This window comes from Chryseobacterium sp. CCNWLW53 (genome assembly GCF_037083525.1).
In the GTDB taxonomy this organism is placed as follows: Bacteria; Bacteroidota; Bacteroidia; order Flavobacteriales; family Weeksellaceae; genus Chryseobacterium; species Chryseobacterium lathyri.
Map to the genome: position 1 here is coordinate 922746 of NZ_JBAOJR010000001.1, position 57671 is coordinate 980416.

The window sequence follows — 57671 nt, forward strand, 5'->3', positions numbered from 1 at the left end:
TTACGGCAACGCTTTTAGGTCCGCATGATACCATAAACGCAGCACCTGCGGTCATACTTAAGATTACTTTTTTCATATCCATATTCTGATTTGGTGATTATTTTTTCACAGAAACAATATAGTCGTATACCCACTGATGCTGCTCGTCATTCAGTTTCGCTTTTGGAGCCATTGAATTCATAATTCCTACCCACTGTACAGAGGTGTGTGCTGTAGGATCCGGAAGCTTATGGCATCTGCCACAGGAATTTTCAAAGATTGTTTTTCCCTGAGCTATTTGTTCTGCAGTAGAAACGGCGGGTCCTATAGGTCCGGCTGTAGAAGCTTTTGGTGTACAGGAAGCCAGTAATAGGCAGGTAAATAATGCAGCAGCGGATATTTTTTTCATGTTTCTTGAATTTTGATTAGTAACAAATGTAGGAATTTCCCCTTCCAGATGATAAGGCAGTATCTAGTTTTAATTTAGAAGAAATAAAATTAATACCCGTTTGTATGGGAGTTTGAAGGTTATTTTTATATTTTTGAATCAATGAAATTTTCTACAGAAGAACTAATGGAAGGAATACAGTCAGGAAATAAACGCCTGATCGCAAAAGCTATTACATTAGTCGAAAGCAAGAAAGCCGAGCACAGGACCCAGGCAGAAGAGCTTCTGAAGAAAATAATGCCTTTCACAGGAAATTCCATACGGGTAGGAATCACCGGAGTTCCCGGTGCAGGAAAGTCTACATTCATTGAAAATTTCGGAAGACTTGCTATTGCTAACGGAAAAAAAGTTGCTGTTCTTGCCATCGATCCCAGTTCTTCCATTAACAAAGGAAGCATTTTGGGAGATAAAACCAGAATGGAAGAATTGGCAAAAGAAGAAAATGCCTTTATCCGTCCTTCCCCAAGTTCCGGATTTCTTGGCGGTGTTGCAAATACCACCTTTGAGACCATGATGATCTGCGAAGCGGCAGGATATGATTATATTTTGATCGAAACAGTTGGAGTAGGGCAGTCTGAAGTACTTGTAGCTGATATTACGGATGTATTTCTTTTCCTGAAAATTATTGGCGGTGGAGATGAGCTTCAGGGTATCAAAAGGGGTATTATGGAAATGGTAGATCTTATCTTTATCAATAAAGTAGAAAAGGAAAACCTTCAGAAAGCCAAAAATACCAGGCTGGAATTGAAACGGGCACTGGATTTTATCCCTCCCAAAGAAAAAGGCTGGAAAATCCCGGTATTATTAGGCTCTGCCCTTTACAATGAAGGCTTGGAAGAAATATACACCAAAATTGATGAATTCATAGATCTGAAAAAGAAAACCTCACGTTTTAACGAAGTCCGCACCCAGCAGGCAGAAAAACGCTTTGAATATTGGGTTCAGGAATATATTCTGGCTATGATGAAAAGGAGCGATTCTGTAGAAGCTGCTTACATACAGCACAAAAAAAATGCTTCAGAAATGGTTTCTAATCCCAGCACTGAAGCAAAACTGTTTGTTGAAAAATTTCTATCTAAAGACTAAAGCTTCTCTTTTTCTTTTGGCATTTCCTCATTTTTAGAAACATAACCGTCATAAGTAATAGGCTGTCTGTCATTACTTCTCATAGAAACAAATGCTTTACCGCTTTTAAAAATTTCTATAATAATCTCATCAACATTTCTTGTATCATTGGGCTTAATCTTTAAGATCCAGTTTCCTTTTTTATTCTGAGCCTTATTGACAGTGAAGTCCTTGGATGTAAAACGGTAGCTGTTTTTATCTCTATCTCCGAAAGTAGAATTAAATACTCTTCCGAAATAAGGAAGTACAACCTCCAGATTGTTTTTATTGATGGTAATGCTATACTCATCTCCGTTAAGTTCTAGAATCCTCATTGAAGTAGAATTTGGCATTGAGTTCATAACATTGATAACATCATAATTCATAGGATTTGCTCTTTGTGCATGAAAAGTAAATTCCTGGGAACTTACAAGTGCATCAACTGTTTTGGAATCTAATGAAGCCTGTGAGGAGCAGCTTTGAAAGAAAAAAAGAAATCCAAAAATAAATATAAGTGAAATATACTTTTTCATAACCGTAATAATTGTAAATTTAAATAGCAAAATGTATGCAAATATATTCCTTCTGAATCATTTTGGAATAAAAATTGTAAATGTTGAATTATTAACACTCAAACAACTATGAAATTTACACATCTATTAGGAATAGGAGCAGTTGCCTTGTCAACTGTAGCATGTACTACTAATCCAATTACGGGCAGGTCTTCATTACAGATTGCAAATAATTCGGAAATATTAACAATGTCTGCTCAGGAATATAAAACGACATTGTCTAAATCTAAAATTATCACAGGAACTGCAGATGCAAAAAGAATAACGAGTGTAGGAAGCAGAATAAAAAGTGCAGCAGAAAGATATTACCAGAGTATAGGAAGATCTGCAGATCTTGCTAATTATAACTGGGAATTCAATCTTATACAAAGCAATGAGCTGAACGCCTGGTGTATGCCTGGCGGTAAAGTTGCCGTTTATACAGGAATTCTTCCTGTTACAAAAAATGACAATGGTCTTGCCGTTGTGATGGGACACGAAGTTTCACACGCTTTGGCAGGGCATGGCAATGAAAGAATTTCCCAGGCTATGGTTGCGCAGTATGGAGGTTCTATTCTGGGCGGAACAATTTCCAACTCACAATGGGCCGGTATTTTTGAAAAAGTATATCCTATCGGATCGCAGGTAGCTCTGTTGAAATATGGTAGAAATCAGGAATCAGAAGCAGACCAGATGGGATTATACCTGATGTCTATGGCAGGATATGATCCGAGAGAAGCGATTCCTTTCTGGAACAGAATGGAAGGGGCAGCATCAGGCTCAAGACAGCCGGAATTTTTATCTACCCACCCGAATCCTGAAACAAGGATCTCAGATATCAATAAAAACCTTCCAAAAGCTTTGGAATACTATAAAGCAGCCGGAGGGAAAATATAATTATTCCAGAATTTAATCTTGTATAGAGCCTTATTGAATTTTTCACTAAATTGGGTAAGGCTTTTTTCAATGTAAACCACTAAACACAATATTTATGAAAAGTTTATCAATTACCGGACTTATACTGCTTGCCGTGTCGGCACTGCTTTTTTATCTGACCACTGATTTTACGGTGGGAGGAATTACCATCTCACACATGATGGGTGTAATGGCCGGAGTAGGAATTGGCCTTATTATTGGCGGAATGGTAGGATATGTAAGCAAAGGAAGCGCAATAAAGGCTGAAGAGAAGAAAAGAGAATTCAAAAGATTACAGCAAGAAAAAGAAGATCTTGAAAAACAGGCGGCAGATATTGCCAGACGGGAAGCGGAACTTCAGCAAAATAAAAACCCTCAAATTTAATATTTGAGGGTTTTTTATAGTGTTATTTTCAAATTATTTAAACTTATAACCTACGCCTACCAAAAACAGATTCGGTCTGTTGTCATATCTGATTTCTGATCCGGAGACCTTATTGATGAAGTTTCTTTCATCTTTGCTGAAAGCCCCTTCGTATCGTGCATTAATGATCAGCTTTTTAATTTCAAGCTGCGCACCGAACTGGTATCCTACTGTGAAATTGTTTTTAACGTTTTCTTTAAAATCATTGTAGGTATCTTCCTTGCTTAAATTATAGCTTGCTACCGGTCCTACAAAAACTCCGAGCATATCCCCTAAAAGATTATACCCTAAAAGAACAGGCATATCGATACGGTTGCTCTTTACATCAAAAGTAGTATTCTCCGTAGTGAATTCATTTTTGAAATGAGTGTAGTATAATTCCGGCATTACATAAAGTGCAGTCGGAAGTCCTATTTTTAAAGAAAGCCCCACGTTAAAACCTGCATTGTTTTTTCCTGTTCCCTCAATGGCTTCATTTACCGTTCCTTTAATGTTTTTCCATGAAGGAGAGCCTGTCGGGAATATTAAGTTGGCTTTTCCTGCCAGAGAGATCTGCGCAGAAGCGAACATTGAAAACCCGATTAATGCTATACTAAGTACCTTTTTCATTATCATCTATTTTAGAGATTGTATTTTCAATCGTTTTATTATTTTCAAGTAAATATTCTCTCAGTTCTTTAAACAGTTCTGAAGAATAAACGAAGTCAATAAGATTTTTATTGCCCGCAGTAATGAGAATATCCTTGTTTCCTTCCCATTCTTTGATCCCCAGTCTCAGGTATACAATTTTCTCCCCAATTGTCATCACGGAATTCATATCGTGCGTATTGATGATAGTTGTTGTATTATATTCTTTGGTGATTTCAAGAAGAAGATCATCAATGACATTGGAAGTATAGGGATCAAGACCGGAGTTAGGCTCATCGCAGAACAGATATTTAGGATTGTTCACGATTGCTCTCGCAATGGCAACACGCTTTTGCATTCCCCCGGAAATCTCAGACGGAAATTTTCTCCCGGCCTTATCAAGATGTACCCTGCCAATTACTTCAAATACTCTTTTCTTTTTTTCTCTGAAAGTAAGGTTGGTAAACATATCCAGCGGAAACATGATATTCTCTTCCACCGTAAGAGAATCAAAAAGTGCGCTACCCTGGAATACCGTTCCGATCTCTGAACGCAGATGCTGTTTTTCCTCACGCGTCATGACGTTGATATCCCTGCCGTCAAACAGGATCTCTCCTGATGATGGCTGATAAACATTCAATAAGCTTTTCAGGAAAACAGTTTTTCCGGAGCCACTCTGCCCAATGATCAGGTTTACCTTTCCTTTGTCAAAAGAAGTTGAAATTCCCTTCAGTACTTCAACCTCGTCAAAACTCTTCTTAAGATCTTTTACCTCAATCATCAGCTTAATATTAATTGGGTTAAAATTAATTCCGAAATGATAATAAATACCATGGTCCATACTACGGCCTGAGTACTGGCTCTACCTACTTCCAGCGATCCTCCTTTTACATTATATCCGAAGTAAGAAGGTACCGTAGCAATAATAAAAGCAAACACTGTGGTTTTTACAAATGCATAGTATACAAATAAATTTGGCATATACATCTGGATACCTACTATATAATCATTTTCTGTCCAGTTTCCAGTCAGAATACCTGCCAGGTAGCCACCTCCGATACCGAATACAATACTGATGGCAATAAGCAAAGGATTAAAAATCACACAGGCAAAAATTTTGGGCAATATCAGGAAATTCGGAGAGTTTACCCCCATAATGTCCAATGCGTCGATCTGTTCTGAAACCCTCATGGTGCCTATACTTGAGGCAATATATGATCCTACTTTACCTGCCAGGATCAAGCTGATGATTGTCGGTGAAAATTCCAATACCAAAACAGCTTTTGTGGCATATCCCACGAATGAAGGTGGAATAGGAAAAGAAGACGAATCAAAATTATTGAACATCTGGATAGCCACAACGGCTCCCACAAATATAGAAGTGAAGATCACAAGCCCAAAAGAATTGACGCCGAGATCATTGATTTCTCTCATGAACAGCTTCCAAAAAACCCTCATTTTCTGGGGCTTCTGCAAGGATTTACCTAGAAGGATAATGTATTCTCCTATTGCTGTAAAAAACTTTTTTAACATGCTGCTAAATTAGACTTTTTTTATTTAATTCAGGTTAGACCTCAGGTGCTCAACGGAGGATTATTTAACCTAGAAGCAAATATGGTTCCTCAATTTCAGTCTTAGCCTTTTGTTTTATTTATTTTGCGTTTTTATCACCGCCGATCACCAATAAAACGGTCTTTAAAATAATAATAAGATCCAAAACAAAACTCCAGTTTCTTACATAGAATGTGTCTGCAAGAATCCTTTTTTTCATTTCAACCTCCACATCTCCATAATCTCCTCGCAGCCCGCTTACCTGGGCAAGGCCAGTGATACCAGGCGACACCATACTTCTTAAGCTGTATCTTCCTATCTTAGGTTTATAAAAGTTATCTACAGAAAGCATATGCGGACGTGGTCCCACAATAGACATTTCTCCTTTCAAAACATTGATAAACTGGGGAAGCTCGTCAAGGCTGGTTTTCCTGAGAAAACGTCCGATTTTTGTGATCCTGACATCATTTTCTTCCGTAGTTTTCGTAGCTGATTCATCATTAACGATCATGGTTCTGAATTTGAGACATGAAAATACTTCTTCATGGAAACCATATCTCTTCTGAACAAAGAAAACAGGCCCTTTAGATGTTATTTTTATGAGAATTGCAATCATCGGAAATAACCAGGAACCTAGTAAAACTAATATAAGGATAGAAAAAGCGATATCAAAAATCCTTTTAACCAGGAAATTGGAGTAATAATCCAAAGGGTATTTTGCCTGGCTGAGAATAGGTTGTGTCTGAATGTATCCAAGATCGTACAGGAAAAAATCGCTCTGTGTAATGCTCGGAATTAATGAGACATGGACCTTATGGTCTTCAGCCAGTTTGAAGATCTCAGTTTCAAGATTTTCGGTGAAATGGTTTTCTGTAGATAAAAACAGCGTGTGGATTCCGTTTTTTTTCCAAAATTCAACAAGTTCGGTTGGTTTTATATCAGAAGTTCCGTACTCAAATATTTTATATCCGTAATCTTTTCTGTCCTGAAATATATTCTTCAGAATTTCTGTAGAACCTGTTTCCCCCAAAAACATCACATTTCTATAATTGATCCCCAATGAACGGAAATATTTTATAATAAAATAAATGATCGATTTCGCCAGGAAAATAAAGAAAAAAAGATAGAAGGAAAGCCAGTAAATATCTGAATTGAAAAATACATTTTTGCTTACTTTTCCAATAAGCAGAACGCCGAGTATAAAGAACAGAAAATGGATAAGAAGGCGTTCCAGAAACAAAGTATAGGTGAGATTCCTCTGAATATTATAAATTTTTGTCCTGCCGCTTAGAAGCATCCAGAACAAAAAAAGCAATACCAGGGAAAAAATATTCTGGTACCATGTTTCCTTATGATATCTTAAGCTTTCGTTTCTGCTTATGAAAAAGAATATGAAGATAGATGCAATAACCACAAGGTCAAGCAAAATAATAATCGATTTCAGGTATCTAGAGTATCGAATTCTCTGCATCTATCAGTATTTATAACGGATACGAAGATCTAATGTACATAATTTTTGCGGTATATTCCGGGATTCTATGAATATTATAAACTTTCTCTCCTATTATTTAAGTATGTCAGGCAAAAAAACAATCATATGAATAAAAAATATTCTGATCCAGCATTTCGGTGAATTTAAAAGTAATCTTATGGAATATTCAGGTATTTATGAGTCTGAACCGAAGCCTGCCATTCCGGATGGGCTAAAATAAAATCAGTGATCTTTGGGTACATTTCATCACGCTTGCTCCATTCGCTCTGCATATACAGTTTGCAATTTTCAGAAACCTTTGCCGCCTGTTCCTGAGCAAAAGTAAAGTCATGCTGATTGAAGATGATCACTTTAAGTTCACTTGCTTTTTCGTAGATCTCTTCTTTCGGAAGTCCTGTTTTCTTAGGCGAAAGGGTAATCCAGTCGATCTGCCCACTTAGAGGATAAGCTCCTGAGGTTTCAATATGGATAGTGCATCCCAGTTCTTTTAGCTTTGACGTTAAGATATCTAAATTCCACATCAACGGTTCACCGCCGGTTAAAACAATTGTTTTACTGTGCTTTGCAGCAGTTTCTGCAATTTCCTCTGCATTCATCAATGGATGAAGGTTCGGATCCCAGCTCTCTTTTACATCACACCAATGACATCCGACGTCGCAGCCTCCCAATCTGATGAAATAAGATGCCTTTCCGGTGTGTGCCCCTTCTCCCTGTAAAGTGTAAAAATGCTCCATTACAGGGAGCATTTTACCTTCTTTTAATAAAATATCTTCTTCTTTGTTCATTTTAAAATTAGTCGTTATAGACTGAAGTTTTGTAAGCGATGATGGTATTTTTCATCAGCATGGCTCTGGTCATAGGGCCTACTCCTCCAGGTACGGGCGTGATCCAGCTTGCTTTAGCTGCACAGCTGTCAAAATCTACATCACCTGCAAGGTAGTATCCCTTTGGAGAGTCATCGTCTACTCTTGTAATACCCACATCCACGATTACTGCACCGTCTTTGATCATATCTCCTTTTAAGAAATGAGGATCACCTAATGCGGTAATAACGATGTCTGCTTTTTTTGTGTATTCTTCGATGTCTTTTGTATAAGAGTGTGTTAAAGTCACGGTAGAGTTACCCGGGAAATCTTTTCTTCCCATCAGGATGCTCATAGGTCTTCCTACGATCTTGCTTCTTCCGATAATTACACAGTCTTTTCCTTTGGTTTCAATATTATATCTTTCCAGTAATGTCAGGATCCCAAAAGGAGTAGCGGGCAGGAAAGTGTCCATTTCCAATGCCATTTTCCCAAAATTTTCAGGATGGAAACCGTCTACGTCTTTTCTTGGATCAATCGCCAAAATGATTTTTTCCTGATCGATCTGGTCCGGTAAAGGAAGCTGTACGATGAAACCGTCTACCTCCTTAGATTTATTTAATTCATCAATTTTCTCCAGCAATTCAGACTCGGAAACGGTGCTCGGGAACTTTAAAAGTGAAGAACGGAATCCTACTTCCTCACAGTCTTTTACTTTGCTGTTTACATACGCCTTGCTTGCCCCGTTGTTTCCTACAAGAATAGCTACCAGATGGGGTGCTCTTTTCTTGCCTTCAAGGATTTTTTCTACTTCCACCTTGATTTCTGCCTTTATTTCTTTGGATACTTTAAGTCCGTCAAGAATTTCTGCCATTTTTACTTTTTTTACTTTTTATTTAGATTTTATTGAATACAACAATATCCTGGAATTCATCAGCTCCTTCCTTTTCTACATCGGTTCTCCAGAATCCTCCTTTTATGGTGGTCACTTTTAATCCTGCTTCTGCCGCCATCTTGTTCAGCAATGGGATGCTTACTGCAATATTGGCTGCGGTCACTTTATCATCCATGAGCCTGTAGCCTTCATACTGATGTGGAAATGGCATTGTACCATATTCTTTTTGGGTTTCATCATACAGAAAGAATGTAGCTAGACATTGTCCGTCGTTTTTCAACACTCTGCTGATTTCACTAAGATATCTTTTGATCTCTGGTATCTGCATATGCGTGAAAACCGAGAATAGAAATACCTTATCAAACTGTGATTCATCATAAGGAAATGTAAAACTCTCTGCTTTTTGGCTGAAAGTATTGTACAGGTCATTATAAATCGGGGTAAACTGAAATTTAAAATTCGGATGTTTTTTTCCGATGTGTTTATTACACCAGTTGATTCCCTTTTCTACGGCATCAAAACCGTCGTATGTTCCTTTATCAATGATGCCGGTAAGGGCTACTGCTGTTCTTCCGATCCCACATCCTACATCCAGAACATGGTCTGTATTTTGTAAGCCTATATATTTTTTAAGCGCATTTACCTGACGGATCCCATGAGGAATAAAGTCACTGCCCCCTACATAAATGTCTCCTTTTTTAGGTTCATTTTTTGATCTTTTCCCTGTAATTCCTTCATAAAAATCTATCGGAAAATAATAAATTTTCCGCCCCAGAAGCCTGAGGCCGGGAGGAAGCTTATAATAATATGACCGTAATGCAGACATCTGCTACTTGTTTCCTTTATAATAGTTAATCAATCCATTCGTAGAACTGTCGTGAGAGCTGATTGCTTCGTTGCTTTCAAGCTCAGGAAGGATCTTATTGGCTAAAACTTTTCCTAATTCCACCCCGAACTGATCGAAGCTGAAAATATTCCAGATCACCCCCTGAACAAAGATCTTATGCTCATACATGGCAATTAACTGTCCTAATGAAAAAGGAGTTAATTCCTTGAATAATATAGAGTTAGTAGGTGTGTTTCCATGGAAGACTTTATAGTTTAATAACTTATCAATTTCTTCATCGGATTTTCCTGCGTTTCTTAATTCTTCCTCTACTTCCTCTTCAGATTTTCCGAAGGCAAGTGCTTCAGTCTGTGCAAAAAAGTTAGCCAAAAGCTTAGGCTGGTGATCAGAAACTAAATTGCTGCTTTTTACATAAGCGATAAAATCTGCAGGAATAAGTTCAGTTCCCTGGTGAATTAGCTGGTAAAAAGCATGCTGGCCGTTTGTTCCGGGCTCACCCCAGATAATAGGTCCCGTTTCATATTCTACGAATTCTCCATTTCTGTCTACACATTTTCCGTTACTTTCCATATCTCCCTGCTGAAGATAAGCTGCAAATCTGTCCAGATATTGAGAATAAGGAAGTATTGCGTAGCTTGTCGCTGCGTAGAAATTACGGTACCAGATACCCAAAAGTCCCATTAATACCGGAACGTTTTCAGAGAAATCTGCAGTCTGAAAATGCTGATCGGTATCATTTGCACCTTTTAAAAGCTGCTCGAAATTGTCATAGCCAACTGCCAGAACAATACTCAGGCCGATAGCGCTCCAAAGAGAATATCTTCCGCCTACCCAGTCCCAGAATTCGAAGATGTTTTCTTCTGCAATTCCGAAATTTTTAACTGCTTCAACATTAGTGGATAAGGCAACGAAATGCTTAGCAACATCTTCTTCTTTTCCTGCTTTCAGGAACCAGTCTTTTGCAGAATTGGCATTCGTCATTGTTTCCTGAGTGGTAAAAGTCTTGGAAGCAATGATGAACAATGTAGTTTCAGGATTGAGGTTTTTAACAGTTTCAGCAATATGGTTACCGTCAACATTTGAAACGAAATGAACGTTTAATCTTGTTTTAAAATGCTTTAGAGCTGAACAAACCATTACGGGTCCAAGATCTGAACCTCCGATTCCGATATTGACCACATCAGTAATTTCTTTTCCGCTGAAGCCTTTGTGTTCTCCTGAAATGATTTTTTCAGAGAAAGCTTTCATGTGGTCAAGAACTCTTCTTATCTGAGGTTTAATATTTTCTCCGTCTACAATAATTTCTTTATCTGAGAAATCCCTTAAGGCTGTATGTAATACAGCTCTTCCTTCTGTTTCATTGATCTTGTCACCGGAAAACATTTTAGAAATAGCATCTTTCAGCTGGCATTCATCTGCCAATTGAAGTAAAAGCTCTTTCGTTCTTGCATCGATAAGGTTTTTAGAATAATCAAAAAGGAAATTGTCTTTCTGTAGAGAGAATTCTTTAAAACGGTCAGGATTATACTGGAAAAGGCTTCTCAGATCAAAGTCGTTGCCTGCAAAATGTTCGTCAAGAGCTTTCCAGCTGGTGGTTTGTATAGGATTTATTTTTGATAGCATATTTTTAGAAATTATATAGGTTCAGAAAGTAAGAGGCAGGATTAAATGTTTAAAATCCTTATCATTTTATTTCTGATGTGCAAATTTAAGGAAAAATAAAACCTCAGATAAATTTGAACGCGATAAATAACAATTTTTTAAAAAGAAAACCTCAGAACAAGTCTGAGGTTTCATGGTTATTGTTTTGTAAAAGATGGATCAGAAAAACTATTCGTCCGTTTCGTTAAGTATATTTTCCAAACGTTTGGCGTGGCGTCCGTAAAAGTATTGAGTCCATAAAACAATGCTGGCTACAATCGCTACGGTTCCGAGAAGTACAATCAGGATAAAAGCCCGCTGATAAGAATCTGCAAAACTTTCTAAAGGCATTCCTTTTTTCTGAAATATATTGTAAAACTCCAATCCTAAAGTGATCATAAAGTGGGGAAGAAGTAGAAATCCGAAAGACTGGTATCTTTCCATGTTCAGCTTCAGTTCGTGGTATATTTTCCAGAGGCTGTTTTTGGTGTTTCCGGTATACAGTTCGGTTTGCTTATAAAATTTATAGAATCCGAACAGATAGTAAGAAGATATGACCACAAGCATCGCATAGGATGTATAATAAATAACATACTGCGATGAAGGGAAATCCAGCTGTTGCGGAAAGAATGCAATAAGAATAACGGCAATGATCTGCATTGGGAATTCCGATTTCATGCTTTTCTGGATCTTTTCGATAGGATGCTTGCTTTTCTTTAACTGTTCTATGGTATTGGGAATGTTGACGTTTTCACCGTCTTCATTATTCCACTGTTCTTTTAATTGATCAAAATTCATAGCCTGATTTTTTTATGATTTGCTGTATTTTTTCTTTGGTTCTGTTGAGTTTTACACGGGCATTACCTTCGCTTAGGCCAAGGTTATCACCAATTTCTTTATGAGACATGCCTTCCATGAAATAGAATATAATAGCTTTTTCAAGCGCTTTAAGTTCCTGGACCGCAGTGTAGAAAACTTCCAGCTGCCGGTCCTTTGAAGGGTTATAGTCTTCATTCTGGACTTCAAAATGATGGGGTACATCCGTTTGGTTATCCGTCCGTTTTTTTTCTTTTTTTAAATAAGTAATAGCGGTATTAATCGCGACCCGGTACATCCACGTAGAGAACTCACTGTTGCCTTTGAAGTTCTGGTAAGATTTCCAGAGCTGGATAAGGATTTCCTGCTGGAGGTCTTCCCGGTCTTCCAAAGAATCCGCATAGATCCGGGAGGCCTTATATAAAATACCTTTATGCTGATTGACGAGCTTTAAAAAATCGGTTTCAGTCTGGCTGCTCACAATAATTTCATGGTTTGGTTAGATGTTATAGGCTTGACACAGGTTTTACAGTATATCCTTTGGATCTTAAAAGCTGGATAATTCCGTTTTCTCCCATCAGATGAGCACCTCCTACTGCAAAGAAAGCACTTTCTTTTTTCATCATCTCAGGCATTTTTTCTGCCCAGTTTTTATTTCTGTCTGTAAGCATGGCTTTTTCCTGTTCGGCATTCATCATTTTATCATCTTTAAAAAGGGTATAAAGGGACTGTACATCTTCTTTTTTAAAGGCAGTGATCATTTTCTTAAGCAGGATTTCATATTCCTTTCCCATTTTTAACTGTTGAATGACTGCTTTCAGATCGTAGGCTTTATTGATTGAAGTCATCTGGTCCTCTACTTTTTCCAGCCCGAAGACTTTCTTTTTACTTTTCAGCGCATTTTTGAGGAGTTCTATTTCATACAGCTTTACTTCAGTTTGTGGACACGGTATAGCTTTCATCGAAATTAGTGCATACAATGCCTGTGAGCTGGAATTGTCCATCTTCTTAAAATCTGTTCCGTAGTCCGCGAGGATTTTATCCAGCTCTTTTGCTTCTTCAGGAGTAAGCTGATCCGATAGTTTTTTATCCGTCTGATACATTTTCTGCATGGCTGTCATTTCAGCGGGATCTGTATAATTGATTTCCATCACAAGATTATCAGATTTTTCAAGGGCTTTCATCACTTTCGGTTTGATCTCAAAATCCTGGCTGCACATAATATGACAGGTTCCTGCAATATAAGAAGGTTGGATAAGACCGTTTCCGGAAACTTCCCAAAGTGTACTGTTTTCCGCGTTGGTATTTTGAGCTTTTACCGTCATAATGGTTGCCGATAATAATGCTGCGAACCCAAGTTTTACTAAATTTTTCATATGATTAAAGTTTTTTTATTATTCATTCTTTAAACAGTAGGTAAGGGCAAGATAATGATCGTTACAGTTTTTTTTGAAAAAAATAAAAACCTCCCGTGAAGGAGGTCTGTAAAATCTAAAATTATGATGATAACCAGCTGGTTAGGATTGCTTTTGTTATTCCTGAATTTTTGTGCGTTCCGGTTTTGTCAGTTTTCTTTTTCTTAAAAAGTATACAACGGTGACTAAGATTAATAAAAGTGGCCATATGGTGATAAGTCCCACTGCGATCTTTTGAATCAGGTAAAATCCTTCTACAAAAGCATTTTTAGCGTCATATATGAAGTTAAACTTATATTTATTATCAATATTTCTGGTATTGGTTACTGCGATTTCTGCAATACGGAGTTTAGGCTCTTTAATGTAAATATCTATCGTGCTGTATTTAATGTTGTCGGTGGTATCCATATTGGCAAGCTGCTGCAGATTTCCTTCCGCCATATTGTCGTTGTCCAGCTGTACTTTGTCTTTATTTGTTTTCAGCTGATCGATATTTTCGCCTGTCTTTTTAATTCTTTTGCCTTCCATTTCTGCATATTTGATGTTGGAGGTTACATCTTCGGCATTGATCGTTCTGGAGTTTAGGAAAAGTTTTTTATCATTAATTTTCACAAGCAATTCACCAAGTTTTTCCGTCGGAACGCGTACCTGCATCGTATTTTCTGTCTGGTACTTTTTGATCAGCATCGCGTCATTATCGGAAGTATTATAGGCCTCCTGTGAGATCACATTGCTCTGAAGATTGCTGTGGGCTACAAATCCTCCGAGATCCTGAACTGTTTTTTCAATGGAAACGGTTGCTTCATAGACATCCTTGACTTCCATATTTACGTCAGCTGTTTTAATGAACTGTTTGTCCTTTACCGTCATAGTGGCTACAGAGGAAACGCTGTCTGTAACTACGGCAACAGCAGAATCTGTAGCATAGCTTTCAGTGGAGACGGCTTCTCCTTTTTTACATGAATAGATTCCTGATAAAAGAATTGCTGACAGGGATAATTTAATGTAGGTCGTTTTCATAGCGTTGATTTTTGTGGGTTTTCTTAGGTCAAAGTTCAGGCAGGATCTATTGTAATATTTGAAAATCAATCGCAAAAAGTTTGTAAAGAAATATTCAGTTTTAATTTGCTGTGAATGAGTGTTTTGTAAAATGAGACCTCATAGAATGACTTGTTTTCGGAGCAGTTTTTGCTTAACTTTTACAAATCAATCCCACAAAACATTACTATGTCAAATACTTTTTCCAAAATCAGAAACGCGATAGAATTATTCAGATCTATAGATTTTGACCAGCTGAGTGCTATTTCTCAAAAAGTTGATCTGCCTAAGCTAATGCAGAATTTCTCCAAGCTGGATGATAAACAGCTGAACGGAATGATGAAAATGCTTGATCCCAATAAGAAAAAACGGGAGCTTCCTCCCGTTGATGGTGATTTTTACGACATCTACCATACGCTTACTCCGGAACAACGGGAGATTCAACTTAAAGTAAGAGCGTTTATGGAAAAAGAAGTGAAACCTTTGGTCAATCATTATTGGCTGAGGGATGAATTTCCTTTTGAACTCATTCCGAAATTTCAGAAACTGAATATCTGTGGTGTAACCTATGAAGGGTATGGCTGTCCGGGAATGCCTTTTCTGATGGAAGGTGTCATTGCCATGGAAATGGCGAGAATTGATGCCTCTATTGCTACATTTTTTGGTGTGCAGTCAGGGCTGGCGATGGGATCTATTTACATCTGCGGATCAGAGGAACAGAAACAGAAATGGCTCCCCCAGATGCAGAAATTCGAAAAAATAGGTGCTTTTGGCCTCACCGAGCCTGAAGTAGGGTCCGGAGCAGCAGGCGGTCTTACTGTTATCTGTAAAAAAACAGAGCAGGGTTGGATTCTCAATGGACAAAAGAAATGGATCGGGAATGCAACATTTGCTGATCTTGTCATTATCTGGGCAAGAGATCTGGACAGCGGTGAAGTGAAGGGCTTCATTGTGGAAAAAGATAATCCGGGCTATTCCGTAGAAAAGATAAAAGGGAAAATGGCATTAAGGATCGTTCAAAACGGATTAATCACTTTAACTGATTGCCTGGTTACCGAAGAAAACCGCCTCCAGAATGCAAATTCATTTAAAGATACCGGAAAAGTTCTGCGTATGACCAGGGCAGGAGTGGCATGGATGGCTACTGGCTGTGCAAGAGGGGCCTATGAAAGTGCACTACAGTATACCAGAACCAGAGAACAGTTCGGAAAACCTATTGCTTCATTCCAGATGATCCAGGGACATCTTGTGGAAATGCTTTCCAACCTTACTGCCATGCAGACTATGGTCTTCCGGCTTTCGGAAATGCAGGATGAAGGAATTTTAAAGGATGAACATGCGTCCCTGGCCAAAGTTTTCTGTACTTTGAGAACCAGAGATATTGTTTCCAGGGCGAGAGAAGTGATGGGTGGAAACGGTATTCTTCTTGAGTATGACGTGGCAAGATTTGTGGCAGATGCCGAAGCCATTTATTCTTACGAAGGAACAAAAGAAATCAATTCACTGATTGTAGGAAGATCAATTACAGGATTCAGTGCATTTGTATAGATTCTTAATGTGAATGGTGAATTGTCATTACTGAGTATCGCAGGATGTAAAATTGACAGCGAAGCTAATTGACAATTCACCATTCATCAATAATTTCTAGCTAATCAAAGCCTTATATTTCTCCCTGTTATCAATAATCATCCAAAGATTAATCAGGAACAGAGCTCCTGCGATGGACATTCCCATGGTAGATTTGTCTATTGTAAATACGTGAACCACAATTCCCACCATTACGGGTAAAATGACAATGGCTCCTAATGCTCTTGTTTTTGGGAAAATAAATAATAGCCCGCCAACAACTTCTACAATTCCCACCAAAGGCATCAGCCAGTGAATTTCTCCAAATGCGGCAAAAAGTTTCATTTGCTCAGGCGTTGGCTTTTCCATTGGCATATAATTAAAGAATTTGTTTAATCCGGCATTGATAAACATAAGCCCAAAAAGAAGGGCAAAGATAAATTTTACGATTTTCATAATTGTTGATTTTATATCAAATGTAAAACAAAAATGCTATTCGTAAGTCTGTTTTTATTAAAATTTGTTAATATTTCAGATTTATCCCTATGTTTGGAATAATTTCTAATTTCATTTAATATATTTGTTATACAAATCAAAACTAAACAATCGTATTATGCTGAAAAATCTTCAAAAATTAAATCGTGAGAGTTTAAAGAAAGTTCATGGCGGAGGAAAACCTCCTATCTGTGATATAGGACCGGAAGGCTGCCCATGTATTATTCCGCCGGGAGACCCGTGTTTAGGTGGTCCAGGTGGTGGTGGCGACGATTTGGGATATTGTCCTGATAGCCATGCATATATTCCGTGTAACCAGACCTGTCCAAGCGGAATGAGCCCATTGTGCGCACTATAAGATCAACTCTAGGAGCTGTCTCAATGGAGGCAGCTTTTTTTATTTGTAATAACTCATTGTCAATGGTCAATCCATTTCCTTCAATGTGATATTCTTAGAAATCTTGTAGCTCTTTTTCTTTTTATTCGGCTTTTCTTCTTCCCCGAGCAGCTTGCCCCATGGCTTTAAGCCGTCTACTCTTTCAAAAATAATTTTAATGATTGCAATAGCCGGAATGCAGAGGAACATTCCTGCGATCCCCCAAAGATGTTCGCCTAAAATAATTCCGATGAAGGAAAACAGAGCATTGATCTTTACTTTTGAACCTACAACAAACGGAAGGACAATATTTCCGTCAATGATATGTATGGCAATATATCCGATTGCTACGTATACACAGGTAGAAGGGGCGCCTGTTGCAAAGGCAATAAAACATGATATTAAGAGGGAGATACATATTCCCAGATAAGGAATTACATTTAATAAGCCTGTCAAAATAGCCAGAAGTATGGCATATTTTATTCCTAAAACAGTAAGAAGGATGGTGCAGAGCATTGAAACAATCAAAACCTGCAGACAAAGCCCGAAAATATATTTTTTCGTCATGACTCTGATCTCGTTAACCACTTCCTGCACACTTGCTTTATGTTTTTCGTTAAAAACGGTTACAATGAAATTATTAAGAACCCTTCTGTAATTTAAAATAAAAATAAAGAACAAGGTGAAAAATACGATAAAGCCAAAACCGCTTGAAAATATCCCGAAAGTAAAGCCAAGGATTACTCCCGAGGAAGAAAGCAGCTTATTCAAGCCCTGGTTAATATAATCCAGCTGCTCATCTATCTTTACATTGAAGGTTTTTGAAATCCAGTGCTGCAGATTACTGAAAACAGTCGTCACCTGATCCCTTAGGTGGGGAATGTCTTTGCTGAAATCAGAAAGTTGTGATCCGAAAAAATAAATAAGCCCGGATAAGATAGCCAGCATCACAAAAACCGAAGTCATCGTTGATATGGATCTTGGAAATCTTAATTTTCTTTCCATGAAAGTGGCGGCGGGAAGAAAGAGCATGGCCATTAAAAAAGCTAAGAAGAAAGGGGCTAATATGCTCTGCCCGAGTGCCAGCAGGTAACCCAAGCCAATGATGGAAATAACTACAAGCGTAAGGTTAACAAGAAAAGGAAGTCGAAGAAAATTCATAATTTTTCAAATCTGTTGCATAAAAATAAGAAAACCCGTCTAATTAAAGACGTGTTTTGGTTTAATTAACATAATTCTTTTTGAAAGAGAAGCCATAGGACAGTGTCGTGTGGTACGTGTTTTTTTAAAATTAATCTCAATTATTTTTTTGTGCTTTTGTAGCTGAACTTAATGACAAAAAACGCACCTCAAATATAATCTGAGATGCGTTTCCTTATTGAGAGTTGATATGTTCTGAATTATTTTTCGATCGCAAAGTCGACTACTTCCTCCATTCTGTTCACATAATGTACAGTCAGGTTTTTCAAATAATCTTTTTTGATCTCTTCCACATCTTTTCTGTTCGCTTCACAAAGAATTACCTCTTTTATTCCTGCTCTCGTGGCTGCAAGAAGCTTTTCTTTGATTCCGCCTACAGGAAGTACTTTTCCTCTTAACGTAATTTCACCCGTCATCGCAAGATGAGGTTTTACTTTCTTATTTTTGAATGAAGAAACCATTGACGTTAGCATAGCAATACCTGCAGACGGCCCGTCTTTCGGTGTTGCCCCTTCCGGGACGTGAACGTGGATGTTTTTCTTATCCAGCTCTTCCTGCGCTATTCCAAGCTCGTCATGTTTAGCTTTGATATATTCCAAGGCGATGGTTGCAGATTCTTTCATAACGGTACCCAGGTTTCCGGTCATGGTAAGACCTCCTTTTCCATTACTTAAAATACTTTCAATGTATAAAATATCTCCGCCCACACTGGTCCATGCAAGACCTGTAACTACACCAGGTACCCCGGTGATTTCAGACAGGCTTTTCGGTCTTGGAACACCAAGAATCTCATCTATTTTTTCAATAGTGATCCTTGGGTCATATTCTTTCATTAAAGCAGTCTGAAGGGCAACCCATCTTGCAATGGATGCAATCCTTTTTTCCAGGGTTCTTACACCGCTTTCTGAAGTGTGTGCTTCAATGATATGTTTAAGTTCAGAATTTCCGAGTTTGAATGATTTTGCATCCAAACCGTTTTCTTCCTGCTGCTTTTTGATCAAATGTCTCTTTGCAATCTCTGTTTTTTCCTCCATCGTATATCCGGCGATCTGAATGATCTCCGTCCTGTCTAACAATGGCGTCTGGATCGTAGACAGTGAATTTGCCGTAGCGATAAACATCACTTTGGACAAATCGTAGCCCATTTCCAGGAAATTGTCATAGAAAGATTTATTCTGCTCAGGATCAAGAACTTCCAAAAGGGCAGAGCTTGGGTCACCGTGAAGCCCCTGAGCGATTTTGTCAATTTCATCAAGAACGATTACCGGATTGGAAGTGCCTGCTTTTTTGATAGATTGCAGGATTCTTCCTGCCATGGCTCCAATATATGTTTTTCTGTGTCCACGGATTTCACTTTCGTCATGAAGTCCACCCAGAGATAATCTTACATATTTTCTTCCCAGGGCATCAGCAACCGATTTTCCTAAAGATGTTTTTCCTACTCCCGGAGGCCCTACAAGTAAAAGAATAGGGGATTTCATGTTGTTTTTTAGCTTTAAAACAGCCATGTGCTCCAGAATTCTTTTCTTAATATCTTCCAGTCCGAAATGAGCTTTGTCTAAAGTTTTTTCAGCCTTGGCAATATCAAAAACATCTTTTGTATAGGTTTCCCACGGAAGATCTGTGAAGAAATCAAGATAATTTCTCTGAACGTTATAGTCCGGCGAATTCGGGTTTTGGCGCTGCAGTCTGCTGATCTCTTTCTGGAAATGATCTTCCACTTCCTGATTCCACTTTTTTCTTCTTGCCTTATTGATAAGATCCTCGACATCGCTTTCCGGGCCGCCTCCCAGTTCATCCTGAATGGTTCTGATCTGCTGATTCAGAAAATATTCTCTCTGCTGTTTGTCAAGATCCTTTGATGTTTTCTGATGAATCTGGTTTCTCAGTTCCAGTTTTCTGAAATCCTCATGCATCATCTCATAGCACTTGTTGGCCCTTTCCATAAGGCTTTTCTCCTCAAGCAGCTTTTGTTTTTCCGTAGAAGGAAAGCTTGCATTAGTGCAGATGAAATTCAGAAGATCATCATTATTATTGATGTTTTTGATGGCGAAATTGGCCGCATTTGGAATATTAGGGTCCAGCTCGATTATTTTCAAGGCTAAATCTTTGATATTCTCAAGTAAAGCCTCATATTCTTCCTTATTTTTTGGCCTGGAATCTTTCAGTTTTGTGATTTCAGCTTTGAAATAAGGCCGGCTTTCTACGATTCTTTTTATTTTAAATCTGTGGAAACCTTTAGTAATAGCTGTAATATTGCCTTCAGGAAGTTTGATGATTTTGATGATCTTTGCCAATGTACCGGTCTGGTACATATCTTTCTCGGCTGGTTGCTCCAAATCTGAGTTTTTCTGGCTCACGATTCCAATGAACTCGCCATTTTTCTGTGCCTCTTCAAGAAGCTGTATCGATGTTTTTCTTCCTGCAGTAATAGGAATTACCACATTCGGAAACATGACCATATTTCTTACGGGAAGTATAGGGAATATTCTCTGTTCGGAATTTTTATCAGTCTCCGAAAAGTCTGAAAGATTGATCTCCTCGGCTACAATGTCAAACCCATCGCTGATCATTTCCTCTAAACTAATATCTTCAAATTCTGTCATAGTTAATCAAATGACAAATTGTCATCTTCGTTTTAAATCGTTAAAATGATATTTTACAATATGCGCTGAAAACGTGCAGCGTATTATAGTTCTCTAAATTGCACAATACCTATGCCATTTGTTTTTTGCTAAAAAATATGGTCAAAATTTCCTTTTTTTAGTAATCTTTCATTTTAAAAATTAAAATAAAGGAGTTCTGCTTCTCTAATTTCTTAAAAATGTGTATTTTCGCAAACTGATAAAAAACTATAATATATAAAATGGCAATTTTAGGACAGATTAGGAGTAAGCCTTGGCTTTTGATGGGAGTGATCGCATTGGCGCTTTTAGCGTTTCTGGTAAATCCCGACAGCATCGACAAGGTTTTTGGAAAAAATCCTGATGTTTTAGGAAAAGTAAACGGTGAGAAAGTCACCCGCGAAGAGTTCAATGATCAGCTTTTCGTACTGCAGCAGCAGGCTGAGCAACAGGGCCGTCCAAAAACGGGACTTGAAGAGCAGGCTTGGCAGTTACTTGTACAATCTAAACTTATCAAACAACAATTTGAGAAATTGGGCTTTGAAATGACTGATGATTATTTCTGGAATCAGATCCAGTATGATCAGATGTTCGCTCAAAACCAACAGTTCTTTGATGAGAAAGGTAATTTTAAAACTCAAGAGCTTAAAAAAGAAATTGAAACATTAAAGAACACCAACCCGGAAGGCTACAACCAATGGCTGAAGACCAGAAAAACTGTGGAATACAGACTGATGGCAAGACAGGTGTTTACTAATATTTCAGCGGGAATCACTACTGGCAAGAAAGAAGCTGAAGAGCTTATGAAGCAGAGAGACCAGCTGGCTGATATCGACTTTGTAAAGATCGACTATGCAGCATACCTTCAAAAAACGAAAATTAACGTTACTACGGCAGACCTTGAAAACTATATCAAGCAACACCCTGTCATGTTTAAAGCGGAGCCAAGCAGAAACATCGGGATTGTATATTTCCCTTCTAAGCCTAGCCCGGCAGATGATGCAGCGGCTCAGAAAGAGATCAATAAGCTTTTCTCAGGTGGTACTGATGCAAGCGGAGGAACAGAGAACTTCCAGAATACAAAGAACGACTCTATGTTCGTGATGGCTAATTCTGATATGCCTTTCAACAATCAATATTCAGCGCCTGCCCAATTGCCTCAGACAATTCAGGGACAAATTGCAACTGCAGCTATCGGACAGACTTTCGGGCCCTACAAAGAACAAAATTTCTATGTAGTGTCGAAACTTTTGGATAAAAAGACTTCAGATTCTACATTGTCAAGACATATTCTTATCGCTTTCAAAGGAAGCCCTGCAGGACAAGGTGTAACAAGATCTAAGGAGCAGGCTAAGAAATTGGCAGACTCTATCGGAGCTATTGTGAAGGCTACTCCTGCTAAATTTACGGAATTCCTGAAACTTTCTAACGATCCTAACTCTGCAGCACAAGGTGGAAGTTTAGGCTGGACAACTCCGGAAACACCTTTCGTTCCTGAGTTCCTTACCTATCTGGCAAATAACCCTAAAGGCGCTACAGGAGTGGTAGAAACACAATTCGGATACCATATCATCAATATTGAAGATAAAAAAGCCGGAGCAATGAGCTATAAGGTAGCTAACCTTGTAAAAGAAGTTAAACCTTCAGATGCTACAGAAGCCGAATCTGATAAAAAAGCAAGAAGATTCATTCAGCAGGTTCAGGGGAAATCTTTCAACGATTTCGTGAATATTGCTAAAAAAGGAAACTATCAGTTCTCTAATCCTAAAGCCGCTAAAAGATTCGACGGGCAGCTTCAGGGACTTGGGACAGATAAAGACGGAGAAATCCTGGCATGGGCATTCGATAAGAAAAGAACGAAGGGAGATACAGAATTCTTTACTGTAGAAGGTACAGGAGATAAAATCGTAGCATATCTTAACGGAAAACAGGAAGCAGGTCTTGCAGATCCTGAATCTGTAAGAGATCAGATCGAGGTGGTTGTTAAAAATAAATTGGCGGCTAAACAGATCTCTGATAAAATTGCCGGAGCTAAAGCTTCAAGCTTAGACCAGATCGCAAAACTGTTTGCTTCAACAAAACAATCTGCTCAGGTTAATATGCTTAACCCTTCAGTAGCCGGTGCTATGGAGCCTAAAGTTGCAGGTGCAGCTTTTGGAGTTGCAAAAGGTAAGCTTTCTAACCCTATTGAAGGCGGAACAGGAGTTTATGTATTGATCAAAAAATCAGAAACAGTGAACAAGCAGCCGGGTGACCTTAAGCAGTTTACAGAATCTATTACCCAGAGAAGTGCAAGTATGTTCGGACAGGCTTGGATGAAGAGTCTTCAGGATAATGCAGATATCAAAGATTACAGAATTGAAATCTGGAACAAGCTGGGAAATCAGCAACAGTAAGATTTTAAATTTACAGATATAAAAGCGGCAGAATTTTCTGCCGCTTTTTTGTATTTAACGCAGAACAATAAAGAAAAAGATTAATTTAAAATGTGTTATATTTGCTCATTAGAAAAAATTTAGCAAGTGAAGTTCAGTAAAGAATTAAAAGCTGGTGTGATTGCACTTATAGCTATTGTAGGCTTTGTGGTGTTGTTTCAATTCATGAAAGGCAGAAGTCTTTTTACTACCGATAATATATTTTACGCAAAATACGATAATGTGGAAGGACTTGCGCAGTCATCTGCGGTTTCCATTAATGGTTTGAAAGTAGGTCAGGTTGATAAGATCATTCCTAGAACAGCAAAAGACGGAAAGATCAGTTTTGTGGTGAAAATTACGGTAGATGACAAATTCGAATTTTCCAAAAATTCAACCCTTGAAATCTTTGAACCAGGCCTGATGTCAGGAAAAGAAATGAGAGTAAACCTGATGTATGGAGGTCCAACTGCAAAAGACGGTGATACGCTTCAGGGATCTTTCAAACTGGGAACATTAGGAAGCCTTTCTTCTCAGGTAGGTCCTGTTAAAGATCAGTTGCAGACTGTTCTGTACAGAGTAGACTCTTTGATGGCGAATGCAAACCAAGTGGTCAATGCACAAAACAGAGAAGAAATCAGGGCGCTGCTTGCCAATCTTAATAAGACGGTAGGTGCTTTGCAGACTACAGCAGGAAGTGTAAATACTCTTGTGGGACATAACGATCCTAAACTTCAAAAAGTACTTGACGATGCAAGCCTTACCATGCAAAGTGGGAAGGTGACATTAGATAAATACGGGAACCTTGCAGAAAGCATTGATACTAAAAGGCTGAATGCGACAATTGCTAATTTGGATGCTACCGTAGGAAAACTTAACCAGGTAATAGCAGGTGTCGATAACGGACAGGGAAGCTTAGGGAAATTAATGAAGGACGAGCAGCTTTACAATAACCTGAACTCTGCTTCCACTAACCTGAATTCATTGATTGAAGACATGAAGGCAAACCCTAAGAGATACATCAATTTCTCAGTTTTCGGTAAGAATAATAAAGACTAATCACCTTATGCAGTACATTGATAACATTATTTTTCTGATCTTATTAATTGCGGGATTCGGGCTGTTTGCAAAAAGCCTGCAAAAGATTTATAGAAATATCAGGTTAGGAAGGGAAATCAATAGAAGTGACAGAAAAGCTGAGCGCTGGGAAACCATGGCCAGAGTGGCGATGGGCCAGAGCAAAATGGTAAAACGTCCTGTAGCAGGTATCCTCCATCTTTTTGTATATGTGGGTTTTGTTATTATCAACATTGAATTGATAGAAATTATTGTTGACGGAATCTTTGGAACCCACAGGTTTTTGGCTTCCATTTTTGGGAATAGTTTCTACAGCTTCTTCACAGCGACATTAGAAGTACTGGCTCTTTTAGTAATCATCGGAGTTGTTATTTTCTTTATCAGAAGAAATTTCTATGGCGTAAAAAGACTTAATATGAAAGAGCTTTTTGGCTGGCCTAAAAACGATGCCAACTGGATTCTGATCATAGAGTTTGCTCTAATGGTAGCTTTCTTCAGTATGAATGCCTCAGAATCTGTTTTGCAGGCTAGAAATGCAGAAGGTTTTCATCATATAGGTTCTTTCCCGATTAGCCAGATGCTTTTTGTTCCATTCTTAGAAGTATTTAGTTTTGACAATGGCTTCTTGGTTTTTGTTGAAAGATTTGCATGGTGGTTCCACTTTGTGGGGATTCTTTTCTTCATGAACTATCTTTATTACTCAAAACACCTTCATATTATTTTAGCTTTTCCAAGCACATGGTTTGCGAACCTTGAGAAAAAAGGAAAATTCAATAACCTGGATTCTGTCACCAAGGAGATCAAACTGATGATGGATCCTAACGCAGATCCTTATGCTGCACCGGCTGAAGGCGAAACAGCAGATGTTCCGTCTAAATTTGGAGCAGAAGATATATTTGATCTTAACCAGGTGCAGTTGCTTAATGCATACTCCTGTACAGAATGCGGAAGATGTACTGCCGTATGTCCGGCTAATATTACAGGTAAAAAACTTTCTCCGAGACTGATTCTGATGAAAACAAGAGACAGGATCGAAGAAGTAGGAAGAAATATAGACAAGAACGGAAAATTCGAAGACGACGGTAAGAAGCTTCTGAATGATTATATTACCAAAGAAGAGCTTTGGGCCTGTACCACATGTAATGCATGTACAGAAGCATGTCCGGTATTGCTGGATCCGCTTTCTATCATTTTCGAAATGAGAAGATTCCTTGTGATGGAGCAGTCCGCTGCCCCTCAGGAACTGAATCTGATGATGACGAATGTAGAAAACAATGCTGCTCCTTGGCAGTATAACCAGGCAGACCGTCTGAATTGGGCAAATGAGAATTAATGTAAAATAATGTAACAATGTAGCAATTCATTGGTAAACTGGTACATTGGCATATTCGTAAATTTGAGAAAATGGATTTCAATATAAAAACAATGGCAGAATATGCTGCCGAAGGAAAGACCCCGGAAGTTTTATTTTGGGTTGGATGTGCTGGAAGTTTTGACGACCGCGCCAAAAAAATTACAAAAGCATTTTGCAAGATATTAAACAAAATAGGAGTTGAATTTGCTGTACTTGGACAGGAAGAAAGCTGTACCGGGGATCCCGCAAAAAGAGCAGGAAACGAATTTGTTTTTCAGATGATGGCCCTTACTAATATTGAGGTCCTGAATGCTTATGAAGTGAAAAAGATCGTCACTGCCTGTCCTCACTGTTTCAATACCCTGAAAAATGAATATCCAAGCCTTGGAGGTCACTTTGAAGTCGTTCACCATACTCAGTTCCTTAAAACTTTGATGGAGGAAGGAAGGCTGAAGATAGAAGGAGGTGCCTTTAAAGGGAAAAAAATCACTTTCCATGATCCTTGCTACCTTGGAAGAGCCAACGACGAATATGAAGCTCCAAGAATGCTCCTTGAAAAACTGGATGCAGAACTTGTTGAAATGAAACGCTGCAAAACCAATGGTTTATGTTGTGGAGCAGGAGGTGCACAGATGTTTAAAGAACCAGAAAAAGGGAATAAAGACATCAATATCGAAAGAACGGAAGAAGCTTTGTCTTTCGAGCCAAAAGTCATTGCTACAGGATGCCCTTTCTGTAACACAATGATGACGGACGGTGTAAAACATTTTAATAAAAATACAGAAGTAGCTGTAAAAGATATTGTAGAACTTCTTGCAGAAGCTGAAGATCTGTAAGAACAGCAGAAAATAAGAAAAAACTCAGGCTTAGGTCTGGGTTTTTCTTTATCATAAAATCAGGAATATTTCTTAATTTTATACTTTAAAATTGACAGGATATGAAAATTGAAGAATCCAGCATAGTAGAAACCAGCGACTACAGAGTTATTATATACCCGGCATCCAGACCTTTTGAAACCAAAGAAGCTAAGGCCATTACCGAAAAGCTTTTCGATTTCCTGGCGACCTGGGCGGCACACGGAAAACCGCTTTCTTCATCCTTTAAAATTGAAAAAAATCAATTTATCGTGGTTTGCGTGGATGAAGAGAAAGAAATGGCTTCAGGCTGCAGTATTGATGCCTTAGGGAAGATCATGCGCGAAATTGATGAAGAATACCAGCTTGGACTTTTCGACAGGATGAAAGCCAGCTTTGTACAAGACGGGGAGGTAAAAACATTGAAGCTTCAGGATTTTAAATCTCAGCTGAGAAGCGGTGAACTGCCAAAAGACATTCAGGTTTTTGATTTCTCTAAAAATACATACCTGGACTTTTTAAGCCACTTTTTACTGCCATTGGAAAAAAGCTGGGCTGCAGGTATAGCTTAGGCGAATATAAAAATCAATCGATCAGAACTTTAGATTGAAGCCTTAGGCAGTTTTCTGTTGAAAACAGTCTTATAAAGTCTTCAATGTAAGGTTCTTTTGTTTAGTACCTCTGCTGGGGGCTACTGCAATAGAAACAGCTCTTATTCCACATTATCCTTGATTTGCATACCCAAAAGGATTACAGAATTTGCTCCTGCGGAAGTATTTAATCTGTCATTAATGAATTATTATACGTTGAACATTAATGGTATGCTAACTTCCTTTAACTATGCTGATATTTTTGGGAATTATTCGGATTAAAGATTGGAATTCACTAATTTTAACCATTATTTGAAGGTCGATTAATGACTTTACGTGAATATACATCTAGATAAAATTTTGGAAAGGAAAAAAATACTGTTTATCTCATCATGGTTTCCCAATAAAATAGAGCCTACGAATGGAAATTTTGTTCAGCGCCACGCTGAGGCTGTGGCAAAAATACATGATGTTGAAATAGTTCATGCCATTGGTGATTTTAATCAAAAGCAAAAGTTTCTGGAGGATGATCGGGTGATAAACGGTATCAGGACCTGTATTATTTATTATAAAAACTCAAAAAATCCTGTTCAGAATTTTTTACGGAGAATGCAGGCGTATAAAAAAGGCTATCATAAAATGCAGAAACCGGATTTGGTGCATGCCAATGTAATGCATAATTCTATGCTTTTTGCTGTTTATCTAAAGAAGAAATTTAAAATTCCGTTTGTAGTTACTGAACATTGGACAGCGTTGAGGGAAGTAAATCGTAATCGCACTCCTTTTATTACAAAATTGATTGCCAAAATCATTGGAAACGCTGCAGAGAAGATATTGCCTGTGAGCGGTGATTTAGAAAAAGGACTAAAGAAAATTGGTATAACCACTGAAATGAAAGTTATTCCCAATGTGGTTAATACTAACCTTTTTAAACCGGTAATGAAATCAGGTTCTGATTTTACATTTATCCATGTCTCCAATTTGATTCCCAGAAAGAACTCAGATAAAATATTAAAGGTTGCATTAAAGCTCTTGTCAAAAGGATATCGGTTTAATTTACAGTTGGGAGGTGATGGGAATATTGACACTTTGAAAGGCGAAGTAAAAAATGCAAAAGCTGAAGACAGAATAGAAATTTTTGGAATACAAACTATAGCCCAAGTTGCTGAGCGAATGCAAAAATCCGATTGTTTCATTCTTTTTAGCGATGACGAAAATCAGCCTTGTGTAATTGCAGAGGCATTTGCCTGTGGTCTTAAGGTGATATCAACAAATGTTGGTGGAATCAGCGAATTTTTTCCTGAAAATGCGGGCATTTTACTTCCAAAGGTAGATGAAGAACAGTTGTTTTCTGCAATGAGTCTAATTTTAGAAGAACCTAAAAATGAAAGTGTTTCTTTACTGTCTCAATATGCAAAAGATACTTTTTCAGAAGAAATTATTGGGCGGAAGTTTTCTGAAGTTTATGAAAATATTTGTAAAAATAAGAAGCCATGAAAAGCTTAAAAGATTTTTTGAGAAGCTTTTTTAATAATCAAGGGCATTACGTTTTTTTATCTTTCCTGATTGCTAAAATTTGTGGATTTGCAGGAAATTTATTGGTGATCAGGTTGCTTTCTGAAAATGAATTTGGAGTATTAAGTATTGCTCTTTCGGTACTTACCATTTTTATGCCGTTTACAGGTTTTGGAAGCGGACAGAGTTTAATGCGGTTCGGATCAATTTCAACTGACGAGACTGAAAAACGGAAAATTTCCTCCTACTTTTTTTTCAAAGGGCTGTTCTTTGAAATCTTGTTGATCATTTTATTTTTATGTGTTTCTCTTTTTTATTATAAAAAGTATGAAAATATCTTTATTATTTTCTGTTTTGGTGTGGTAAGATTGGCGGGATATTATTTTGTGAGCCATATTCAGGTTTTTTACCGGATTACGGGTAAGAACCGGATATTTGCAAAAGTTAATAATGTGGTTAATATCGGAGGATTGGTTTTAATTCTTATTCTCACTTATTTCTTTAAGTTTTATGGCTACCTGATTGCCATTGCCATCACACCATATCTTTCATTGTTTTGGCTGAACAAAGAGATTTATTCATTTCATCAGTTCATTCCTAAAAATTACAGGGAAATGTGGAGGTATGGTGCATTTACAGCGGCAACATCTCTTATTTCCGACACTATGTTCTCTCTAGACATTCTTTTGCTTGGGTTTTTAATGAATGAAACTGCTGTTGCCAATTACCGTGTTGCCATTCTGATACCGTCCAATATCACCTTTTTAGCCATTAGTTTTTTGCAAAGCGATTTACCATTGCTCTCTAAAAACTATCAGAATAAAACATTTTTAAAATCTTATGTAATTAATTTCCATAAAGTATTTATACCTGTTTGTATTGGTATATTTATTTTCTTTATGTTTTTTGATCGCTACATCTTAAAATATTTTTTCGGAACTGCATATATTGATAATTCGGAGTTACTGATGGTTTTATTAATAGGATTCAATATAGGAATGTTAACCAGAAATCTTTATGGGAATCTTCTTCCGGCAGTGGGTAAAGTAGAAATCAATACCTGGGTGGGCATAGCTTCTCTTATTTTCCTTGCAGTGGCTGCATATTTATTAATACCTGTATATGGAACTTTAGGGATGGGTATTGCCATGACATCAACAATACTTATATCAGGTTTGTTTTATCTTATTTTTTTCTTTTTGTATCTGAAGAAACTTCCTTAATTACAAATCTTTATTACCTTTGTCTTATGAAGAATTCGGGTTTTCGATTATTGTTTGTGCTTTTTGCGTTCGTTAGTTGTGGAAGCGATGACGATTCTTTACAGAGAATTGATCAGATTCTGAACATTTATGTAAAAAACAGTGCGGGACAGGATCTGCTGAATGCAAAAAAGACAGGTTCCTATTCTTCCTATGCGGTTAATGATGCTTTTGGTGTTGCGGACGTGGCTCCGGTATCTGTACCCCTTAAAGTAACTACAGACTCTATATACTACTTTGAATATTTAAGGGGAGCAAAAAGAAGAACACTGGACTCATTAAGCCCCGATAACAGAACATATCATTCTAAATTGGCATTCGCATTGAGCAGAACAGAGAACAATGTAGTGATAACTACTGTTGATTCAATGGAGATTAAATATCGTTGGACACCGTCGGTATTTCAGGTCTCGGAAGTTCGTTACAATAACCAAGTCGTATTTACCAAGACTGCAGATGCACCCAATGCTATAAATACCATTACTATCATAAAATAATTTAAATTTGCAAAACTGTTAGCTTAGCTTTTTAAGTTAACATCTAATATTTAACATCTCAATAAAATGTTACAAGTCAATTTTTTGCGCGACAATAAAGAACGCGTTTTAGAAGGTCTTAAAAAAAGACAATTCAAGAATCTTGGGTTGGTAGACGACGCTGTTGCTGCCGACGACGAAAGAAAAAGAATACAGTTTGAATTAGATTCCCAGCTTGCCGAGATCAACAAAATTTCCAAAGAAATTGGACTTTTGATGAAAGAAGGAAAAAAAGAAGAAGCGGAGTCTGCAAAATCTAAAACAGCACAATTCAAAGAGTCGAGTAAAGAACTGCAATCCCAATTAGATGCAACTGAAAAAGCTTTACTGGATATTTTATACCAGATTCCCAATATTCCGTTTGAATTAGTGAAAAGTGGAGCATCTGCAGAAGACAACGAGAATATTTTCCAGTCTCACGATGTAGAAGGACTTGGAGAAGGAGCGATCCCTCACTGGGAGCTTGCCAAAAAATATAATCTGATTGATTTTGAACTTGGAGTAAAAATCGCTGGAGCAGGTTTTCCTGTTTATTTAGGAAAAGGGGCAAGGCTTCAGAGAGCTTTGGTTCAGTATTTCCTGGATAAGAATGTGGAAAAAGGCTATATGGAGGTTAATCCTCCTCATGTGGTTAATGAGGCTTCAGGATACGGAACAGGACAGCTTCCTGACAAAGAAGGACAGATGTACCACATTGGTTTGGATGATCTTTATCTTATCCCAACAGCTGAAGTTCCTGTAACGAACCTTTACCGTGACGTATTGCTTGAAGAAAAGGATCTTCCTATCAAAAATACAGCTTTCTCTCAGTGCTACAGAAGAGAAGCGGGAAGTTACGGAGCTCATGTAAGAGGTCTGAACCGTCTTCACCAGTTCGAAAAAGTAGAGATTGTAAGACTTGAAAAGCCTGAGAACTCTTATGCTGCACTGGAAGAAATGGTGGAGCACATCAAGGAAATTCTTACAGATCTTGAGCTTCCGTTCAGGGTGTTGAGGCTTTGTGGTGGTGATATGGGATTCACATCAGCAATGACCTATGACTTTGAAGTTTGGAGTGCTGCGCAGGAAATGTGGCTTGAAGTAAGCTCTGTATCTAATTTTGAAACTTTCCAGGCAAACCGTCTGAAATGCCGTTTCAAAACAGAAGGGAAATCTCAGTTGGTTCATACACTGAATGGCTCTGCAATGGCCCTTCCAAGGATTATGGCTGCGTTGCTTGAAAACAACCAGACAGCTGAAGGAATCAGAATTCCTAAGAAAATTGCAGAATATGCGAGATTCGATCTGATTAACTAAATAGATAACACTATAATAAATAATCCCCTTTCAGTTTTGGAAGGGGATTTATATTGGGTTTAGAGGTCAATTATTCAGTAGTAATAACCACTTTCTTATCCTTATTGACAAGGTTTTTGCCATCTACAAGGTCATTGGATCTTACAACAATTTCAACTGTTTTGTTATCGATCTGTTTTACGAAATCGTGCTTGCCTTCAATACTTTTGATGGGTTTCTGAAATTTAAGCCTGTTGGAAAATGTAAGATTGAACATTCTCAGCATTCCTGCCATTCCGGAAGCCATTTGTTTGCCATAGGCCTCAATGGAATCACTTTTGGTTTTAGGAACTGTTTTTTCTTCCGTTTCCTTTTCTTCCAGCATTTTGAGAATTCCATCAGAATTAAATTTATCAGTATTAATAATCAGAGATTTACCATTCCAGACTGCAATGTCCTGCAAGGGGATCTTTTTCAGACGTTTGTCGCTGGCCAGAAGCTGGGTAATTTCTGCGGGCATAAGTTTATCATACTTCAAGGAAAGGCCTATGATCTCGTTTTTATCTTTATCCACTTTCATATAGACTTTTTTCAGCACCTTCACCGAATCCTCATTAAGAGTTATTTTTCCATGCTTCTGAACATTATAAAGACTTGTCCAGTCGGTAGGCAATTTATCCAGGTCGCTCAGTTTCTTTGGATCAGAACCCATCATGCTCATCATTCCCATTACACTTTTATCCATCAGGATATTAGACTGCATGCTGGTAGCAGAATCTTTGTAATAGGTAGTTTCTGTATTGATAGAGCAGGACTGGAGAACTATGACAAGGATGGCAGCCCATAAAAAATTTATCTGTTTAATCATTACTGAAATTTTTTGTGTTCTCTTATGTATTACAAAACAGATACCAACCAAAAACGGACTGAAATTTCAGCCCGTTTTTTATTCTGTAACGATAACAATTTTTTTATCGGCATTCCTGAGTTTGGCCTCTTTATCATACATCGCTTTAAGATCGTAATCAATTTTAACCGTATAATTATCGGTTTGTTTTACCCAATCATGTTTTCCGGTGATAGATTTTATTTTGTTTTCAAATTTCAGGGTTGTTTCTATACTTTTAAAAAACATGGTAACCATTCCTTCCACTTTTTCAGCCTCGTCTTTAGAAGCTTTGCTTTTAAGAGTTTCTTCAATGTTTTTAAGATTAAAATTTTCCGTGTTGATCGTTAATGTTTGTCCGTCCCAGTTATTGAAAATATTCTGATCCAGCGGAAGTTTTTCCTTCTTGTTATAGCTTTTCAGCATCTGATAGTCCGCTTGGGTAAAGTGATCCATTTTTAAGGAAAGTCCGGCCGGCTCATTATTTTCCTTGTTCATTTTCATGAAGATCTTTTTCATGAGTCTTATCGAATCGGGATCTGTAGTCTGCGGCTTGCCACTCTGCTTCTGAACATCCAGAAAACTTGTCCAAATCGTTGGCAACTTGTCCATTTCTCCGAATTCTTTCTGCTGCTTCAGAGAATCGGGAGTCATAGCTTTCATTTCAGAAATAAACTGTCTCATATCGATGTCTGTAACAGAAGTTGATGCAGCATCTTTGTGATAGACAATTTCAGAGTTAATAGTACATGATTGCAGAACAAAAAGACCTGCAATGAATAAAAAAAGGATATTTTTCATGGAATTAGTTAGCTATTTAATGACAGTTGCTTGAGCTATGGTCGTGGCCTTCAATGTGGCAATTGCCGTTATGATCTTTAGAAATCGTCATAGCTTCGGCTCTCGGTGAAATATAAGGAATTCCCAGTTCAAGGCCTCTCAGAATAAATAATCCTCCTAAAATAATCATAATAACAGGAACTGCTTTTAAAATTTTAATTCTAAAAGCCTGATTCATGAGATTGCCGGCAAGAACTACAGCAAACATGAATGGGAGTGTCCCGAGTCCGAATAAAGCCATATATGAAGCTCCCTGCCATATTCCTCCGGCTGCCAGGCTGGCTGTAAGAGCCATATAAACCATCCCGCACGGAAGGAAGCCGTTAAGAAGCCCGGTTGTAAACCTTGAGCGGTAATCTGCTTTCTGAAGCAGCTTTCCTAAATTTGATTTTACTGAAAAGAGAAATTTAGAAAGAAAAGGAATCTTAGAGGCAAAATCTTTTCCTCCAAATGAAAACAAAGCCATGATAATCAGAAGAATTCCTGCAACGATCGTAAGATATTGCTGGAAGCCAGCCATTTCAAAACCTTCTCCTACAATTCCCAATATGGCACCCAATAACGAATAAGTGAAAATTCTGCCGAACTGATAGGTTAAATTTTGAAGATAGAAATTAGTAGCCTGTTTCTTTGTCAACCCCATCGATAAAGCAATAGGCCCGCACATTCCGATACAGTGAAAACCGGAAGCAAATCCTAATGCAATTGCCGATAAAATAAGTCCTATTTCCATATCACATCATAATCCATTCTATAGTCTGTTTTGTTTTTCGTCCACATAAGTCTCAGGGTATAATTTCCTGCTTTTAATACCTGTCCCGGTATAAAAAAAGACTGAGCGGCATCAAGCTGTACAGATTTTTTTATGTCTAAATTCTGATCGTCGGTTCTGTTTAAAACAAACTTTACCGTAGTATTGGTATTATTGTATTCTTTTGGAAAAGTAATCTTAATTCCGTTTTTTTCCTGACTGTATACCGGCTTTTCCTGCAGGTCGTCAGCTCTTTTCTTGGCATCAATGACATCCTGGTACTTAAGTTCCTCTTCATAATAATTATCGGTTACCATTTCAGAATTTTTCTGCCCGTTCGGGAAAAGAAATAGCATCGATAATATAAAAACAATGAATGCAAATAATGCAATGACTACACCGTGTCCCCAGCTAAAGTTTTTCATTTCTTCCGGTTTTTTTATCTGTTTTGAACCTCATTATTGAGGCTTTTTAATTAAAATTGTAATTTAAATGGTCCCTCGAAATACGTCTGATAAGAATCTATAAGCTTTCCTTTCATATCATACACACCGATGGTTATGTTTTGTTTTGAAAGTTTCATATCATTTTCCGGGAAGCTGATATTGATTGTTCCTTTCGAAATTTTATCTCTGTCTACCTGGATCTTGCTGGATGCACTGTACGTGATCTCACCGTGTGCAGGCTCAAGAACTTTTATCGTCACAATCTTTTTGTCGTTGGTTTTATTGAGGAATGTATAATTATAGGTATTGGTAATCTTACCGTCTCTTACAAAGAATGTACTTCCAGCGGGCTTAATGAATTTCGCCTCCATTTCTCCTCTGTTGTAAAGAAGAAACCCTAAAAACCCAACCAATAAAACAAGAACCACTGCAAAACCTTTCATCCTTCCTGTGAATTTGAACTCGGTCTGGTTTTCAATTTCATTTTCCGATGCATATCGGATCAATCCTTTTGGTAGTCCTACCTTTTCCATTACTTCATCACACGCGTCAATACATGCGGTACAGTTTACACACTCCAGCTGCTGTCCGTCCCTGATATCAATTCCTGTAGGACAAACAACCACACACTGATGGCAGTCGATACAGTCTCCTTTTCCTGCAGCCTTACGGTCTTCACCTTTTCTCCATTTCGATCTGTTTTCTCCTCTTTTAAAGTCGTAGAAAACATTAATCGTGTCTTTATCAATCAAAACACCCTGAAGTCTGCCGTATGGGCAAACTAAAGTACAGACCTGTTCTCTGAACCATGCAAATACAAAGTAAAATGCTGCTGAAAACAGGACCATTATAATAAAATTGGTAGGATGGGCAAACGGTCCTTCTGATATAATTCTGAAGATCTCTTTATACCCTACGATATACATCAGCATAAAGTGAGTGATGATCAGGGAGATGATAACATAAACCGACCACTTCAGGCTTCGCTTCCAGATTTTTTCACTGTTCCATTCCTGTCTGTCCAGCTTCATTTGCTTGTTTCGGTCCCCTTCAATAAGATATTCAATTTTACGGAAGATAGATTCCATAAAAATTGTCTGAGGACATATCCATCCGCAGAAAATTCTTCCGAACGCAATCGTAAAAATGATGATAAATATTAAGGATGCGATAGCACCTAGAGTAAGGATAAAAAAGTCCTGTGGATAGAAAGGCTGTCCGAAAATGAAAAACTCCCTATCGATAACATTAAACAAAAAGAATGGGTTGCCATTAATTTTGAGAAATGGCACCGTAAAATAAATAATTAATAAAGTATAACTTACAATGTTTCTATAGTTGGTGTATTTCCCTTTGGGTTTTCTCGGAAATACCCATTTTCTTTTACCGGATTGCTCCATTGTCCCGATAGAATCTCTGTAAGTTTCAGGATCCAGAACCTGTCCCTGTCCGCCTCGTACTTCTATTTCTTCTATATCTGACATAGTATACTATATTTTAAAAAAGAAAAAACATAATTCGTTACTATTTTAATCTAATAACAAATTATGTTTTTTTCATATGTTTCTAATTTTTTTAAAATTATTCTTTTTCCCAATGTGCTTCGGTTCCCTGAGGAGCTGCTCCTCCCTGAGCCTGAGTCACTGGCGGTTGTTCCTGATTAATGTGATATACATAAGCTGCAATCTTTTCAATCTCTGCTCCTGAAACTTCTCCGTTTTTACCGAATGCTCTCATCGCAGGGTTGGTAGGAGAACCATTCCAGTCCATATGGAAAACATTTTTAAATAAAGTTTTCTCTGGCTGATTGATCCAGTAGTTATCCGTAAGGTTTGGACCAATACCACCGCTACCGTCTTCTTTGTGGCAAGATGCACAGTTGGTTTTGAATAGTTCTTTACCTTCCGCGATATTGTCGGCAGAGTATTTAGCTGTTTCTATTGTTACAGGAGGCTGATTCTTTTCATATTCTGCAATGCTTGCCATCTGCTCCTTATATTCCTGCTCATATTCGCTCAATGGGTGTGCGAAATCTGTGAAAGAATATGCTGCGATATATACAATACAAAAAGCAGTCCCAAAATAGAATAATCCTACCCACCATTTCGGAAGCTGGTTATCCAATTCCATGATCCCATCGAAACCATGATCGATAAGGATATCTTTTTCTTCTGTAGCAGACTGTTTTTTGAATGCACTGTCGTACATCCTTCTTAAGAAAGGTACTTTCTTTTCTGCCAGATAAGCTGCTTTTTCTTCCGGAGATAGTTTTTTGAACTTATTATTTTCAATCAAATCTCCAATAGCACTGTGGATGTATGCTAAAATAGCACTGATCACAACAGTTCCCCAGAAGTAAGGTGAAGCTAGGAACGAGTAGCTCTGTACAAACAAATAATAAAAAACTATTAAAAGTCCAGTTATTATTAAGATGTTTACAACAACAGGTGTTCTTTGTTTCATAATAAATAGTTTAATTTTTTAAATTAAAATCGTCATCCTCATCATCCCCAAGTGGAGCTTCTTCTTCCTCTTTGTAATATTTTTTAGGTCTGCTAAAAACATAGATTACAAGAGCTATGAAGAACAGCATAAAGAAAATCAGAGCCAGCGTCTGGTAGAGACCAGCGTTTTCTGTATTGGATAATATATCTTTAAAGTTCTGAGGAATCATGTGAACCTTTTAATGTTTAGTTAGTACTTGCTGTTTTTATTTCTGTAGTCTTGATATCTGTTCCTAATCTCTGAAGGTAAGAAATAAGAGCTACGATCTCTTTTTTCTCCAATTCTCCCTGAGGTCTCTTAGCATAAGCTACCTTAAGGTCATTAGCTTCAGAGAAGATGTCTTTTACGATTTTTGATGCCTGGTTGTCTGCCCAGTTGTTGGCAGAATCTATTTCAGCTTTCGTATAAGGAACTTCAAATGTATTCTTCATCAGCTTCATTTTGTCTACCATCTTGGATCTGTCCAGGTTGGTAGCAATTAACCAAGGATAACGAGGCATGATAGAACCTGCAGAGGTAGATCTTGGGTTATACATGTGCTTGTAATGCCAAGAACTTGGGTTTTTCCCTCCTTCTCTGTGTAAATCCGGTCCTGTTCTCTTAGAACCCCATAGGAATGGTCTGTCATATACAAATTCTCCCGCTTTAGAATACTGTCCGTTTTTACCATTAAATCTTGTAATCTCATCCCTGAAAGGTCTGATCATCTGGGAGTGACAGGCATTACATCCTTCACGGATATAAATATCTCTACCTTCCAGTTCAAGTGGTGAATAGGGTTTTACTGCTGATATCGTAGGAACACTTTTCTTAAGGGATAGTGTAGGGATAATTTCAATTGAACTACCGATGGAAATCGTGAAGAAAGATAAAATACCTAATAATACAGGCATTCTTTCAAGCCATAAGTGAGTACCTTCACCTTCTTTACGTTTGTTTCCGATGTTGGCCAATGCAGGTGCTTCAGCAGGAACATCTTTCTGGAATGAACCTTTTCTTACGGTAGCGATTACGTTAACAATCATTAGGATAGCCCCGGAAATATAGAATATACCTCCTAAGAATCTCATCTTAAAGTAAGGAATGATTGCAGTTACCGTATCCAGCCAGTTTTTGTACATCAAAGTACCATCCGGGTTGAACTGTTTCCACATCAAACCTTGTGTAAATCCTGAAATATACATTGGTACTGCATAGAAAATAATTCCTAATGTTCCTAACCAGAAATGCCAGTTAGCTAGTTTTACAGACCAAATTTTTGTTCTCCACATAATGGGTACCAAGTAATAGATAACCCCGAATGCCATGAAACCATTCCATCCTAGAGCTCCTAAGTGTACGTGACCAATAACCCAGTCTGTAAAGTGACCAATTTTGTTGATATTTTTAGTTGCCAAAAGCGGACCTTCAAATGTTGCCATACCGTAGCATGTAACAGCTACTACGAAGAACTTAAGGATAGGGTTTTCCCTTACTTTATCCCAAGCTCCTCTCAGCGTAAGAAGTCCATTTAGCATCCCTCCCCATGACGGTGCGATAAGCATGATAGAGAAACCTGTTCCCACTGCCTGCGCCCATGCAGGAAGAGCAGTATACTGAAGGTGGTGAGGACCAGCCCAGATATATACGAAAATTAATGACCAGAAGTGAATAATAGACAGTTTATAAGAGAAAACCGGTCTGTCTGCTGCCTTCGGAAGGAAGTAATACATTAAACCAAGAACCGGAGTTGTCAGTACGAAAGCTACGGCATTGTGACCGTACCACCACTGTACAATAGCATCCTTTACCCCTGCATATGCTGAATAAGATTTCCAGCCGGAGAAAGATAACGGAACTTCAAGATTGTTGAAAATGTGAAGCATAGCCACGGCAATCCATGTACCGATATAGAACCAGATGGCTACATAAAGGTGTCTTACTCTTCTTTTTGAAATCGTAAGGAACATGTTGATTCCGAAAACAATCCAGGAGAATGCAATCAATATGTCGATCGGCCATTCATGTTCAGCATATTCTTTTGAAGTATTGATCCCCATAAAGAACGTAACGAACGTAGCAACGATCATAAACTGCCAGGTCCAGAAATGTAACCAGGATAATGTATCACTGTACATTCTTGTTTTTAATAATCTCTGTAATGAGTAATAAATACCGGTATAAACGATATTACATACAAATGCCCAAATTACAGTATTGGTATGAAGCATTCTGATTCTTCCAAAACCAAATGCACCATGAGTGTTTATTAACCCTTGAATATTGCCTGATGCAAGACTTTTGATGGTTGTATCATCTGTACCGAATATAAATTCCGGCAATTCCGGGTAGAAAAGCATTAATGCCGCCGTAAGCCCGAACGTAAATCCTATAAGACCGAAAACTAAGGTCGCATAAAGGAACGCACGGACAATACTGTTGTCATAACTAAACTTTTGTGTTTCCATATCAACTATTCACTTTTTTCTTCAATTTTATTATTCTCTCCTATTTTTTTCTCGTCTTTATCTTTGTCGCCTTTTTCATCCTTTTCTTTGATTTCTCCATTATCAAAAAGGATTCTGACAGCCGGAGATTCATCATCTTCAAACTGTCCTTTTCGGGCATACACTATAAATACGACCAAGAAAATCGCAGCTAAAGAAACACTGCAGAGGATCATTAAATATAGAATATCCATTGGACAACAAAATTAACCTATTTTCGGGGTTCAAATTTAGTGAAAAATAATGACATTCATCACGAAATGCGGATTTCAGCTAATTTAAAATCAGTCTAAATAAGGGCTTCTACGCCTGTTTTTTGAAATATTTGCGGCCCAAAATCCAGGTGGAAAGAGTAGTGAATGTAACCACAGTGATGGAACTGATTGGCATGATGATTGCTGCGAAGAGCGGATGCATCTGACCTGTAACTGCGTAACTTAAACCAACGATATTGTAGAGAAAACTGATTATGAATGTCATTTTTACAATAGTAATAGATCCTTTGCAAACATTCAGGTAGTTATCTAATGTGACTACCTTATCGCCATTCATGATCACGTCGGAAGAAGGGGTAAAGCTGTTTGTGTCATCTGCGATGGCGATTCCCACATTACTTTGCTTCAGTGCACCGGCATCATTCAGTCCGTCTCCCAGCATAGCCACTTTCATGTTCTGATCCTGAAGATTTTTGATGTAGTTCAGCTTGTCTTCCGGGCTCTGGTTGAAGGCCATTCCCTGATATGTAGGGATAAGTTCCTTAAGCTGGTTTTCCTCTGAAGAGTTGTCACCGCTCAGGATGAATATTTTGTAGCTGGTAAGCTTCGTGAATAGCTCCTTTAATCTCGGACGGTATTCATTTTTGAAGATGAATTTACCTAAAAGTTTGCCATTTTTGCTGATGTATACAGCTGTTTCAAGGTTTTTAGGCTCCTGATCATTATAACGGGCGGAGCCAATTTTATAAACATTTCCTCTTACACTGGCTTCATATCCTTTTCCGGAAATCTCCTGGAAATTTTCAACAGGGAAATAGTCATCACTTACCTCTATAAATTCATACAGAGATTTAGAAAGCGGATGATTGGAATTTTTTAATAAAGTTTTGATATTCAGGTTGTCAAATTCATTGATTTCAAAACCTTCATATCTTATGTTTGATTTTTTTCTGTGGGTAATAGTTCCTGTTTTATCAAAAACAATAGTATCAAGTTTTGCAATTTTCTCAATCGTTAAGGTGTCTTTCACGTAAAACTTATTACGTCCTAAGATTCTCATGATGTGTCCGAAAGTAAACGGAGCAGATAAGGCTAGTGCACAAGGACATGCAATGATAAGAATGGCTGAAATAACCTGGAACATGATTTTAAGGTCAATAAATGACCAGTAAATTCCTGAGATTAATGCAATACCTAAAATAATGAATGTGAAGTACTTGCTGACGTTGTTGGTGAGTGTGTCAAGACCAGTTTCATGCTTCTTAAAAGCTTCCTTATTCCAAAGCTGTGTCAGGTAACTTTGATCCACATCTTTAATTACTTCTAGCTCTAATGATGAACCTATCTGCTTTCCTCCTGCAAAAATTTTATCACCCGGCTGCTTGCTGATGCTTTCGCTTTCTCCCGTGATAAAGCTGTTGTCTATATTTCCTTCCCCGTTAATCAGAATGGCATCCACCGGAATGATCTCCTGGTTTCTTACCAGAATTCTGTCCCCCACTTTAATCTCAGAAAGAAGGATGTTGTTCTGTTTTCCTTCAAAATCTACTTTGGTAACTGCAATAGGGTAGAATGATTTATAATCTCTGTCGTAGGATAAAGCGCTATACGTTCTTTTCTGAAAAATTTTCCCCATTAGCATAAAGAACAGCAATCCACACAATGTGTCAAAATATCCAGGACCGTAATCTGTAACCACTTCGTAAATGCTTCGTCCAAAAAGAACAAAAATTCCCAGGACAATCGGAACATCGATGTTGACGATCTTATTTTTCAATCCATACCAGGCAGATTTGTAATAATCCGAAGCAGAATAAAATACAACAGGACAGGCTAAAAGGAACATCAGTGTTCTGAAGAGTCCTTTATAATGCTCCATCCAGTAATCCTCACCCCCTACATATTCAGGGAAGGCAAGGAACATTCCGTTTCCGAATGCGAATCCGGCAATGGCAAATTTTATAAGAAGAGATTTGTCAAGGTGATCTACGTTTTTATCGGCGGTTTCAAGGCTGATAACGGGCTTGTAGCCGAGATTGGTTAAGAAATTAGCTAGTTCGCTTAATTTGAGATCGTTATGATTGAATGAGATCTGTAAAGTCTTTCTGGTGAAGTTTACCTGAGAATAGTTGATGTGCTCATTCAGGGTATGTAAGCTTTCCAGAAGCCATATGCATGAAGAGCAGTGTATTACAGGGATTTTAAACGTAACGAGACTTGTTTTTCCTTCTGAGAAATCAGTGATTTTTTCGAAGATTTCAGGGGTGTCAAGATATTCAAATTGAGAAGAGCTCTCATCAGGGCGGATTCCGGCCCTTTTATTAAGTTCGTAGAAATTGGTTAAATCATTGAGATTCAGAATTTCGTAAACAGACTTACAGCCATTGCAGCAGAAAGTCTTTTCATCAAATAAAATTCGCTCCTTTTCTATACCTTGACCACAATGAAAACAGTTCTCGCTCACCACCATAATATATTGAACTACAAAATTATAACAATTTTTTTTGTTTATCGCGTTAAAAAGTTCTATTTTTGTGATAAATGTCATATAAAATGTCGCAGGAACAACAGATTGCAATTGAAGAGAGGTTCGCCAGAGTTTTTAATGATAAATCATTTAAGGAAAGACTTTCTAGCACTGATTTTGAAAAATATATTAACAGCAAGAAAAAATTAAGTTTTCAGAAGCACGACACCATTTTCGAGGACGGAGAAACGCCAAAAGGAGTATACGTTTTAGAAAAAGGTGCTGCCAAGCTTTCCAAGTCCGGAGCTTTTGGAAAAGACCAGATCTTAAGATTTATCAAAGAGGGGGATATTATCGGCTATCGTTCACTACTTTGCGGGGAAAACTTCCAGGCAAAGGCTGAGGCTATGACAGACATTGAATGTATTTTCCTTCCGGCAGATGTTTTCATGTATCTTTTAGAGGTAGATCCGCAGCTTTCCTTTGCAATGCTTCAGAAAATCTCCTACGAACTGGGAGAATCATCTAATACCATTACCTTCCTTGCGCAGAAAACGGTAAGAGAAAGACTGGCTGAAATCCTGATACTTCTGGAACAGAAACTAGGCGTAGATCCTGAAGGGTTTATTAAAATTTCGCTCACCAGAGAAGAAATTGCCAACATCATCGGTACTGCTACAGAAAGTGCCATCCGTTTGATCTCTGAATTCAAACAGGACAGTCTCATAGAAGTAGACGGAAGAAACATCAAAATTTTGAACCACGACAAACTGATGAAACTAGGTCACGTAGTTTTATAACAATCATACAAAAACTTAAGTCGGCGAAAGCCGACTTTTTAACTTTTAAAAAATAGATACATTATGTCTGTTCACTCTGAAATTAAAAAAGTTACGACTGAAACCTTGCGGAAAATGAAATTCGACAAGGAAAAAATAACAATGCTTACTGCCTACGACTTTACTACTGCAAAAATGGTAGATGCCGGAGGGGTAGATGCTATTTTGATAGGGGATTCTGCTGCTAATGTGATGGCTGGTTTTGAAACGACTTTACCCATCACGCTGGATCAGATGATTTATCATGCTCAAAGTGTTGTTCGTGGAGTTGACAGAGCTCTTGTGGTAGCAGACCTTCCATTCGGAACCTACCAGAGTAATCCTGAGAAAGCGCTGGAGTCTGCGGTTAGAATGATGAAAGAAGGTGGTGCTCATGCTGTAAAAATTGAAGGAGGAAAAGAAATTTCAAAATCTATCAAAAAAATTATCAATGCAGGAATTCCTGTTATGGGACATTTGGGATTGACACCGCAGTCTATCTATAAGTTCGGAACCTATAAAGTAAGAGCTAAAGAAGAAGCAGAAGCAGAAAAACTGATCAGTGACGCACAGCTTTTGGAAGAATTAGGATGTTTTTCAATTGTTTTAGAAAAAATTCCTGCTGATTTAGCTAAAAAAGTATCAGAAAGTATTTCTATTCCGACTATTGGAATTGGAGCAGGAGCTGATTGTGACGGACAGGTTCTTGTATACCACGATATGGTTGGGATGAACAAAGGCTTCAGTCCGAAGTTCTTAAGAAGATACCTTGATCTGTACACAGAAATAACAGGTGCGGTTGCCCAGTACGTGAAAGATGTGAAAAGTGTTGAGTTCCCTAATGAAAATGAAAGCTACTAATTGATGATGAATCAACAACAATCACTTCAGGGAATCTTATCCATCGCAGCAATCATATGTATGGCGGTAGGCTGGTTCAATTTATTTTCTCCGGAAATTAACGAGCTTCTCTCCAGAAAAGTCTTTTATGTATTGATAGGAGCAAGTTTCTTCGTTCAGGCGCCTACGCTTCCTAATAAAAACTTTATGTATGGTATGTATGCAGCGGCGGCACTTTGTGTAATCGGGGCATTTTTACCGGCAGATTCTAAACTTTCAATGCTTAAAACAATCGGTCTTCTTGGAGGAATTGTTATTTCTTTGACTAACAGACCGAGGCGTTCGTAATGTATGGAAGAGCAGATTGTATATGAAGATAACCATCTTCTGGTGGTTAACAAAAAAGTAGGACAGCTTGTTCAGGGCGATAAAACCGGCGATGAATCTTTGCTGGAGTCCATTAAAAATTTTATCAAAAAAAGAGATGCTAAGCCGGGAAATGTTTTTCTCGGTTTGGTTCACCGTATAGACCGCCCAACCTCGGGTCTGGTTATCTATGCTAAAACTTCCAAAGCACTTTCCCGCCTTACCCAGATGGTGAAAAACAGGGAAGTAAAAAAAACATATTGGGCTGTTGTGGGTAAAGAAATGATCCCTCAGAGCCAAAGACTTGTTCATTACTTAAAGAAGAATGAAAAGAATAATAAGGCCATTGTTTTTCCAAAGGTAACAGAAGGAGCAAAAGAAGCGATTTTGACCTATCATGTGATCAAAACCTTAGATAATTATATGCTCCTTGAGATTGATCTGGAAACCGGAAGGCATCATCAAATTCGTGCCCAGCTGTCGAAAACCGGAATTCCTATAAAAGGCGACTTGAAATATGGAGCGCCTCGCTCGAATCCGGACGGCGGGATTAATCTTCATGCACGGAAACTGGAATTTATTCATCCGGTAACTAAAGAAAAAATAGAAATTATAGCCCCCGTTCCGCAGAATGATGCTATCTGGAGAGCTTGTGAAGAGTAAAAATCTGATCCTGCATATTTGCAGGATTTTTTCTTTTGCTGTTTTAAATACTGAATTCATCGATGTTTGTTAGTTTGGTGTTTTTCTATAATATGTGATAAATTGATTCATTTTAATTATATTTAATGTAAATAATTTAATAAACTGTATTTTTTCTTTAATTTTTTGTAAAAATTAATATCTTAGTTGGGAATTTAATCCAATCCCATATGAAACATTTTTACAATTTTTTTTCTCAGGGAAGAGAAAAAGTAAACGATTTAAAAATTGCCTTATTCGGTTTTATCGCTTTGCTTGCAAGCAGCAGTTTAGTATCAGCCCAGGTAAGTGCTTATAGTTTTGCCCAGTCTTCCGGAACCTATACTCCCATTGTAGGGACTGCATTGGCGGATGCCACCGGCAATACTTCGGCAACCAATCTTAACAGTAATGTTTATCCTTTAACCCTGCCGTTCGATTTTGTATTTAACGGAACTTCGTACAATGTATTGAATGTGTCAACGAACGGATTTATTACTTTTGGTACAACAGCTCCGGGTACGACTGCCACCACCCCAATATCAAGTGCTACTGGTTATGAGGGGGCAATTTCTGTTTTTGGAAAAGACATAAGCAGTTTTTTTGATATAGCTGGAGCCACAGGCAATATAAGTTGGGAAGTAATCGGTTCGGCTCCCAACAGGGAAGTTGTTATACAATGGAAAAACTTCAGACCCAACAGCAGTACCTCTACAACTGCGGCATATGCCTTGTCATTTCAGATCCGTTTAAAGGAAACTTCGAATATTATTGAAATGGTTTATAGCAGCGGGGCATATTTAGTAGGAAATACAACGGTTTCGGGAACAGCCCAGATCGGTCTGAGAGGTACTTCCTCCGCTGATTTTAATACCCGGCTTAACGCAACAACACTTGAATTTATAAACTCTACCGCAGGAACAGCAAATAACAGCACACAGGCATTTAATACAGCTAACTCAATTCCGGGAATGCCTTCTGCAGGGTTAACCTATACCTGGACACCGCCAACATGCTATGCTCCATCGGGGCTTACGGCAGGAGCAACTACCAATAACAGTGCCTCAATATCCTGGATAGCTTCTCCATCAGCTCCTTCAGGATATGATATTTATTACAGTACTTCCAATACAGCTCCAATATCCTCTACAGCACCTACTAACCCAAATCTTACCGGGACATCAGCTTCCATAGGATCATTGGCGCCTTCTACGGTATATTATGTCTGGATCAGATCAAATTGTGGAGGAGGAAATACAAGTGTATGGTCACTTCAGCCTATACAGGTAGTAACACAATGCCTGCCACCGGCAATTCTTACAACTGCTGGTGCTACTGTTTGCCCTAACCAGGCTGCGACATTGTCGGCTACAGCAGATACCGGAGCATCTATAACCTGGTATGATGCTGCTACGGCAGGGAATGTAGTAGGCACAGGACCGAGCTTTACAACGCCTGTATTAAGCAGTACAACACCTTATTATGTAACTGCTTCAGTAGGGGGTACATCTTCTACCGGGCTGGCGAATGCAATATCTACATCAGGGTATACCTTGGATGCAGGTTTGCTTTTTGATGTCTATTCTACTGTTACTATCAGTGGGGTAAATGTATATCCAATGGGTACAGGAGCAGGAACTGTGGAAATTGCTCTGCAGGATGGTAATGTCTCTCCTGCTGTGACATTACAGACAATTACAGTAAATCTGACAGGTTCTGCGGCTCCATATGTAAAGACTTATGTTCCTTTAAACTTTACAGTTCCACCGGGAAGCAATTATAAATTGATGATGCTGACCAGATCAGGCAGTGTGTCTGGATTGGTAAGAGAATCAGGCAGTACCTGGGGTAGTTATCCTTTTACGGTGCCAGGAGCATTATCTATAACAGCAGGAAACCTTACCGGAAATACCGCTTCAACATCTTATTATTATTTCTATGACTGGCAGATCAGCAGTAAATGCGAAAGCGCAAGAACAACCGTTACTGCAACCGTGGACAGCGCGTGTTTAGGTACATCCGAAGTGAATGCTAAAAATCAGATGAAAGTATATCCTAATCCATTTAAAGATATCATAACCATTACTGATATTGAAAAAGTAAAATCAATTCATATTTCTGATAGTGCAGGAAGAATGATAAAAACTATTGATAATCCTTCTAAAGAAATTTATTTGGGAGATTTGAAATCTGGTTTATACATTCTTACTCTATCCATGAAAGACGGAAGTGTGGCTCATATAAAAGCGATTAAAAAATAAAACGTTTAAATAAAAAATAAAAAAGCCCGAAGTTTTCAACAACTTCGGGCTTTTGTTTTTTGAATCTTATATTTTGTCCGTTCTGAAAAAATAACTACCTTCGTCACAACTTTAGGGGTGTCTGTAGACATACAGACTGAGACTTTACCCTTTGAACCTGATCTGGATTATACCAGCGTAGGGAAAAGTAAATGACTTTTGCTGTACACTCTATTGTACAATAATGGCCATTCCTAAAGTATATTTTAAAATAATTAGGAATGGAACTTACAATCAACCACACAACGAAAACATTTGAAGTACTTCCCGATAATCTGGAAGCACTCATGGCTATGGAAATACCCGGAAAGAAAAAAGGGATAGCCGTGGCTCTCAACAACCGTATTATTCCATTGTCCGACTGGGCAGAAACAATCCTTAAAGATAAAGATTCAGTTTTAATCATTACTGCCACTCAGGGCGGATAATTTTCATTTAATAATACAAAAACTTATGGCTCATTCAATCACTTGTTCGCCATTTCCGAACGCCAAGAAAATTTATGTTGAAGGAAAAATACATCCTATCAGCGTAGCAATGCGTGAAATTCACCTCAGTCCCACAAAGCTTACCAACGGGACGTTGGAAGATAATGCACCTGTAACCATTTATGATACCTCAGGTCCCTATACGGATGAAAATGCATCCATTGATATCATGAAAGGACTTCCAAGAATCAGGGAGCAATGGATACTGGACAGAAAAGATGTGGATATCCTGAGCGGAATCACCTCAGAATACGGAAAAGCCCGCCTTGCAGATTCACGTCTTGATGACCTGCGTTTTGCCTACGATCACAAACCGAAAGTAGCAAAAGAAAGCTTTGAACTTACACAGCTCTATTATGCAAAACAAGGAATCGTTACCGCTGAAATGGAATATGTAGCCATCAGGGAAAATCAGAGGATAGAACAGTTGGATACGGTTTCCCAGGATATGGCATTTCAACATCCCGGGAACAGTTTCGGTGCCAATACTCCGAAAGGTAAGATCACCCCGGAGTTTGTAAGAGATGAAATTGCCGCAGGAAGAGCAATCATTCCAAACAACATTAACCACCCGGAGAGTGAACCAATGATTATCGGACGTAATTTTTTGGTTAAAATTAATGCTAACATCGGAAACAGTGCTGTTTCATCCAGCATTGAAGAAGAAGTAGAGAAAGCAGTCTGGGCCTGCCGCTGGGGAGCTGATACCATTATGGATCTTTCTACGGGAAAAAACATTCACGAAACAAGGGAGTGGATCATCAGAAACAGCCCGGTTCCTATTGGTACAGTCCCAATTTATCAGGCATTGGAAAAGGTAAAAGGTGTTCCGGAAGACCTTACGTGGGAAGTTTTTAAAGATACTCTAATTGAGCAGGCAGAACAAGGCGTTTCATACTTTACTATTCATGCCGGAGTTTTATTAAGATATATCCATCTTACAGCAAAAAGAGTAACAGGAATTGTTTCACGAGGGGGATCTATTATGGCAAAATGGTGTCTTTACCATCATAAAGAAAACTTTCTGTACACCCATTTCGAAGAAATCTGTGAGATCATGAAGAAATACGACGTAGCTTTTTCCTTGGGAGATGGTCTTCGTCCTGGATCTATTGCGGATGCCAATGATGCCGCTCAGTTTGCTGAACTGGAAACTTTGGGTGAACTGACTAAAATTGCCTGGAAGCACAACGTGCAGGTGATGATAGAAGGGCCGGGCCATGTACCGATGCATATGATCAAAGAAAATATGGATAAGCAACTGGAAGTATGCCAGGAGGCACCATTTTATACTTTAGGTCCTTTGACGACAGATATTGCTCCAGGTTATGATCATATTACTTCCGGAATAGGAGCGGCAATGATCGGCTGGTTCGGATGCGCAATGCTTTGCTATGTAACTCCGAAAGAACATTTGGGTCTTCCCAACAAAGAAGATGTAAAAGTTGGAGTTATTACTTACAAATTAGCTGCACATGCTGCAGATCTGGCGAAAGGTCATCCTGGAGCGCAATACAGAGATAATGCTTTGAGTAAAGCCAGATTTGAATTCAGATGGGAAGACCAGTTCAATCTTTCATTGGATCCCGATACGGCAAGAGCTTATCACGATGAAACGCTGCCGGCGGAAGGTGCTAAAATTGCCCATTTCTGTTCCATGTGCGGTCCAAAATTCTGTTCTATGAAAATTACCCAGGAAATCCGCGATTCTGCAGAAAAAGGCATGCTGGATAAATCCCAGGAATTTATTGAAAAAGGAAAAGAAATTTATATATGATCCTCGTTATCACTCCCGAAACAATGATTCAAAATGAGACAGAGGTCATCAACCAAATGTTTCAGGAAGGATTGGATCTGCTTCATATAAGAAAGCCTAAGATAAGCCGGGAAGAAATGAAAAATTTCCTGTATCGTATCGATGAGAAGTTTTATCCTCAGTTGGTATTGCACGGATATGGTGATTTGGGGAAGGATCATCATATTTCCCGGTTTCATTTCAGGGAAGCAGACCGGAATGCCGGGGTTTATAAGTCTCATGTCGGGAAAAACATTCTTTCCACTTCGGTTCATGATATGGAAACGTATAATGCACTAGGAAAAGAATGGGAATATTCATTTTTCAGTCCTGTTTTCCCAAGCATCTCTAAAAAGGGGTATGGGGAAGATTCATCATTAATAGAAGAAATGAAATATAGAACTAACCAGGAAGTAAAATTAATTGCATTGGGAGGAATTAACGAGAATAATATCTGTAAAGTGTTCGAAAACGGAGCAGACGGAGCAGCACTGTTAGGTGCGGTATGGAACAGCGATCAGCCACTAAATACATTTAAAAAATGCAGACAGAACGCCCTTTCGTGATGAGTATTGCAGGATTTGATCCATCAGGTGGAGCAGGCCTTTTAGCGGATATAAAAACATTTGAACAGCTTGACGTAATGGGGCTAGGTGTTTGCACAGCAATGACCGTTCAGACGGAATCCCGGTGTTTAAGCATAGAGTGGCGGCCTTTAGACGAGATCATAACATCCATAAGTGTCTTGATGAAAGAATACCCTGTTGAAGCTATAAAAATCGGAGTAGTAAAAGATTCGGTATTTCTGGAAAAGATCATAGAAACAATCCGGTTCTATAATGCCGGAACAAAGATCATCTGGGATCCGGTATTAAAAAGTACTTCAGAATTTTCTTTTTTTGATCTGGAAACCTTACCTCTTTTGAAAGATGTTTTAAAAAAAATTGATCTTATTACACCCAACTATAATGAATACAGGGTTTTACAAGAAAATAGCCTCTTAGATCAAAGCGAAAATTTTTGTGCTGTACTGGTTAAAGGCGGTCACAGAACAGATAAAATTGGTATAGATATTCTGATCCGGAACGGAGAAGAGATTTCATTGGAGCCGAATCTTGATGAGTCTTCCGGCTACTATCCGAAACACGGTTCAGGATGCGTGCTGTCTTCGGCAATTGCAGGTTGGCTGGCGAAAGAAGAAAGTCTGGAAGATGCCTGCAGGAAAGGAAAGTTATATACCGAAAAATTTTTAAAAAGTAACCCCTCTTTATTGGGTTTTCATTCAGTTTAATCATGGAAAAATTACAATACATATCTCAGGGACAGACCAAAGAAGAACAGGAGTTTAATATCCGGAAAGCTTTAGATAATGGTATAAAATGGCTGCAGGTTCGCTGGAAAAATGCTCATGAAAACGAATTTTTTCAGCTTTGTGAAATTTCAAAAAAACTTTGTTCAGAATATCAGACGGTCTGTATCATTAATGACCATGTTCAAATGGCTAAAGAAATTGATGCAGACGGTGTCCATTTGGGACTGAAAGATGTGTCCATTGAAATGGCGAGACACGTTTTAGGTAAAAATAAAATGATCGGAGGAACAGCCAATACCCTTTCAGATGTCCTTCAGAGAATCAGTGAACCATGCGATTATATCGGTTTAGGACCTCTGAGATTTACCGCTACAAAAGAAAAGCTAAGCCCGATCCTCGGATTTGAAGGCTATCAGGATATTATTAAAAATTTAAAAGACAAATCGATAGTCATTCCGAAAATTTATGCCATCGGAGGAGTTGTCCTTCAGGATATTGAACCTCTTCAGCAGATCGGAATATATGGTGCTGCAGTCTCGGGAGAAATCACCAACCGTCCGGCTGCTATCAGTGAATTTAAAAAAGCAATGATATGAATAATCAGAAATTAATAATAGCAGAGAGAATATTTGATTCAAGACTGTTCCTGGGAACCGGAAAATTCGGAAACCTAAACGAAATGGCGACCTCTGTGATCGCTTCGGGAACAGATATGGTCACCATGGCACTGAAGAGAATAGATTCCGGTGCAGCAGAAGACGGACTGTTGGATTCATTAAAAGAAACTCATGTTCACCTCCTTCCCAATACCTCGGGGGCCAGAACCGCGAAAGAAGCAGTACTGGCAGCACAGCTTGCAAGAGAGGCCCTGGAAACAAACTGGGTGAAACTGGAAATCCATCCCGACCCGAAATATCTTCTTCCTGATCCTATTGAAACTCTTTATGCAACAGAAGAACTGGCCAAACTGGGATTTATCGTAATGCCATACATCCATGCCGATCCTGTGCTGTGTAAACGTCTGGAGGATGCCGGAACTGCTGTAGTAATGCCTTTAGGAGCTCCAATTGGTACCAATAAAGGATTGAGAACATTAGATTTTCTGGAGATCATCATCAGCCAGAGCAATGTTCCCGTTGTGGTAGATGCGGGAATCGGGGCACCTTCTGATGCAGCAAAAGCAATGGAAATGGGAGCTGATGCGGTTCTCGTCAATACCGCAATTGCTGTGGCAAGAAACCCTGTCAATATGGCTTTGGCGTTTAAAGAAGGGGTTATTGCCGGAAGAAGAGCCTTTGAATCGGGATTAGGGGCAATAGCAGATCACGCCGAAGCATCAAGTCCTTTGACCTCTTTTTTATTTGAATAAAATAGTAGAAAACAATGAACAGCTTTAAAGATGTTTTTGAACGTTATCATTGGGATGAGGTAAGAATCAGACTCGGAAAAGTAACCCATTCAGATGTTCTGAACAGCCTTCGGAAGAAAAATAAAACCTTAGATGATTTTCTAAATCTGCTTTCTCCCGCCGCCGCACAGGAACTGGAACTGATGGCAAAAATGACCCGCCAGCTGACCCAGAAACGCTTTGGGAAAACCATTCAGCTTTATGCACCGATGTATGTCAGCAACGAATGTCAGAATATATGTACGTATTGTGGTTTCAGTCTGGATAATGATGTAAGGAGGAAAACCCTTTCTGATACTGAGTTGATGATAGAAGCTTCTGTTCTGAAATCTATGGGTGTTAATCACGTTCTATTGGTAAGTGGAGAAGCCAGTAAAACAGTAGGAATTTCTTACTTTTTAAACGCTGTCCGCCTGTTGAAACCTCATTTTGCCAATATCTCGATTGAAGTACAGCCCTTATCAGAACAGGAATATTTCCAGCTTCATCAGGAAGGTGTTTATTCGGTGTTGGTGTATCAGGAAACGTATCATCAGGAGGTTTATAAAGAATACCATCCTAAAGGGAAAAAATCAAACTTCCATTTCCGCTTAGACACCCCGGACAGAATTGGAAGAGCCGGAATTCATAAGATCGGGTTGGGTGTTTTGCTTGGGCTTGAAGACTGGCGTATAGACAGTTTTTTCAATGCCCTCCATATTGATTATCTCCAGAAGCAATACTGGAAAAGCCGTTTTTCAGTTTCATTTCCAAGGTTGAGGCCTGCAGAAGGAATCATTGAACCCAATTTTATCATGGAAGATAAGGACCTGCTACAGCTGATCTGTGCCTACAGAGTTTGGAATGAAGACCTGGAAATCTCCATATCTACCAGAGAAAATGAAAAATTCAGGGACAATATCATCTCACTCGGGGCAACAGCCATGAGCGCGGCTTCTAAAACAAATCCGGGAGGTTATGCCGTAGATGTAGAATCTTTGGAACAATTTGAAACCAGCGACGAACGGAGTATGGAAGAAGTAAAAGCCAGCATCAGAAAAGCCGGTTACGATCCAGTGATGAAAGATTGGGATCCTGCATATAGCGGAATTTAAAAATTAAACCATTAAGAACATTGAAGTCATTAAGTCTAATTAAGAAAAATCAATAGATTTTTTTAATCTTAAAACGGAGCTTATCTTAATATTTCTTAACAGGTTAAAAATCTTAATGGTTCAAAACAATTTTGGAATGAAAAGCGAAGATATTTTTGCAAGATACAGCCGGCAGATATTTATCGAAGAAGTTGGTCTGGATGGGCAACGAAGAATAATGGCTTCCAAAGTCCTTGTCATTGGGGCAGGAGGTTTAGGAAGTCCGGTCATTCAGTACCTCGCCGCTGCCGGAGTGGGAACTTTAGGTGTGGCAGATTTTGATGAGGTGGAGCTTCACAACCTGAACCGCCAGGTCATTCACACTGAAAATACAGTTGGGATTTCAAAGGTTAAAAGTGCGGAAGCATTTGCCGATAAGCTTAATCATCAGGTAAAGTTTATTGGAATTGATATAAAAATCGACAGCTTAAATGCAGAAAAAATCCTTTCACAGTACGATATTATAGTAGATGGATCCGATAATTTTACCACCAGATATCTGATCAATGATACCTGCGTTAAGCTTGGAAAACCGTTGGTGTACGGAAGTATCCTGGGATTTTCGGGACAAACCGCCGTATTCAATTATAAAGGAAGTAAAAACCTTAGGAATTTGTTTCCGGAACCACCTTTTGACGAAAATTTGCCTGACTGCGACAGTCTCGGAGTTTTGGGAGCATTGCCAGGCATTGTAGGGAGTATGATGGCTATGCAGGTTTTAAAGATCATCACAGAACTTCCTGTGCAAGCAAATCAGCTTACCCTTATTGATACTCTGAACTGGAGATTCCAGACCATAGATTTTTAAATTAACCTGGGTCGGGGTTAAGGGGCAGGAAGCTGGAAGAGGGAGGCTGGAAGTTAATAGCTGACACTTATTAAAAATTTGATGAAGGCATAAAGATTAATAAAGCTTACTGTAGTTCTGTTTTAGGGACAATGTCTTCCCTCTTCTGGCTTCAAACTTCATGACATTCTTAAAAAAGGAATATCTTACCCGGACTTAGGTTAAATTATATTGTTTTAAATAAATGAGGCAGTAAAATTTCTTTACTGCCTCATTTTATGATTTTTAATTCTAAAAAATTACTGTGCCTGCTGCATAACGCCTGTGTCTTCTTTTTTAGTCTGGTTCAGAATATTTGGATCTTCCTTAGCCAGTTTATTCTTGGTAGGAATTTTATAATTGATAGAAATTCCAAAGTTTCTCGTATCATACTTACTTCTGATCATTACAGGCTGGCCTTCAGGCGGATTGGAATATACCTGCATCACCTGCCCGTTGAAAATATCATTCGCAAACACGGAAACAGTAAGACGGTTGTTCATAAATTTCTTCGTCAACGTGATATCCAGGTTATTGTTGAATGGTTTATCAGCCGTAAAGTAGAAATATCCGGCTTTTGGAGTAAGATAACTATAGTTGGCGGTCAGTTTTATGTCTTTTGGTAAAAGCAGCTGGGTCATGATATTAAAGATCCAGAAGCCTTTATTGTTTAAATTATCAATATCGTGTTTCTGGTAACCTGCATACAGATACATAAAGTTAATTTTGTCAGGGTTAAAATTAAACTTCATGATCTCGCTCATTGGCTTGCTGAAAATCATAAACGGTATAGGAAGACCTACATTAAAGTTATGAATTTTCATATTCGAAATATTCACCTGTTTATTGTAAAGGTTCTTGCCGTTTTTCATAATGATCTGTGCTACCTGATCTTTTGCAGAACTTACACTGTACCCAATGAAGGCATAATCAAACGCCGAAACTTTCAATTCATAATTATCAAAAATCGTAGGCTGAAGATCCGGGTTACCGGTAACTTCCGTATTCGGGCTGGCAAAGATGACGTTATTCGGGTTCAGGGCAGAAATGCTTGGCAGCGTGATTTTTTTATTGTAATTCGCTGCAACATACACCTGGTTCATCAGGCTATACTGTACGCTTGCATTCGGAAAAAGCTTGAATTTATTGAAAGGTGTTAAATCTCTTTCCAGAACAGCATTATCCTTTATGGTTCTTGTAATCCCGGAAATATCATAATTTTCCGCTCTTGCTCCTAAAGTAAAGTCAAACTTTTTCAGTTTTGCCTGAAATTCAAGGTAGGTAGAAGCCGTCTGTCTTTGGTACTCCAGGTTGGTCAAACCTTTACTTTCCGTATCATAATCCTGTCTCTCATATAAACCTCCCAAACTCACTTTTCCACCGTCCAGAAGCTTGATCGGCTGTGAATAATCTACCTTGAAGTTAGCAACCCTCATATCCGATTTATTATCAAGTACATTTTCGCCGCCTACATTAAGGAAAGGCTGCCAAATATCCGTATAAAAGCCTCTCTGGAAGAAATTGTCCTGAGAGAATTTAGATGTAGCCTTAGTATATCCAAACTGGAAGTCCAGCTTTTGAGACTTTTCGCTGAAACGCTTCTGATACGTTACAACAGCTTCCTGCCTCAGGTTGTTGGTATGAGCGACATCGGATGCTTCATAATCAGCTTCCCGGTACTTGACAGGATTAAGGCTGACAGGGATGTCGGCAAGGCCTGTACTGGCTGTATAATTGTCATTATTGTTGTGATAAATATCGTAGTTCAGCAATAATCTGTCCTGTCCAAGATCAAAAGTCAACCCTGATTTTGCAAAATATCCGCGTCCTATTCTGTCCGTATTGTTGTGAAGAAGAACATCCTGATCGCCATTCAGCATATTTTCGCGATAGTTTTGACCAACATTCAGCTGCCATCCGAAATATTTATTTCTGGCATTTAAGTTTAATGAATTGGTGGTTCTGCTTCTGAATTTATCGTAATTGGTAAACGAATAATTTCCAGAATACGTTGCTGTTAAATACTTATTGGCATTCTTATTTGTAATGATATTCATGATGGCACCTCCTGAAGTAGCCGGATATTCCGCTCCCGGCTGCGTGATCACTTCAATTCTGTCTACCGAGTTGGCAGGCATCCCTTCAAGAAAAGAATTCAGTTCGTTTGAAGTAATATTTAAAGGTCTTCCGTTCAGGCAAACATCCAGGATTTTTCCCTGGTACATCATTCCGGCAATATCTGTGGAAACCAGTCCCGGAAGTTTCTTTATACCTTCCAGAACATTCCCGTTATTAAGCTGTGGCTGTTCAGAAAAGTCAAAAATAGTACGGTCTGCTTTCTGTTCAACGGCTTTTTTAGTTTTGGTAATGACTACGCCTTCAATCTGTTTCTCCTTGTCTGGGGTGTTGTTGTTTTTTTCCCTGTGAATAAGCAAAAAAAGACGCCAGCAAAGACAGCGTGAATATAGTTTTTCTCATAATGTTTTTTTACTACTATCCAGTTAGACGTAAAAAAAGCTCATTTGTTACGGCGAAATTTGCGAAAAGTTAAATTTTTGGGCAATTATTTTTTTTATTCCGAAATAATTATATCTTTGCCAGGTAATTATCAAGAATCTCATAGATGGGATAGCAACCTGCAAAAACAAGCAAGGTGCTGAAATAGATAAGCCGGCATGCCCGGAAAAAATGTTTATTCTCTATTTTCTTCCCATCTTGACATTTTTGTTTTAAAAATAAAATCAATGTTTAAAGACAAGGGAAACCACAAGACCAATTTAAATTTTCGTTTCTCAGATCATGAAGTATCACTTCGTTATTCTGACTTGCTTTCATGCCATACTCACATGCGCATGTGTTGTTGTTTCTAGACTTCTTTAAAAAATAATTCAATCATTCAGGCTTTTGATCGCAACCTTAAAATAAAGGTTGCAGGAATTCTGTTGCCTGAAATCAACCAACAATCAGTAATTAAAAATAGAAAAACACATGTACAACTTCAACAAAAAAACAATCATAGCATCAGCAACTTTTATTTCTGCATTTTATTTCGGGCAGACGGATTCCATATCTTCTAAAAAGATCGATGATGTAGTGATCCTAGGATCCAGAGGGGCTGGAAGATCACTTACAGAAACTCCGGTTCCGGTAGATATCATCAATATTTCCAAGATTCTGAGACAAAGTCCCGTGAATAATATAAGCCAGGCGCTTAACTATGTAGTGCCTTCATTTTCTTCCACATCGCATACGGTGAACGACGGAACGGATTTTGTGGATCCTGCTCTGCTAAGAGGACTTGGCCCGGACCAGGTGCTGGTATTGCTTAACGGAAAAAGAAGATACCAGTCCTCGCTGATCAACGTTACCCTTACCCCTGGAAGAGGTTCGGTAGGAACGGATCTTAACGCAATTCCGGCTTTTG

56 protein-coding genes, 1 pseudogene and 2 riboswitches (2 of these 59 cut by a window edge) are annotated in these 57671 nt (G+C 38.4%); of the genes and pseudogenes, 28 read left to right on the forward strand and 29 right to left on the reverse strand.

Translation table 11 applies throughout. From position 1 onward, the window contains the following. Positions 1–76, reverse strand: the beginning of a protein-coding gene (locus V6R96_RS04330) for a cytochrome C (protein WP_111958717.1). Its footprint begins 212 nt before the window's first position; the window shows 76 of its 288 coding nt (coding positions 1–76); its start codon is at positions 74–76; the stop codon falls past the left edge of the window. A 21-nt stretch (positions 77–97) separates the two neighbouring features. Further along, positions 98–388: a cytochrome c gene (locus V6R96_RS04335; protein WP_223557752.1), complete on the reverse strand. Its 291-nt coding sequence runs from the start codon at positions 386–388 to the stop codon at positions 98–100. 141 nt (positions 389–529) lie between these two features. On the opposite strand from V6R96_RS04335, the gene meaB reads away from it, so the two are divergent. Beyond that, positions 530–1513: a methylmalonyl Co-A mutase-associated GTPase MeaB gene (meaB, locus tag V6R96_RS04340; RefSeq protein ID WP_336378112.1), complete on the forward strand. Its 984-nt coding sequence runs from the start codon at positions 530–532 to the stop codon at positions 1511–1513. Here meaB and V6R96_RS04345 read toward each other — a convergent pair. Beyond that, complete coding sequence (locus V6R96_RS04345; protein WP_336378113.1) at positions 1510–2064, reverse strand: DUF4251 domain-containing protein; 555 nt, start codon at positions 2062–2064, stop codon at positions 1510–1512. The genes meaB and V6R96_RS04345 overlap by 4 nt on opposite strands. A 108-nt stretch (positions 2065–2172) precedes the next feature. On the opposite strand from V6R96_RS04345, the gene V6R96_RS04350 reads away from it, so the two are divergent. Next, the gene (locus V6R96_RS04350) at positions 2173–2979 is read left to right on the forward strand and encodes a M48 family metallopeptidase (RefSeq protein ID WP_111958463.1); all 807 of its coding nucleotides are present in this window, start codon (positions 2173–2175) and stop codon (positions 2977–2979) included. Positions 2980–3073: 94 nt separating this feature from the next. Then, complete coding sequence (locus tag V6R96_RS04355; RefSeq protein ID WP_111958465.1) at positions 3074–3382, forward strand: hypothetical protein; 309 nt, start codon at positions 3074–3076, stop codon at positions 3380–3382. 33 nt (positions 3383–3415) lie between these two features. Here the strand turns inward: V6R96_RS04355 and V6R96_RS04360 are convergent, their stop codons facing one another. The 12 genes from V6R96_RS04360 to V6R96_RS04415 form a co-directional block, all read right to left on the reverse strand. Continuing rightward, positions 3416–4030, reverse strand: a complete 615-nt coding sequence (locus V6R96_RS04360) for an outer membrane beta-barrel protein (protein ID WP_111958467.1) — start codon at positions 4028–4030, stop codon at positions 3416–3418. Then, positions 4014–4829 carry an ABC transporter ATP-binding protein gene (locus V6R96_RS04365; protein WP_111958469.1) on the reverse strand — a complete coding sequence of 272 codons (816 nt, stop codon included), beginning with the start codon at positions 4827–4829 and terminating at the stop codon, positions 4014–4016. The genes V6R96_RS04360 and V6R96_RS04365 overlap by 17 nt, the downstream gene beginning before the upstream one ends. Continuing rightward, on the reverse strand, positions 4829–5581 hold the full coding sequence (locus tag V6R96_RS04370; protein WP_111958471.1) for an ABC transporter permease: 753 nt from the start codon (positions 5579–5581) through the stop codon (positions 4829–4831). The genes V6R96_RS04365 and V6R96_RS04370 overlap by 1 nt, the downstream gene beginning before the upstream one ends. A gap of 118 nt (positions 5582–5699) precedes the next feature. Then, positions 5700–7070: an exopolysaccharide biosynthesis polyprenyl glycosylphosphotransferase gene (locus V6R96_RS04375; RefSeq protein ID WP_223557749.1), complete on the reverse strand. Its 1371-nt coding sequence runs from the start codon at positions 7068–7070 to the stop codon at positions 5700–5702. A 176-nt stretch (positions 7071–7246) separates the two neighbouring features. Further along, positions 7247–7876 carry a 7-carboxy-7-deazaguanine synthase QueE gene (locus tag V6R96_RS04380; protein ID WP_336378114.1) on the reverse strand — a complete coding sequence of 210 codons (630 nt, stop codon included), beginning with the start codon at positions 7874–7876 and terminating at the stop codon, positions 7247–7249. Positions 7877–7883: 7 nt separating this feature from the next. Next, complete coding sequence (locus V6R96_RS04385; RefSeq protein WP_111958477.1) at positions 7884–8768, reverse strand: bifunctional 5,10-methylenetetrahydrofolate dehydrogenase/5,10-methenyltetrahydrofolate cyclohydrolase; 885 nt, start codon at positions 8766–8768, stop codon at positions 7884–7886. 22 nt (positions 8769–8790) lie between these two features. Then, the gene (locus V6R96_RS04390; protein WP_336378115.1) at positions 8791–9615 is read right to left on the reverse strand and encodes a class I SAM-dependent methyltransferase; all 825 of its coding nucleotides are present in this window, start codon (positions 9613–9615) and stop codon (positions 8791–8793) included. Between the two features lie 3 nt (positions 9616–9618). Continuing rightward, the gene (gene pgi, locus V6R96_RS04395) at positions 9619–11259 is read right to left on the reverse strand and encodes a glucose-6-phosphate isomerase (RefSeq protein WP_336378116.1); all 1641 of its coding nucleotides are present in this window, start codon (positions 11257–11259) and stop codon (positions 9619–9621) included. A gap of 207 nt (positions 11260–11466) precedes the next feature. Next, positions 11467–12075 (reverse strand): hypothetical protein, encoded by a 609-nt coding sequence (locus V6R96_RS04400; RefSeq protein WP_111958483.1) that lies wholly within the window; start codon positions 12073–12075, stop codon positions 11467–11469. After that, positions 12065–12574, reverse strand: a complete 510-nt coding sequence (locus tag V6R96_RS04405) for an RNA polymerase sigma factor (protein WP_111958485.1) — start codon at positions 12572–12574, stop codon at positions 12065–12067. The genes V6R96_RS04400 and V6R96_RS04405 overlap by 11 nt, the downstream gene beginning before the upstream one ends. Positions 12575–12599: 25 nt before the next feature. After that, the gene (locus V6R96_RS04410) at positions 12600–13469 is read right to left on the reverse strand and encodes a TraB/GumN family protein (protein ID WP_336378117.1); all 870 of its coding nucleotides are present in this window, start codon (positions 13467–13469) and stop codon (positions 12600–12602) included. Positions 13470–13625: 156 nt separating this feature from the next. Then, positions 13626–14528, reverse strand: a complete 903-nt coding sequence (locus V6R96_RS04415; RefSeq protein ID WP_336378118.1) for a DUF4349 domain-containing protein — start codon at positions 14526–14528, stop codon at positions 13626–13628. A 207-nt stretch (positions 14529–14735) separates the two neighbouring features. Between V6R96_RS04415 and V6R96_RS04420 the strand changes: the two genes are divergently transcribed. Continuing rightward, a complete protein-coding gene (locus tag V6R96_RS04420) occupies positions 14736–16094 on the forward strand; it encodes an acyl-CoA dehydrogenase family protein (protein ID WP_336378119.1) in 1359 nt (452 codons plus the stop codon). Between the two features lie 96 nt (positions 16095–16190). Here V6R96_RS04420 and V6R96_RS04425 read toward each other — a convergent pair whose 3' ends face one another. Next, positions 16191–16568 (reverse strand): DoxX family protein, encoded by a 378-nt coding sequence (locus V6R96_RS04425; RefSeq protein ID WP_111958493.1) that lies wholly within the window; start codon positions 16566–16568, stop codon positions 16191–16193. 157 nt (positions 16569–16725) lie between these two features. Between V6R96_RS04425 and V6R96_RS20725 the strand changes: the two genes are divergently transcribed. Then, on the forward strand, positions 16726–16965 hold the full coding sequence (locus V6R96_RS20725; protein WP_111958495.1) for a bacteriocin-like protein: 240 nt from the start codon (positions 16726–16728) through the stop codon (positions 16963–16965). 66 nt (positions 16966–17031) lie between these two features. Here the strand turns inward: V6R96_RS20725 and V6R96_RS04430 are convergent, their stop codons facing one another. Both V6R96_RS04430 and lon read right to left on the reverse strand, forming a co-directional pair. Next, positions 17032–18144, reverse strand: a complete 1113-nt coding sequence (locus V6R96_RS04430) for an AI-2E family transporter (protein ID WP_111958497.1) — start codon at positions 18142–18144, stop codon at positions 17032–17034. A gap of 239 nt (positions 18145–18383) precedes the next feature. Continuing rightward, positions 18384–20789 (reverse strand): endopeptidase La, encoded by a 2406-nt coding sequence (gene lon / locus V6R96_RS04435; RefSeq protein WP_111958499.1) that lies wholly within the window; start codon positions 20787–20789, stop codon positions 18384–18386. A gap of 260 nt (positions 20790–21049) precedes the next feature. Here lon and V6R96_RS04440 point away from each other — a divergent pair, with 260 nt between their 5' ends. The 9 genes from V6R96_RS04440 (at position 21050) to serS (ending at position 31705) form a co-directional block, all read left to right on the forward strand. Beyond that, positions 21050–23203, forward strand: coding sequence for a peptidylprolyl isomerase (locus V6R96_RS04440; RefSeq protein ID WP_336378120.1), 2154 nt, complete (start codon positions 21050–21052; stop codon positions 23201–23203). 126 nt (positions 23204–23329) lie between these two features. Further along, positions 23330–24280, forward strand: a complete 951-nt coding sequence (locus V6R96_RS04445) for an MlaD family protein (protein WP_111958719.1) — start codon at positions 23330–23332, stop codon at positions 24278–24280. Between the two features lie 7 nt (positions 24281–24287). Continuing rightward, the gene (locus tag V6R96_RS04450) at positions 24288–25631 is read left to right on the forward strand and encodes a 4Fe-4S dicluster domain-containing protein (protein ID WP_336378121.1); all 1344 of its coding nucleotides are present in this window, start codon (positions 24288–24290) and stop codon (positions 25629–25631) included. 71 nt (positions 25632–25702) lie between these two features. Next, on the forward strand, positions 25703–26488 hold the full coding sequence (locus V6R96_RS04455; RefSeq protein ID WP_336378122.1) for a (Fe-S)-binding protein: 786 nt from the start codon (positions 25703–25705) through the stop codon (positions 26486–26488). Positions 26489–26589: 101 nt separating this feature from the next. Next, the gene (locus V6R96_RS04460; protein WP_111958507.1) at positions 26590–27078 is read left to right on the forward strand and encodes a hypothetical protein; all 489 of its coding nucleotides are present in this window, start codon (positions 26590–26592) and stop codon (positions 27076–27078) included. A 378-nt stretch (positions 27079–27456) separates the two neighbouring features. After that, positions 27457–28593: a glycosyltransferase family 4 protein gene (locus V6R96_RS04465; protein WP_336378123.1), complete on the forward strand. Its 1137-nt coding sequence runs from the start codon at positions 27457–27459 to the stop codon at positions 28591–28593. Next, on the forward strand, positions 28590–29834 hold the full coding sequence (locus V6R96_RS04470) for an oligosaccharide flippase family protein (protein WP_336378124.1): 1245 nt from the start codon (positions 28590–28592) through the stop codon (positions 29832–29834). The genes V6R96_RS04465 and V6R96_RS04470 overlap by 4 nt, the downstream gene beginning before the upstream one ends. Positions 29835–29860: 26 nt before the next feature. Further along, positions 29861–30370: a hypothetical protein gene (locus V6R96_RS04475; RefSeq protein WP_111958513.1), complete on the forward strand. Its 510-nt coding sequence runs from the start codon at positions 29861–29863 to the stop codon at positions 30368–30370. 66 nt (positions 30371–30436) lie between these two features. Next, positions 30437–31705, forward strand: coding sequence for a serine--tRNA ligase (gene serS / locus V6R96_RS04480; RefSeq protein WP_223557734.1), 1269 nt, complete (start codon positions 30437–30439; stop codon positions 31703–31705). A gap of 70 nt (positions 31706–31775) precedes the next feature. Here the strand turns inward: serS and V6R96_RS04485 are convergent, their stop codons facing one another. From V6R96_RS04485 to V6R96_RS04530, 10 genes are all read right to left on the reverse strand, one after another. Then, complete coding sequence (locus V6R96_RS04485) at positions 31776–32552, reverse strand: hypothetical protein (RefSeq protein ID WP_223557733.1); 777 nt, start codon at positions 32550–32552, stop codon at positions 31776–31778. 78 nt (positions 32553–32630) lie between these two features. After that, positions 32631–33371 (reverse strand): hypothetical protein, encoded by a 741-nt coding sequence (locus V6R96_RS04490; RefSeq protein WP_336378125.1) that lies wholly within the window; start codon positions 33369–33371, stop codon positions 32631–32633. Positions 33372–33387: 16 nt separating this feature from the next. Continuing rightward, positions 33388–34143, reverse strand: a complete 756-nt coding sequence (locus tag V6R96_RS04495) for a sulfite exporter TauE/SafE family protein (protein ID WP_111958521.1) — start codon at positions 34141–34143, stop codon at positions 33388–33390. Next, positions 34134–34586: a FixH family protein gene (locus V6R96_RS04500; RefSeq protein ID WP_336378126.1), complete on the reverse strand. Its 453-nt coding sequence runs from the start codon at positions 34584–34586 to the stop codon at positions 34134–34136. Before V6R96_RS04500 ends, V6R96_RS04495 begins: the two co-directional genes overlap by 10 nt. Positions 34587–34636: 50 nt before the next feature. Beyond that, positions 34637–36091 (reverse strand): cytochrome c oxidase accessory protein CcoG, encoded by a 1455-nt coding sequence (ccoG, locus tag V6R96_RS04505; protein ID WP_223557730.1) that lies wholly within the window; start codon positions 36089–36091, stop codon positions 34637–34639. 97 nt (positions 36092–36188) lie between these two features. Next, a complete protein-coding gene (locus V6R96_RS04510; protein ID WP_111958527.1) occupies positions 36189–37070 on the reverse strand; it encodes a cbb3-type cytochrome c oxidase N-terminal domain-containing protein in 882 nt (293 codons plus the stop codon). 10 nt (positions 37071–37080) lie between these two features. Beyond that, on the reverse strand, positions 37081–37281 hold the full coding sequence (locus V6R96_RS04515) for a cbb3-type cytochrome c oxidase subunit 3 (protein WP_111958529.1): 201 nt from the start codon (positions 37279–37281) through the stop codon (positions 37081–37083). Between the two features lie 16 nt (positions 37282–37297). Then, positions 37298–39559, reverse strand: a complete 2262-nt coding sequence (gene ccoN, locus V6R96_RS04520) for a cytochrome-c oxidase, cbb3-type subunit I (RefSeq protein WP_111958531.1) — start codon at positions 39557–39559, stop codon at positions 37298–37300. A gap of 5 nt (positions 39560–39564) precedes the next feature. Beyond that, positions 39565–39792 (reverse strand): cbb3-type cytochrome oxidase assembly protein CcoS, encoded by a 228-nt coding sequence (ccoS, locus tag V6R96_RS04525; RefSeq protein WP_111958533.1) that lies wholly within the window; start codon positions 39790–39792, stop codon positions 39565–39567. 109 nt (positions 39793–39901) lie between these two features. Then, the gene (locus V6R96_RS04530) at positions 39902–42277 is read right to left on the reverse strand and encodes a heavy metal translocating P-type ATPase metal-binding domain-containing protein (protein ID WP_336378127.1); all 2376 of its coding nucleotides are present in this window, start codon (positions 42275–42277) and stop codon (positions 39902–39904) included. An 89-nt stretch (positions 42278–42366) separates the two neighbouring features. Here V6R96_RS04530 and V6R96_RS04535 point away from each other — a divergent pair, with 89 nt between their 5' ends. The 13 genes from V6R96_RS04535 (at position 42367) to V6R96_RS04595 (ending at position 54229) form a co-directional block, all read left to right on the forward strand. Continuing rightward, positions 42367–43080, forward strand: coding sequence for a Crp/Fnr family transcriptional regulator (locus V6R96_RS04535; protein ID WP_062652074.1), 714 nt, complete (start codon positions 42367–42369; stop codon positions 43078–43080). 63 nt (positions 43081–43143) lie between these two features. Continuing rightward, a complete protein-coding gene (gene panB, locus V6R96_RS04540) occupies positions 43144–43959 on the forward strand; it encodes a 3-methyl-2-oxobutanoate hydroxymethyltransferase (RefSeq protein ID WP_111958535.1) in 816 nt (271 codons plus the stop codon). Positions 43960–43962: 3 nt separating this feature from the next. After that, positions 43963–44286 carry a hypothetical protein gene (locus V6R96_RS04545; RefSeq protein ID WP_111958537.1) on the forward strand — a complete coding sequence of 108 codons (324 nt, stop codon included), beginning with the start codon at positions 43963–43965 and terminating at the stop codon, positions 44284–44286. Between the two features lie 3 nt (positions 44287–44289). Further along, positions 44290–44967: an RNA pseudouridine synthase gene (locus tag V6R96_RS04550; protein WP_336378128.1), complete on the forward strand. Its 678-nt coding sequence runs from the start codon at positions 44290–44292 to the stop codon at positions 44965–44967. A 209-nt stretch (positions 44968–45176) separates the two neighbouring features. Beyond that, entirely contained in the window at positions 45177–47246 is a 2070-nt protein-coding gene (locus tag V6R96_RS04555; RefSeq protein ID WP_336378129.1) for a T9SS type A sorting domain-containing protein, read from the forward strand. A gap of 103 nt (positions 47247–47349) precedes the next feature. Next, positions 47350–47447, forward strand: a riboswitch (TPP riboswitch). A 59-nt stretch (positions 47448–47506) separates the two neighbouring features. Then, entirely contained in the window at positions 47507–47713 is a 207-nt protein-coding gene (thiS, locus tag V6R96_RS04560; RefSeq protein ID WP_223557727.1) for a sulfur carrier protein ThiS, read from the forward strand. Positions 47714–47738: 25 nt separating this feature from the next. Continuing rightward, entirely contained in the window at positions 47739–49550 is a 1812-nt protein-coding gene (gene thiC / locus V6R96_RS04565) for a phosphomethylpyrimidine synthase ThiC (protein ID WP_336378130.1), read from the forward strand. Continuing rightward, on the forward strand, positions 49547–50134 hold the full coding sequence (locus V6R96_RS04570) for a thiamine phosphate synthase (protein ID WP_336378131.1): 588 nt from the start codon (positions 49547–49549) through the stop codon (positions 50132–50134). Before thiC ends, V6R96_RS04570 begins: the two co-directional genes overlap by 4 nt. Continuing rightward, complete coding sequence (locus V6R96_RS04575) at positions 50110–50859, forward strand: hydroxymethylpyrimidine/phosphomethylpyrimidine kinase (RefSeq protein WP_336378132.1); 750 nt, start codon at positions 50110–50112, stop codon at positions 50857–50859. The genes V6R96_RS04570 and V6R96_RS04575 overlap by 25 nt, the downstream gene beginning before the upstream one ends. Before the next feature lie 2 nt (positions 50860–50861). After that, positions 50862–51476 carry a thiamine phosphate synthase gene (locus V6R96_RS04580; protein ID WP_336378133.1) on the forward strand — a complete coding sequence of 205 codons (615 nt, stop codon included), beginning with the start codon at positions 50862–50864 and terminating at the stop codon, positions 51474–51476. After that, positions 51473–52249 carry a thiazole synthase gene (locus tag V6R96_RS04585; protein WP_223557722.1) on the forward strand — a complete coding sequence of 259 codons (777 nt, stop codon included), beginning with the start codon at positions 51473–51475 and terminating at the stop codon, positions 52247–52249. Before V6R96_RS04580 ends, V6R96_RS04585 begins: the two co-directional genes overlap by 4 nt. 14 nt (positions 52250–52263) lie before the next feature. Beyond that, positions 52264–53382 (forward strand): 2-iminoacetate synthase ThiH, encoded by a 1119-nt coding sequence (thiH, locus tag V6R96_RS04590; RefSeq protein WP_336378134.1) that lies wholly within the window; start codon positions 52264–52266, stop codon positions 53380–53382. A 136-nt stretch (positions 53383–53518) separates the two neighbouring features. Continuing rightward, positions 53519–54229, forward strand: a complete 711-nt coding sequence (locus tag V6R96_RS04595) for a HesA/MoeB/ThiF family protein (protein ID WP_336378135.1) — start codon at positions 53519–53521, stop codon at positions 54227–54229. A 278-nt stretch (positions 54230–54507) separates the two neighbouring features. Here the strand turns inward: V6R96_RS04595 and V6R96_RS04600 are convergent. Beyond that, positions 54508–56725, reverse strand: a pseudogene (locus tag V6R96_RS04600) (outer membrane beta-barrel protein). 122 nt (positions 56726–56847) lie between these two features. Continuing rightward, positions 56848–56946: riboswitch (SAM-I-IV-variant riboswitch) on the forward strand. Between the two features lie 289 nt (positions 56947–57235). Here V6R96_RS04600 and V6R96_RS04605 point away from each other — a divergent pair. Further along, positions 57236–57671: the start of a TonB-dependent receptor domain-containing protein gene (locus tag V6R96_RS04605; RefSeq protein WP_336378137.1), read on the forward strand. 2309 nt of this gene lie beyond the right edge of the window; only the first 436 of its 2745 coding nucleotides appear in the window; its start codon is at positions 57236–57238; its stop codon lies beyond the right edge, outside the window.

What these genes read in the sequence shown, in the direction of transcription:
- V6R96_RS04415 (WP_336378118.1), bottom strand. Translation starts at nt 14,528, where the DNA reads ATGAAAACGACCTACATTAAATTATCCCTGTCAGCAATTCTTTTATCA.
- ccoG (WP_223557730.1), bottom strand. Translation starts at nt 36,091, where the DNA reads ATGTCAGATATAGAAGAAATAGAAGTACGAGGCGGACAGGGACAGGTT.
- V6R96_RS04455 (WP_336378122.1), top strand. Translation starts at nt 25,703, where the DNA reads ATGGATTTCAATATAAAAACAATGGCAGAATATGCTGCCGAAGGAAAG.
- V6R96_RS04350 (WP_111958463.1), top strand. Translation starts at nt 2,173, where the DNA reads ATGAAATTTACACATCTATTAGGAATAGGAGCAGTTGCCTTGTCAACT.
- V6R96_RS04430 (WP_111958497.1), bottom strand. Translation starts at nt 18,144, where the DNA reads ATGAATTTTCTTCGACTTCCTTTTCTTGTTAACCTTACGCTTGTAGTT.
- V6R96_RS04460 (WP_111958507.1), top strand. Translation starts at nt 26,590, where the DNA reads ATGAAAATTGAAGAATCCAGCATAGTAGAAACCAGCGACTACAGAGTT.
- V6R96_RS04425 (WP_111958493.1), bottom strand. Translation starts at nt 16,568, where the DNA reads ATGAAAATCGTAAAATTTATCTTTGCCCTTCTTTTTGGGCTTATGTTT.
- V6R96_RS04370 (WP_111958471.1), bottom strand. Translation starts at nt 5,581, where the DNA reads ATGTTAAAAAAGTTTTTTACAGCAATAGGAGAATACATTATCCTTCTA.
- V6R96_RS04515 (WP_111958529.1), bottom strand. Translation starts at nt 37,281, where the DNA reads ATGATTCCTCAGAACTTTAAAGATATATTATCCAATACAGAAAACGCT.
- serS (WP_223557734.1), top strand. Translation starts at nt 30,437, where the DNA reads ATGTTACAAGTCAATTTTTTGCGCGACAATAAAGAACGCGTTTTAGAA.
- V6R96_RS04510 (WP_111958527.1), bottom strand. Translation starts at nt 37,070, where the DNA reads ATGAAACAAAGAACACCTGTTGTTGTAAACATCTTAATAATAACTGGA.
- V6R96_RS04500 (WP_336378126.1), bottom strand. Translation starts at nt 34,586, where the DNA reads ATGAAAAACTTTAGCTGGGGACACGGTGTAGTCATTGCATTATTTGCA.
- thiC (WP_336378130.1), top strand. Translation starts at nt 47,739, where the DNA reads ATGGCTCATTCAATCACTTGTTCGCCATTTCCGAACGCCAAGAAAATT.
- V6R96_RS04355 (WP_111958465.1), top strand. Translation starts at nt 3,074, where the DNA reads ATGAAAAGTTTATCAATTACCGGACTTATACTGCTTGCCGTGTCGGCA.
- V6R96_RS04410 (WP_336378117.1), bottom strand. Translation starts at nt 13,469, where the DNA reads ATGAAAAATTTAGTAAAACTTGGGTTCGCAGCATTATTATCGGCAACC.
- pgi (WP_336378116.1), bottom strand. Translation starts at nt 11,259, where the DNA reads ATGCTATCAAAAATAAATCCTATACAAACCACCAGCTGGAAAGCTCTT.
- V6R96_RS04570 (WP_336378131.1), top strand. Translation starts at nt 49,547, where the DNA reads ATGATCCTCGTTATCACTCCCGAAACAATGATTCAAAATGAGACAGAG.
- V6R96_RS04440 (WP_336378120.1), top strand. Translation starts at nt 21,050, where the DNA reads ATGGCAATTTTAGGACAGATTAGGAGTAAGCCTTGGCTTTTGATGGGA.
- V6R96_RS04490 (WP_336378125.1), bottom strand. Translation starts at nt 33,371, where the DNA reads ATGAAAAATATCCTTTTTTTATTCATTGCAGGTCTTTTTGTTCTGCAA.
- V6R96_RS04365 (WP_111958469.1), bottom strand. Translation starts at nt 4,829, where the DNA reads ATGATTGAGGTAAAAGATCTTAAGAAGAGTTTTGACGAGGTTGAAGTA.
- panB (WP_111958535.1), top strand. Translation starts at nt 43,144, where the DNA reads ATGTCTGTTCACTCTGAAATTAAAAAAGTTACGACTGAAACCTTGCGG.
- V6R96_RS04550 (WP_336378128.1), top strand. Translation starts at nt 44,290, where the DNA reads ATGGAAGAGCAGATTGTATATGAAGATAACCATCTTCTGGTGGTTAAC.
- V6R96_RS04360 (WP_111958467.1), bottom strand. Translation starts at nt 4,030, where the DNA reads ATGAAAAAGGTACTTAGTATAGCATTAATCGGGTTTTCAATGTTCGCT.
- V6R96_RS04450 (WP_336378121.1), top strand. Translation starts at nt 24,288, where the DNA reads ATGCAGTACATTGATAACATTATTTTTCTGATCTTATTAATTGCGGGA.
- V6R96_RS04535 (WP_062652074.1), top strand. Translation starts at nt 42,367, where the DNA reads ATGTCGCAGGAACAACAGATTGCAATTGAAGAGAGGTTCGCCAGAGTT.
- V6R96_RS04380 (WP_336378114.1), bottom strand. Translation starts at nt 7,876, where the DNA reads ATGAACAAAGAAGAAGATATTTTATTAAAAGAAGGTAAAATGCTCCCT.
- V6R96_RS04335 (WP_223557752.1), bottom strand. Translation starts at nt 388, where the DNA reads ATGAAAAAAATATCCGCTGCTGCATTATTTACCTGCCTATTACTGGCT.
- V6R96_RS04420 (WP_336378119.1), top strand. Translation starts at nt 14,736, where the DNA reads ATGTCAAATACTTTTTCCAAAATCAGAAACGCGATAGAATTATTCAGA.
- lon (WP_111958499.1), bottom strand. Translation starts at nt 20,789, where the DNA reads ATGACAGAATTTGAAGATATTAGTTTAGAGGAAATGATCAGCGATGGG.
- ccoS (WP_111958533.1), bottom strand. Translation starts at nt 39,792, where the DNA reads ATGGATATTCTATATTTAATGATCCTCTGCAGTGTTTCTTTAGCTGCG.
- V6R96_RS04475 (WP_111958513.1), top strand. Translation starts at nt 29,861, where the DNA reads ATGAAGAATTCGGGTTTTCGATTATTGTTTGTGCTTTTTGCGTTCGTT.
- V6R96_RS04580 (WP_336378133.1), top strand. Translation starts at nt 50,862, where the DNA reads ATGGAAAAATTACAATACATATCTCAGGGACAGACCAAAGAAGAACAG.
- V6R96_RS04485 (WP_223557733.1), bottom strand. Translation starts at nt 32,552, where the DNA reads ATGATTAAACAGATAAATTTTTTATGGGCTGCCATCCTTGTCATAGTT.
- V6R96_RS04555 (WP_336378129.1), top strand. Translation starts at nt 45,177, where the DNA reads ATGAAACATTTTTACAATTTTTTTTCTCAGGGAAGAGAAAAAGTAAAC.
- thiH (WP_336378134.1), top strand. Translation starts at nt 52,264, where the DNA reads ATGAACAGCTTTAAAGATGTTTTTGAACGTTATCATTGGGATGAGGTA.
- V6R96_RS04545 (WP_111958537.1), top strand. Translation starts at nt 43,963, where the DNA reads ATGATGAATCAACAACAATCACTTCAGGGAATCTTATCCATCGCAGCA.
- meaB (WP_336378112.1), top strand. Translation starts at nt 530, where the DNA reads ATGAAATTTTCTACAGAAGAACTAATGGAAGGAATACAGTCAGGAAAT.
- V6R96_RS04375 (WP_223557749.1), bottom strand. Translation starts at nt 7,070, where the DNA reads ATGCAGAGAATTCGATACTCTAGATACCTGAAATCGATTATTATTTTG.
- V6R96_RS04495 (WP_111958521.1), bottom strand. Translation starts at nt 34,143, where the DNA reads ATGGAAATAGGACTTATTTTATCGGCAATTGCATTAGGATTTGCTTCC.
- V6R96_RS04390 (WP_336378115.1), bottom strand. Translation starts at nt 9,615, where the DNA reads ATGTCTGCATTACGGTCATATTATTATAAGCTTCCTCCCGGCCTCAGG.
- V6R96_RS04385 (WP_111958477.1), bottom strand. Translation starts at nt 8,768, where the DNA reads ATGGCAGAAATTCTTGACGGACTTAAAGTATCCAAAGAAATAAAGGCA.
- V6R96_RS04595 (WP_336378135.1), top strand. Translation starts at nt 53,519, where the DNA reads ATGAAAAGCGAAGATATTTTTGCAAGATACAGCCGGCAGATATTTATC.
- V6R96_RS20725 (WP_111958495.1), top strand. Translation starts at nt 16,726, where the DNA reads ATGCTGAAAAATCTTCAAAAATTAAATCGTGAGAGTTTAAAGAAAGTT.
- V6R96_RS04400 (WP_111958483.1), bottom strand. Translation starts at nt 12,075, where the DNA reads ATGAATTTTGATCAATTAAAAGAACAGTGGAATAATGAAGACGGTGAA.
- ccoN (WP_111958531.1), bottom strand. Translation starts at nt 39,559, where the DNA reads ATGGAAACACAAAAGTTTAGTTATGACAACAGTATTGTCCGTGCGTTC.
- thiS (WP_223557727.1), top strand. Translation starts at nt 47,507, where the DNA reads ATGGAACTTACAATCAACCACACAACGAAAACATTTGAAGTACTTCCC.
- V6R96_RS04345 (WP_336378113.1), bottom strand. Translation starts at nt 2,064, where the DNA reads ATGAAAAAGTATATTTCACTTATATTTATTTTTGGATTTCTTTTTTTC.
- V6R96_RS04585 (WP_223557722.1), top strand. Translation starts at nt 51,473, where the DNA reads ATGAATAATCAGAAATTAATAATAGCAGAGAGAATATTTGATTCAAGA.
- V6R96_RS04575 (WP_336378132.1), top strand. Translation starts at nt 50,110, where the DNA reads ATGCAGACAGAACGCCCTTTCGTGATGAGTATTGCAGGATTTGATCCA.
- V6R96_RS04470 (WP_336378124.1), top strand. Translation starts at nt 28,590, where the DNA reads ATGAAAAGCTTAAAAGATTTTTTGAGAAGCTTTTTTAATAATCAAGGG.